The organism is Plantimonas leprariae (genome assembly GCF_008802405.1).
Taxonomy (GTDB): domain Bacteria; phylum Pseudomonadota; class Alphaproteobacteria; order Rhizobiales; family Rhizobiaceae; genus Plantimonas; species Plantimonas leprariae.
In genome coordinates this window covers 1-55,141 of sequence record NZ_VZDO01000018.1, presented here as the reverse complement: position 1 = coordinate 55,141, position 55,141 = coordinate 1, and the positions used below count along the sequence as shown (strand labels likewise).

The 55,141-nt window shown below is 70.8% G+C and carries 53 protein-coding genes and 1 pseudogene (1 of these 54 cut by a window edge); 23 read left to right on the top strand and 31 right to left on the bottom strand.

What is annotated here, in order from left to right; translation table 11 throughout:
* From F6X38_RS18990 to F6X38_RS18965, 6 genes are all read right to left on the bottom strand, one after another.
* Positions 1-1,091, bottom strand: partial view of an L-fuconate dehydratase gene (locus F6X38_RS18990; protein ID WP_150972463.1) — the 5' portion only. Its footprint begins 184 nt before the window's first position; the window shows 1,091 of its 1,275 coding nt (coding positions 1-1,091); its start codon is at positions 1,089-1,091; its stop codon lies off the left edge, out of view.
* Between the two features lie 9 nt (positions 1,092-1,100).
* Positions 1,101-2,006 (bottom strand): L-threonate dehydrogenase, encoded by a 906-nt coding sequence (ltnD, locus tag F6X38_RS18985; RefSeq protein ID WP_246191441.1) that lies wholly within the window; start codon positions 2,004-2,006, stop codon positions 1,101-1,103.
* Between the two features lie 17 nt (positions 2,007-2,023).
* Positions 2,024-2,797: a hydroxypyruvate isomerase family protein gene (locus F6X38_RS18980; RefSeq protein WP_150972459.1), complete on the bottom strand. Its 774-nt coding sequence runs from the start codon at positions 2,795-2,797 to the stop codon at positions 2,024-2,026.
* Between the two features lie 16 nt (positions 2,798-2,813).
* Positions 2,814-3,713, bottom strand: coding sequence for an NAD-dependent epimerase/dehydratase family protein (locus F6X38_RS18975; RefSeq protein ID WP_150972553.1), 900 nt, complete (start codon positions 3,711-3,713; stop codon positions 2,814-2,816).
* 83 nt (positions 3,714-3,796) lie between these two features.
* On the bottom strand, positions 3,797-4,792 hold the full coding sequence (locus F6X38_RS18970) for an ABC transporter permease (protein WP_150972457.1): 996 nt from the start codon (positions 4,790-4,792) through the stop codon (positions 3,797-3,799).
* Positions 4,793-4,794: 2 nt separating this feature from the next.
* Entirely contained in the window at positions 4,795-5,535 is a 741-nt protein-coding gene (locus F6X38_RS18965; protein ID WP_150972455.1) for an ATP-binding cassette domain-containing protein, read from the bottom strand.
* A 413-nt stretch (positions 5,536-5,948) separates the two neighbouring features.
* Here F6X38_RS18965 and F6X38_RS18960 point away from each other — a divergent pair, with 413 nt between their 5' ends.
* The 3 genes and pseudogenes from F6X38_RS18960 to F6X38_RS18950 form a co-directional block, all read left to right on the top strand.
* A complete protein-coding gene (locus F6X38_RS18960) occupies positions 5,949-6,941 on the top strand; it encodes a sugar-binding protein (protein WP_150972453.1) in 993 nt (330 codons plus the stop codon).
* Between the two features lie 142 nt (positions 6,942-7,083).
* Positions 7,084-7,884, top strand: a complete 801-nt coding sequence (locus tag F6X38_RS18955) for a FadR/GntR family transcriptional regulator (protein WP_150972451.1) — start codon at positions 7,084-7,086, stop codon at positions 7,882-7,884.
* 10 nt (positions 7,885-7,894) lie between these two features.
* Positions 7,895-8,830, top strand: a pseudogene (locus F6X38_RS18950) (NAD(P)-dependent oxidoreductase); the annotation flags it as partial.
* Here F6X38_RS18950 and F6X38_RS18945 read toward each other — a convergent pair.
* Entirely contained in the window at positions 8,811-9,887 is a 1,077-nt protein-coding gene (locus F6X38_RS18945; protein ID WP_150972551.1) for an AI-2E family transporter, read from the bottom strand. The pseudogene F6X38_RS18950 and the gene F6X38_RS18945 overlap by 20 nt on opposite strands.
* Before the next feature lie 239 nt (positions 9,888-10,126).
* Here F6X38_RS18945 and F6X38_RS18940 point away from each other — a divergent pair, with 239 nt between their 5' ends.
* Positions 10,127-11,329, top strand: coding sequence for a tlde1 domain-containing protein (locus F6X38_RS18940; protein ID WP_150972448.1), 1,203 nt, complete (start codon positions 10,127-10,129; stop codon positions 11,327-11,329).
* Between the two features lie 76 nt (positions 11,330-11,405).
* Here the strand turns inward: F6X38_RS18940 and F6X38_RS18935 are convergent, their stop codons facing one another.
* Positions 11,406-11,654 carry a hypothetical protein gene (locus F6X38_RS18935; RefSeq protein ID WP_150972446.1) on the bottom strand — a complete coding sequence of 83 codons (249 nt, stop codon included), beginning with the start codon at positions 11,652-11,654 and terminating at the stop codon, positions 11,406-11,408.
* A gap of 279 nt (positions 11,655-11,933) precedes the next feature.
* Here F6X38_RS18935 and F6X38_RS18930 point away from each other — a divergent pair, with 279 nt between their 5' ends.
* Together F6X38_RS18930 and F6X38_RS18925 are read left to right on the top strand one after the other, a co-directional pair.
* Entirely contained in the window at positions 11,934-13,106 is a 1,173-nt protein-coding gene (locus F6X38_RS18930) for a zinc-dependent alcohol dehydrogenase (protein WP_150972445.1), read from the top strand.
* Between the two features lie 17 nt (positions 13,107-13,123).
* Positions 13,124-13,918 carry an SDR family NAD(P)-dependent oxidoreductase gene (locus F6X38_RS18925; RefSeq protein ID WP_150972443.1) on the top strand — a complete coding sequence of 265 codons (795 nt, stop codon included), beginning with the start codon at positions 13,124-13,126 and terminating at the stop codon, positions 13,916-13,918.
* Between the two features lie 34 nt (positions 13,919-13,952).
* Here F6X38_RS18925 and F6X38_RS18920 read toward each other — a convergent pair whose 3' ends face one another.
* The 6 genes from F6X38_RS18920 to F6X38_RS18895 are packed head-to-tail and all read right to left on the bottom strand — an operon-like array spanning position 13,953 to position 20,220.
* Entirely contained in the window at positions 13,953-15,512 is a 1,560-nt protein-coding gene (locus F6X38_RS18920; protein WP_150972441.1) for a GGDEF domain-containing protein, read from the bottom strand.
* A gap of 51 nt (positions 15,513-15,563) precedes the next feature.
* Positions 15,564-16,352, bottom strand: coding sequence for a nucleotidyltransferase family protein (locus tag F6X38_RS18915; protein ID WP_150972439.1), 789 nt, complete (start codon positions 16,350-16,352; stop codon positions 15,564-15,566).
* On the bottom strand, positions 16,349-17,455 hold the full coding sequence (locus F6X38_RS18910; protein ID WP_246191444.1) for a GNAT family N-acetyltransferase: 1,107 nt from the start codon (positions 17,453-17,455) through the stop codon (positions 16,349-16,351). The genes F6X38_RS18915 and F6X38_RS18910 overlap by 4 nt, the downstream gene beginning before the upstream one ends.
* A gap of 5 nt (positions 17,456-17,460) precedes the next feature.
* Positions 17,461-18,543 carry an LptF/LptG family permease gene (locus F6X38_RS18905; RefSeq protein ID WP_150972435.1) on the bottom strand — a complete coding sequence of 361 codons (1,083 nt, stop codon included), beginning with the start codon at positions 18,541-18,543 and terminating at the stop codon, positions 17,461-17,463.
* Complete coding sequence (locus F6X38_RS18900; protein WP_161992834.1) at positions 18,540-19,763, bottom strand: LptF/LptG family permease; 1,224 nt, start codon at positions 19,761-19,763, stop codon at positions 18,540-18,542. Before F6X38_RS18900 ends, F6X38_RS18905 begins: the two co-directional genes overlap by 4 nt.
* Positions 19,764-19,782: 19 nt before the next feature.
* Entirely contained in the window at positions 19,783-20,220 is a 438-nt protein-coding gene (locus F6X38_RS18895; protein ID WP_150972431.1) for an HIT family protein, read from the bottom strand.
* 148 nt (positions 20,221-20,368) lie between these two features.
* On the opposite strand from F6X38_RS18895, the gene F6X38_RS18890 reads away from it, so the two are divergent.
* The 3 genes from F6X38_RS18890 to F6X38_RS18880 are packed head-to-tail and all read left to right on the top strand — an operon-like array spanning position 20,369 to position 23,402.
* Positions 20,369-21,502 carry a CDP-alcohol phosphatidyltransferase family protein gene (locus F6X38_RS18890; protein WP_246191440.1) on the top strand — a complete coding sequence of 378 codons (1,134 nt, stop codon included), beginning with the start codon at positions 20,369-20,371 and terminating at the stop codon, positions 21,500-21,502.
* Between the two features lie 8 nt (positions 21,503-21,510).
* Positions 21,511-22,461 (top strand): diacylglycerol kinase family protein, encoded by a 951-nt coding sequence (locus tag F6X38_RS18885; protein WP_161992833.1) that lies wholly within the window; start codon positions 21,511-21,513, stop codon positions 22,459-22,461.
* A complete protein-coding gene (locus F6X38_RS18880) occupies positions 22,458-23,402 on the top strand; it encodes a hypothetical protein (RefSeq protein WP_150972427.1) in 945 nt (314 codons plus the stop codon). The genes F6X38_RS18885 and F6X38_RS18880 overlap by 4 nt, the downstream gene beginning before the upstream one ends.
* On the opposite strand, the gene spt is transcribed toward F6X38_RS18880, so the two are convergent.
* From spt to F6X38_RS23505, 7 genes are all read right to left on the bottom strand, one after another.
* Complete coding sequence (spt, locus tag F6X38_RS18875) at positions 23,359-24,615, bottom strand: serine palmitoyltransferase (protein WP_150972425.1); 1,257 nt, start codon at positions 24,613-24,615, stop codon at positions 23,359-23,361. The genes F6X38_RS18880 and spt overlap by 44 nt on opposite strands.
* 10 nt (positions 24,616-24,625) lie before the next feature.
* The gene (locus F6X38_RS18870; protein ID WP_246191439.1) at positions 24,626-24,883 is read right to left on the bottom strand and encodes an acyl carrier protein; all 258 of its coding nucleotides are present in this window, start codon (positions 24,881-24,883) and stop codon (positions 24,626-24,628) included.
* Positions 24,884-24,994: 111 nt separating this feature from the next.
* On the bottom strand, positions 24,995-25,945 hold the full coding sequence (locus F6X38_RS18865; RefSeq protein ID WP_150972422.1) for an NAD-dependent epimerase/dehydratase family protein: 951 nt from the start codon (positions 25,943-25,945) through the stop codon (positions 24,995-24,997).
* Positions 25,938-29,111: a fatty acyl-AMP ligase gene (locus F6X38_RS18860; protein ID WP_150972420.1), complete on the bottom strand. Its 3,174-nt coding sequence runs from the start codon at positions 29,109-29,111 to the stop codon at positions 25,938-25,940. The genes F6X38_RS18865 and F6X38_RS18860 overlap by 8 nt, the downstream gene beginning before the upstream one ends.
* Positions 29,111-30,241, bottom strand: coding sequence for a sensor domain-containing protein (locus F6X38_RS18855; protein ID WP_150972418.1), 1,131 nt, complete (start codon positions 30,239-30,241; stop codon positions 29,111-29,113). Before F6X38_RS18855 ends, F6X38_RS18860 begins: the two co-directional genes overlap by 1 nt.
* 104 nt (positions 30,242-30,345) lie before the next feature.
* Entirely contained in the window at positions 30,346-30,783 is a 438-nt protein-coding gene (locus F6X38_RS18850; RefSeq protein ID WP_150972416.1) for a type II toxin-antitoxin system VapC family toxin, read from the bottom strand.
* A gap of 3 nt (positions 30,784-30,786) precedes the next feature.
* Positions 30,787-30,987: a hypothetical protein gene (locus F6X38_RS23505; protein ID WP_161992832.1), complete on the bottom strand. Its 201-nt coding sequence runs from the start codon at positions 30,985-30,987 to the stop codon at positions 30,787-30,789.
* A gap of 157 nt (positions 30,988-31,144) precedes the next feature.
* Between F6X38_RS23505 and F6X38_RS18845 the strand changes: the two genes are divergently transcribed.
* Positions 31,145-31,891 carry a phosphocholine cytidylyltransferase family protein gene (locus F6X38_RS18845; protein WP_150972415.1) on the top strand — a complete coding sequence of 249 codons (747 nt, stop codon included), beginning with the start codon at positions 31,145-31,147 and terminating at the stop codon, positions 31,889-31,891.
* A 4-nt stretch (positions 31,892-31,895) separates the two neighbouring features.
* Here F6X38_RS18845 and F6X38_RS18840 read toward each other — a convergent pair whose 3' ends face one another.
* Positions 31,896-32,972, bottom strand: coding sequence for a fatty acid desaturase family protein (locus F6X38_RS18840; protein WP_150972413.1), 1,077 nt, complete (start codon positions 32,970-32,972; stop codon positions 31,896-31,898).
* Positions 32,973-33,161: 189 nt separating this feature from the next.
* Between F6X38_RS18840 and denD the strand changes: the two genes are divergently transcribed.
* A complete protein-coding gene (denD, locus tag F6X38_RS18835; protein ID WP_150972411.1) occupies positions 33,162-34,151 on the top strand; it encodes a D-erythronate dehydrogenase in 990 nt (329 codons plus the stop codon).
* On the opposite strand, the gene maiA is transcribed toward denD, so the two are convergent.
* Both maiA and F6X38_RS18825 read right to left on the bottom strand, forming a co-directional pair.
* Entirely contained in the window at positions 34,148-34,831 is a 684-nt protein-coding gene (gene maiA, locus F6X38_RS18830; RefSeq protein WP_246191438.1) for a maleylacetoacetate isomerase, read from the bottom strand. The two genes, denD and maiA, sit on opposite strands and share 4 nt — an antisense overlap.
* Positions 34,832-34,912: 81 nt before the next feature.
* Positions 34,913-35,122 (bottom strand): hypothetical protein, encoded by a 210-nt coding sequence (locus F6X38_RS18825; protein WP_150972409.1) that lies wholly within the window; start codon positions 35,120-35,122, stop codon positions 34,913-34,915.
* A 149-nt stretch (positions 35,123-35,271) separates the two neighbouring features.
* Here F6X38_RS18825 and F6X38_RS18820 point away from each other — a divergent pair, with 149 nt between their 5' ends.
* From F6X38_RS18820 to F6X38_RS18795, 6 genes are read left to right on the top strand one after another with little or no spacing between them, the layout of a single operon-like run.
* On the top strand, positions 35,272-35,943 hold the full coding sequence (locus tag F6X38_RS18820; protein WP_161992831.1) for a gluconate 2-dehydrogenase subunit 3 family protein: 672 nt from the start codon (positions 35,272-35,274) through the stop codon (positions 35,941-35,943).
* Positions 35,940-37,499: a GMC family oxidoreductase gene (locus tag F6X38_RS18815; RefSeq protein ID WP_202618027.1), complete on the top strand. Its 1,560-nt coding sequence runs from the start codon at positions 35,940-35,942 to the stop codon at positions 37,497-37,499. The genes F6X38_RS18820 and F6X38_RS18815 overlap by 4 nt, the downstream gene beginning before the upstream one ends.
* Positions 37,500-37,503: 4 nt before the next feature.
* The gene (locus F6X38_RS18810) at positions 37,504-37,692 is read left to right on the top strand and encodes a hypothetical protein (RefSeq protein ID WP_150972405.1); all 189 of its coding nucleotides are present in this window, start codon (positions 37,504-37,506) and stop codon (positions 37,690-37,692) included.
* A 4-nt stretch (positions 37,693-37,696) separates the two neighbouring features.
* On the top strand, positions 37,697-38,134 hold the full coding sequence (locus F6X38_RS18805) for a pyridoxamine 5'-phosphate oxidase family protein (RefSeq protein ID WP_150972403.1): 438 nt from the start codon (positions 37,697-37,699) through the stop codon (positions 38,132-38,134).
* Positions 38,135-38,138: 4 nt separating this feature from the next.
* Complete coding sequence (locus F6X38_RS18800; RefSeq protein ID WP_246191437.1) at positions 38,139-39,026, top strand: oxygenase MpaB family protein; 888 nt, start codon at positions 38,139-38,141, stop codon at positions 39,024-39,026.
* The gene (locus tag F6X38_RS18795) at positions 39,023-40,504 is read left to right on the top strand and encodes a phospholipase D-like domain-containing protein (RefSeq protein ID WP_150972401.1); all 1,482 of its coding nucleotides are present in this window, start codon (positions 39,023-39,025) and stop codon (positions 40,502-40,504) included. The genes F6X38_RS18800 and F6X38_RS18795 overlap by 4 nt, the downstream gene beginning before the upstream one ends.
* Before the next feature lie 60 nt (positions 40,505-40,564).
* On the opposite strand, the gene F6X38_RS18790 is transcribed toward F6X38_RS18795, so the two are convergent.
* From F6X38_RS18790 to F6X38_RS18780, 3 genes are all read right to left on the bottom strand, one after another.
* On the bottom strand, positions 40,565-41,461 hold the full coding sequence (locus F6X38_RS18790; RefSeq protein ID WP_150972400.1) for a PhzF family phenazine biosynthesis protein: 897 nt from the start codon (positions 41,459-41,461) through the stop codon (positions 40,565-40,567).
* Positions 41,462-41,499: 38 nt separating this feature from the next.
* Positions 41,500-42,306: a transglutaminase-like domain-containing protein gene (locus tag F6X38_RS18785; protein ID WP_150972398.1), complete on the bottom strand. Its 807-nt coding sequence runs from the start codon at positions 42,304-42,306 to the stop codon at positions 41,500-41,502.
* A gap of 97 nt (positions 42,307-42,403) precedes the next feature.
* On the bottom strand, positions 42,404-43,315 hold the full coding sequence (locus tag F6X38_RS18780) for a transglutaminase family protein (RefSeq protein WP_150972396.1): 912 nt from the start codon (positions 43,313-43,315) through the stop codon (positions 42,404-42,406).
* Between the two features lie 152 nt (positions 43,316-43,467).
* On the opposite strand from F6X38_RS18780, the gene F6X38_RS18775 reads away from it, so the two are divergent.
* On the top strand, positions 43,468-43,650 hold the full coding sequence (locus F6X38_RS18775) for a hypothetical protein (RefSeq protein ID WP_150972394.1): 183 nt from the start codon (positions 43,468-43,470) through the stop codon (positions 43,648-43,650).
* Here the strand turns inward: F6X38_RS18775 and F6X38_RS18770 are convergent.
* Positions 43,647-44,237 carry a TetR/AcrR family transcriptional regulator gene (locus F6X38_RS18770; RefSeq protein WP_150972392.1) on the bottom strand — a complete coding sequence of 197 codons (591 nt, stop codon included), beginning with the start codon at positions 44,235-44,237 and terminating at the stop codon, positions 43,647-43,649. The genes F6X38_RS18775 and F6X38_RS18770 overlap by 4 nt on opposite strands.
* Before the next feature lie 175 nt (positions 44,238-44,412).
* Here F6X38_RS18770 and F6X38_RS18765 point away from each other — a divergent pair, with 175 nt between their 5' ends.
* Genes F6X38_RS18765 through F6X38_RS18755 form a run of 3 tightly spaced genes read left to right on the top strand, consistent with a single transcriptional unit; the run spans position 44,413 to position 49,107 of the window.
* Positions 44,413-44,670 carry a hypothetical protein gene (locus tag F6X38_RS18765; protein ID WP_150972391.1) on the top strand — a complete coding sequence of 86 codons (258 nt, stop codon included), beginning with the start codon at positions 44,413-44,415 and terminating at the stop codon, positions 44,668-44,670.
* A 59-nt stretch (positions 44,671-44,729) separates the two neighbouring features.
* Positions 44,730-47,903, top strand: a complete 3,174-nt coding sequence (locus F6X38_RS18760; protein ID WP_150972389.1) for an efflux RND transporter permease subunit — start codon at positions 44,730-44,732, stop codon at positions 47,901-47,903.
* Positions 47,904-47,919: 16 nt separating this feature from the next.
* Positions 47,920-49,107, top strand: coding sequence for an efflux RND transporter periplasmic adaptor subunit (locus tag F6X38_RS18755; protein ID WP_246191436.1), 1,188 nt, complete (start codon positions 47,920-47,922; stop codon positions 49,105-49,107).
* A gap of 19 nt (positions 49,108-49,126) precedes the next feature.
* On the opposite strand, the gene F6X38_RS18750 is transcribed toward F6X38_RS18755, so the two are convergent.
* Positions 49,127-49,435, bottom strand: a complete 309-nt coding sequence (locus tag F6X38_RS18750) for a hypothetical protein (protein ID WP_150972387.1) — start codon at positions 49,433-49,435, stop codon at positions 49,127-49,129.
* Positions 49,436-49,671: 236 nt separating this feature from the next.
* Between F6X38_RS18750 and F6X38_RS18745 the strand changes: the two genes are divergently transcribed.
* Positions 49,672-50,514, top strand: a complete 843-nt coding sequence (locus tag F6X38_RS18745; protein WP_150972385.1) for a hypothetical protein — start codon at positions 49,672-49,674, stop codon at positions 50,512-50,514.
* A gap of 45 nt (positions 50,515-50,559) precedes the next feature.
* On the opposite strand, the gene wrbA is transcribed toward F6X38_RS18745, so the two are convergent.
* The gene (wrbA, locus tag F6X38_RS18740) at positions 50,560-51,225 is read right to left on the bottom strand and encodes an NAD(P)H:quinone oxidoreductase (protein WP_150972383.1); all 666 of its coding nucleotides are present in this window, start codon (positions 51,223-51,225) and stop codon (positions 50,560-50,562) included.
* A gap of 156 nt (positions 51,226-51,381) precedes the next feature.
* Here wrbA and F6X38_RS18735 point away from each other — a divergent pair, with 156 nt between their 5' ends.
* Positions 51,382-51,570: a hypothetical protein gene (locus tag F6X38_RS18735; RefSeq protein WP_150972381.1), complete on the top strand. Its 189-nt coding sequence runs from the start codon at positions 51,382-51,384 to the stop codon at positions 51,568-51,570.
* A gap of 12 nt (positions 51,571-51,582) precedes the next feature.
* Here the strand turns inward: F6X38_RS18735 and F6X38_RS18730 are convergent, their stop codons facing one another.
* Positions 51,583-54,879 (bottom strand): DEAD/DEAH box helicase, encoded by a 3,297-nt coding sequence (locus F6X38_RS18730; protein ID WP_150972379.1) that lies wholly within the window; start codon positions 54,877-54,879, stop codon positions 51,583-51,585.
* Between the last annotated feature and the right edge of the window lie 262 nt (positions 54,880-55,141).

Sequence of the window (55,141 nt, the reverse complement as noted above, 5' to 3'; positions counted from 1 at the left end):
ATCGACAGGTGCTGGACGTATTCGCACAAGCCCACGCCCCCGGCATGCGGGCAGACGGGGAGGCCGTATTTCGCCGCCATCAAGAGCACCGCCAGCACCTCGTTGACGCCGCCGAGCCGGCAGGCGTCGATCTGCACCACGTCGATCGCGCCCTCCATGATGAACTGCTTGAACATGATGCGGTTCTGGCACATCTCGCCGGTCGCGACCTTCACCGGCGCGACGCCCGCTCGAATCCTGCGGTGCCCGGCGACATCGTCCGGGCTGGTCGGCTCCTCGATGAACCAGGGTTCGGCGAAGGCGAGTTTGCCCACCCAGTCGATCGCCTGATCCACCTCCCAGACCTGGTTGGCGTCGATCATCAGGTTGACGTCGGGCCCGACCGCTTCCCGCGCGACGGTGAGCCGGCGGATGTCGTCATCGAGGTCGCGCCCGACCTTCATCTTCACGTAGCGGAAGCCGGCATCGACGGAGGCTTTCGCCAGCCGCCGAAGCTTCTCGTCGCTGTAGCCGAGCCAGCCGGCCGAGGTCGTGTAGCAGGGATAGCCTTCGCGCCGGAGCGTTTCGATGCGGCTCCCCTTGCCGGCCTCCTTCTCGCGCAGCAGCGCCAGCGCTTCCGCCGGCGTGATGCAGTCGGTGATGTAGCGAAAGTCGACGCAAGCGACGATCGCCTCCGGCGTCATCTCGGCGACGAGCTGCCAGACCGGCTTGCCTTCGAGCTTGCCCCAGAGGTCCCAGACGGCGTTGACCACCGCGCCGGTGGCGAGGTGGATCGCCCCCTTGTCCGGCCCGATCCAGCGGAGCTGGCTGTCCGAGGTCATCCGCCGCCAGAACGCGCCCATGTCGGCGGTGGCGACGGCCATATCCAGCCCGACGACTAGATGCTCCAGCGCCCGGATCGCGGCGCAGACCACCTCGTTGCCGCGCCCGATCGTGAAGGTGAGGCCGTGGCCCTCGTGCGGCCCGTCGGTTTCCAGCACGACATAGGCGGCGGAATAGTCCGGGTCGGGATTCATCGCGTCCGAACCGTCGAGCTGCGCCGAAGTCGGGAAACGCAGGTCCACCACCCGCATGCCGGTGATCGTGGTCATGCTCCGAGCCTACTCCTTCGTCCCATCGCTCTTCGGCAGGGTCGCGCCCGAAAGCGATGCGTAGACGCGGGCGAGCGAGGCGTCGTCCTCGCGGCCCATGCCGGCGCCGGCGGCGGCGAGGAACATCTGCAGCGCCGCGGCCGAGACCGGCACCGGAAACCGCTCGCGTCGCGCCATGTCCTGCACGATGCCGAGGTCCTTGACGAAGATCTCGACGGCGCTCTTCGGGGCGTAGTCGCCGTCGAGGACGTGCGGCACGCGGTTCTCGAACATCCATGAATTGCCGGCAGAGGCCGTGATCACCTCGTAGACGCGCTTCAGGTCGAGCCCCTGCTTCGCCGCGAAGCTGATCGCCTCGCAGGCCGCCGCGATATGAACGCCGGCGAGGAGTTGGTTGATCATCTTGAAGGCCGCGCCCGCGCCGGCGGCGTCGCCGAGTTCGTAGACCTTGGCGGCGATGGCATCGAGCACCGGCCGCGCCTGGCCGAAGGCTGCCGCGCTGCCCGACGCCATGACGGTCAGCTCGCCCGTCGCGGCGCGCGCCGGACCGCCGCTCATCGGCGCGTCGAGATAGTGTTGGCCCGACGCCTCCAGCCGCGCTGCCAGCGAGCGCGCCGCGTCCGGGTCCATCGTCGCGCAGGACACGAAGACCGCGCCGGCCTGCATCGCAGCCGCGACGCCGCCCTCGCCGAACAGCAGCGCTTCGGTCTGGCTCGCGTTCACCACGACCGAAACCACGGCGTCGGCACCCTTCGCCGCCTCGGCCGCGCTCGTCGCCGCCGTGCCGCCGCCGGCCGCGAAGGCATTTCGCGACGCGTCCACCACGTCGAAGCCGGTGACGGTGTGCCCGGTCTGCCGCAGCGACGCCGCCATGCCGGCGCCCATCGAGCCGAGGCCGAGAACCGCGACGCGCATTCCCACTTCTCCCTCCATCAGAGTCCGCCCCCGCGATAGGCACGCATCCAGCCGAGCCCTTCGTCCGTGGTGGCACGCGGCTTGTATTCCGCGCCGAAGAACCCGTCGTAGCCGGCAGCGCGGATCGCCGGCAGCAGCCGGTCGAAGGCGACCTCGCCCTCGTCCGGCTCGGCCCGCGAGGGGGCGGCCGCGAACTGCACGTGGCCGATGATGTCCCGATGCGCCTCGAAGCGGCGCAGGAGATCGCCGCCCATGATCTGCTGATGGTAGCAGTCGAACATGATCCGAATTTCCGGCCGCCCGACGGCGCGGACGATTTCCGCCGCCGCCTCCACCGTGCCATGGAAATAGTTCGGGGCGTCGCGCCGGTTCAGCGGCTCGATCAGGACGCCCATGCCGAACTCGCCGGCCTGGACGGCGGCATAGCGCAGGTTCTCTAGGAAGGTCTCCGCCGCCCCCGCGACGCCCTTCGCCGCGCCGGCCATCACGTGGACGTTGCGCGCCCCGATCCGCGCGCCGGTGCGAAACGCCTCGTCGATCGCGGCGCGCGCTTCCGCCTCGCGCCCCGGCAGCGCGGCGAGGCCGTTCTCGCTGGGATTGCCGCGCCGCGTGTTCAAGGCCAGCATCGGCAGACCGGTCTCGTCCAGCGCCGCTCGCACCGCGTCCGCGTCCACCTCGTAGGGCCAATGGCATTCCACCGCCTCGAAGCCGGCGGCCTTGGCGCGGCGCACCGCGTCGGGCAGCGCGAGCTCGGTCCACAGGAAGCCGAGATTGGCGGACAGGGGGAGCATGGCCGACTGCCCCCGCCTAACGGCCCGCGTCGACGTATTTCCGCCAGTCGTGCTCCTCCTTGAAGCCGAGCACCTCGCGGATCTTGCGGTTCGACAGCGGCGCCTCCCGCTCGCCGAGCTCGCGCGAAACGGGGATGTTCGGCACGTTCGACTTCAGAAACTCCGCGGTCGGTTCCCGCGTCGTGATCGTGTCGTTGGTGGCGTTGAACACCTGGAAGCCGAGCCCGTCCTTCTCGAGGCACAGGTCGACGATCTGCCCGAGGTCGCGCGCGTCGATATAGCTCCAGGCGTTGCGCTTGCGGCTCATCGGGTCGTCGAGGAAGGCCGGGAAGCGGCTGTATTCGTGCGGCTCGATGACGTTGCCGATGCGGAGCGCGTAGATATCCGAGCCGTAGCGCATCGCGAAGGCGCGCGCCGTCTTCTCGTTGACCACCTTCGACAGGCCGTAGGAGTCCATCGGGTCGATGTCGTAGTCCTCCTCCAGCGGCAGGGAGCGGAAATCCTTGTCGCCTTCCGCGAAGCAGACGCCGTAGGTCGTCTCGGACGAGGCGACGATGACCTTGCGGACGCCGAGCTTCATCGCCGCCTCGATGACATTGTAGGTGCTCATCACGTTGATGCGGAACGTCTCGTTGTCCGGCCGGATCAGGACGCGCGGCACGGCGGCGAAATGCACCACGGCGTCGAGCGTGCCCGGCACCTCGCCCTTCTCGAAGCCCTCGAAGCCGAAATGGGTCGAGAGCGCGTTGAACACCTGGCCGCTATCGGCGACGTCGGCGAGAAGCGTGTTGACCTTCGGATGATCGAGCGGGGCGAGATCGACGTTCAGCACCTCGTGGCCGCGGTCGACGAGGTAGGGGACGACGTGCCGCCCCGCCTTGCCGGAGCCGCCGGTGAAGACGATGCGCTTGCCCATGCGTAGTTCCTTCTCAGCCATGCTTTTCGGCCGGCGACCTCGCGCCGGCCGTCCCGTTCGGTTCGTGAAACGTCGAGGGGAAACTACTCGTGCCGCCGGATGTTGCGCGCCCGGTCGAACAGGATCGCGATCAGGATCGCGCCGCCAATGAAGCAGCCCTGCCAGAAGGCATTGATGCCGAGCAGCCCGAGGCTGTTGCGGATCACCTCGATCAGCGCCGCGCCGACCAGGGCGCCGAAGGCGGTGCCGGCGCCGCCGACCAGCGCCGCGCCGCCGATGACCGCCGCCGCGATCACCTGCAGCTCCAGCCCGGTGCCGATGTTGGTGGTGATCGCGCCGAGCCAGCCGGTCTGGATGATGCCGGCGAGACCCGCCGACAGGGCCGAGACCATGTAGACCGCGACCTTGATCGGCTTCACCGGCACGCCGGTCAGCGTCGCCGCCTCCTCGTTGCCGCCGATGGCGTAGACGTGCCGGCCGAACCGCGTCCATCGGAGGACGAAGCCGGTGAGGAGCGCCAGCACCACCATGTAGATCACGGGGTTGGCGACGCCGAAGGTCGAGCCGCCGCCGAGCGCCAAGAGCTTCGGGCCGTCCGGGCCGAACTCGAACACCACCGTGTTGCCGGAGGCGACCATCGCGAGACTTCGGGCGATCGACAGCGTCGCCAGCGTCACCACGAAAGGCGGCAGGCCGAGATAGGCGATGAGGAGGCCGTGCACGAGGCCGATCGCGAGGGCCACGGCGATCGCCGCCGCGATGCCGGTGCCGAGGCCCCAGCCGGCATGCATCGTGACGCCGAGCACCATCGAGCAGAGGCAGAGCACCGAGCCGACCGACAGGTCGATGCCGCCGGAGATGATCACCAGCGTCATGCCGAGCGCGACGATGGCGGTGAAGGTGACGTTGCGGGTGATGTTGTAGAGGTTCTTCGTGGTCGCGAACGAATCCGTCGCGAAGGACAGGAAGATGCAGGCCACCACCACGGCCATCAGCACCCAGAAGGTCTGGCTGTTCAGTTTCCCCGCTAGCCAGCCCTGCTGGCGGTGGTCGATCGTCTGGTCGAGCGTGACTGCCATCTTCAAACCTTCTCGATGGCGCCGGTGATGAGGCCGGTGATCTCCTCCGGCGAGGACGTGGCGATCGCCTTGTCGGCGACTTTGCGGCCGCGCCGCATCACGATCACCCGGTCGGCGACGTCGAAGACGTCCGGCATGCGGTGACTGATCAGAACCACCGTGATCCCCTGGTCGCGCAACTGGCGGATGAGGTTCAGCACCTCCGCCACCTGCCGGACCGAGATCGCCGCGGTCGGCTCGTCCATCAGCACGATCTTGGCGTCCGACAGGCGGGTGCGCGCGATCGCCACCGCCTGCCGCTGGCCGCCCGACATCCGCCGCACGAGGTCGCGTGGGCGCGTCTCGGACTTCAGTTCCTTGAAGAGCTCGCCGGCGCGCTTGTACATCGCGGCGTAGTCGAGGATGCGGAACGGCCCGACGCCGCGGCGCAGCTCCCGTCCGAGGAAGACGTTGGCGGCGGCCGTCAAGTTGTCGCAGAGTGCGAGGTTCTGGTGCACGACCTCGATGCCGTGCCGTCGCGCCTCCACCGGCTTGTGCATCACGAGGTCGGCGCCGTCCATGCGGATCGCGCCCTCGCTCGGGCGGAAGTTGCCGGCGATCATCTTCACCAGCGTCGACTTGCCGGCGCCGTTGTCGCCCATCAGGCCGACGACCTGGCCTTTCTCCAATGAGAAGCTGACGTCGCTGATCGCGTGGATCGCGCCGAAATGCTTCGAAACGTTGACGAGTTCGAGAACCGACACCGGTCGCCTTGCCTCCCCACCCTCCTGCCGGACGACCGGCCGCCCGCCGGACCGGAACTCGGTTCGACGGCCACGCGGGCCCCCGGCGCGATTCGCCCTTCCCTCCCGGGCGAACCGCTCGGGCACGATTTAAGCGCGCGGGCCGGCGAAGCGTCAATCGCGAAAGGCGCCCGATCTTCGGGAAAGTCGAATTTATCCGACAAAAGCATTGACCGGAACGGGAGGCCGCGCTTACCTCGCGGCCGGGAGATGAGGGCGCCGTCGCGACCGTTCGGAGGAACGGGACGCGGATCGCCCGCATGCGACGGTTTCGGGCCGGCAGCGCTTCGCGCCGCAAGGAATGCGCCGTCGCGATCGGTTCGGCAGGACGCTGGCGCATTCCGCGCCCCGCCTGCCAAAAGGGGAGGAGAAACATGAAGAAGCTTGCCTTGCTCGCCGCCGCCGCGGCGCTCGCCATGAGCGCGGGCCCGGCCTTCGCCGCCAAGAAGCAGGTGGTGATCGTGGTGAAGGGCCTCGACAACCCATTCTTCGAGGCGATCAACCAAGGCTGCCAGAAGTGGAATTCCGAGAACAAGGACTCGGAATACGAGTGCTTCTACACCGGCCCCGCCTCCACGTCCGACGAAGCCGGCGAGGCGCAGATCGTGCAGGACGTGCTCGGCAAGGCCGACACCGCCGCGATCGCCATCTCGCCGTCGAACGCCAAGCTGATCGCGCAGACGCTGAAGGTCGCCGCGCCGTCGATCCCGGTGATGACGCTCGACGCCGACCTCAGCCCCGACGACGCCTCGCTCCGCAAGACCTATCTCGGCACCGACAACTACCTGATGGGCTTCAAGATCGGCGAGTACGTCAAGAAGGGCAAGCCGAACGGCGGCACGGTCTGCACGATCCAGGGCAATCCCGGCGCCGACAACATCCTCCGGCGCGCGCAAGGGTTCCGCGACGCGCTGAGCGGCCAGAAGGGCATCGCGGCGCTCGCCGGCGAAGGCGGCTGGACCGAGGTTTCGGGCTGCCCGGTCTTCACCAACGACGACGGCGCGAAGGGCGTCCAGGCGATGACCGACATCCTCGCCGCCAACCCGAAGCTCGACGCCTTCGGCATCATGGGCGGCTGGCCGCTATTCGGCGCGCCGCAGCCCTATCGCGACCTGGTCGGCCCCCTGAAGGACCGCATCGCATCGAGCGACTTCGTGATCGGCGCGGCCGACACGATCGGCGCCGAGGTCGACATCGCCAAGGAAGGGCTGGTGAACGCGCTCGTCGGGCAGCGGCCGTTCGAGATGGGCTACAAGGCCCCGTCCGTGATGATCGACCTGATCGCCGGCAAGAAGGTGGAGGACCCGGTGTTCACCGGTCTCGACGAGTGCACCAAGGACACCGTCGACACCTGCATCCAGCGGTAGGAACGTCGGAGGGAGCGCCCGCGCGACCGCGCGGGCGCTCCCCGGCACATCTCCCGCCCCTTCGGCCCATGCGGCCGCGTTTCCGACGCGGCGCGACCGTTCGAGGCATCCCGCAACCCGAGGCGAAAGGTCGTACGGGGCGATGGTGGACAGGGGGAACGCGGACCGGGACGCGTCCGGACAGCCGGACGGTGCGGCGGCGCTCGCCGCCCCCACCCTTGGCCCGCCCCGGCGTTCCGGCGGGCGGCGGCTTTCAGGCAGCGTCCACGAAGGCCTCGCCGAGGAGATCGGCCTTCGCATCGTGCGCGGCGACTATCCGCCCGGCACCATCCTGCCCAACGAAGCGAAATGGGCCGAGACCTTCGAGGTCGGCCGCTCGGGCGTGCGCGAGGCGATGAAGATGCTGACGGCGAAGGGCCTGCTCGGCGCCCGCCCGCGCATCGGCACCTGGGTCGAGCCGAAGGAGCGCTGGAACCTCCTCGACCGCGACGTGCTCGGCTGGTACGCGGCGGCCCCGGACCGCGGCGCGTTCCTGCGGACCGTCCAGGAATTCCGGCACATCATCGAGCCGGAAGCCACCGCCTTCGCGGCGCTCCGGCGGACCGAGGAGCAGGCGGAAGAGATCGACGCCGCCTGCCGCGCCATGGGCGCGGCGCGCTCGCTGATCGAGCGGACCGAAGCCGACACGCGGTTCCATCTCGCGGTGCTGCGCGCCTCCGGCAACGACCTCCTCGTGCCGCTCGGGCCGACCATCGAGGCGGCGCTGAACCAGCTCTTCAACTTCGTCGGGCGCGAGATCGGCGATCTCAGCCGCGCGCAGAGCCTGCACGAGGCGATCTCGCGCGGCATCGCGGCGCGGCGGCCGGACGCGGCCCGGCGCGCCGTCCGCAAGCTCCTCGCCAACACCGACGGCGTCATCGAGCGCCGGGCGAAGGAACTCTGACTCCGCATGGCCGGAAGCCCCGGCTCGAAAAGGAACGGGAATCATGACGGGTGAAACGATCGGCTTCGTCGGGCTCGGCTTCATGGGCCACGGCATGGCGAAGAACATCGCGGAGAAGGGCTACCGGCTCCGCACCCTCGCCAACCGCAGCCGCGAGGCGCTGGACGACCTCGTGAAGCGCGGCGCGGAGGAGGCCGCCGATCTCGCCGATCTTGCCAAGAGCGCGGACGCCGTCGTCCTCTGCCTGCCGGGATCGGATCAGGTCGAGGCGGTCGTCGCCGGGCCGGGCGGGCTGCTGGAAAACCTCAAGCCCGGTACGATGGTGATCGACTCCTCGACCTCGAACCCGGTCTCGACGCGCCGGCTCTACGAACTCGCGGCGGCGAAGGGCGTTTCCTTCGTCGACGCGCCGCTCAGCCGCACGCCGAAGGAGGCCTGGGAAGGCACGCTCGACACCATGGTCGGCGCGAGCGACGCCGATTTCGAACGCGTGCGATCGATCGTCGACACTTGGTCGGGCCGCGTCCTCCACACCGGCGGCCCGGGCTCCGGCCACACGATGAAGCTCCTCAACAACTTCCTGTCGCTCGGCTACGCCGCGCTCTATGCCGAAGCGCTCGCCATCGGCGCGAAGACCGGCGTCTCGGCCGAGACTTTCCATTCGGTGGTGTCCGGCGGGCGGATGGACTGCGGCTTCTACCAGACCTTCATGAAATACGTGGTCGGCGGCGACCGCGAGGCGCACCGGTTCACGCTGAAGAACGCCCACAAGGACACGCGCTATCTCGTCGGCATGGCGAACGAGGGCGGGATCGCGACGCATGTCGCCTCCGCCGTGAAGAACTCGTTCGCGACGGCCGAAGCGATCGGGCGGGGCGGCGACTTCGTGCCGATGCTCGCCGACATCGTGGCGGAGCTGAACGGCATCAAGCGGCAGGAGGGGTAGCGCGCGTCCCGCCCCCCGCATCGGTGAACTCGCGCCACAGCAGCATCAGTGCCGCCATCACCGCCGGCCCGACGAAGAGGCCGAGCAGGCCGAAGCTCTCGACGCCGCCGAGGATGCCGAGCAGCACCCATAGGAAGGGCAGCTTCGTCGTGCCGCCGATCAGCGCCGGCCGCACGAAATGGTCGGCGACGAAGATCACGAGGAAGCCGGCGGCGGTGACGATGACCGCGGCCTCGGCCGAGCCGGCGAAGAGCAGCAGCACGCCGGCGAGCGACACCGCGGCGACGGCCGCGAAGGGGATCATCGCGGCCACCGCCGTCACCGCGCCGAACAGGATCGGGTGCGGCACGCCGGCCAGCCAGTAGACGAGGCCGATCACCACGCCCTCGCCGAGGCCGACGAGGACGAGCCCGTCGACGGTGCCGTGCACGGAGGCGGCCATCTGCCGGGCGACGCGCTCGCCACGCGGCCCGAACAGCCGCTCGCCGGCGACCCGCCCCTGCTCGACCAGCGCGTCGCCGTCGCGGAAGACGAAGAACAGCGCGAGCAGAGCGAAGCCGAACAGGACGGCGCGGTGCACGACGTCCGCGCCGATCTGGCGGCCGAGGTCGAGGTTCGACGAGGTGTCGAGCCGCTGCAGGGTCTCCTGCGCCCAGCCGGCATGCGCGAGGTTGGCGTTCCACCAGGCGGCCGCGGCCTCCGCGCCGAAGGGCAACCGGCCGACGAAGTCCGGCACCGCGAGGCCGCTCTGCTCGGCCTGGCGGGCGTATTCGAGGAGGCTCCGCGCCTCGGCCGCCGCTTCGACGCCGAGCGCCACCAGAGGCAGAATCAGCGCCAGCGCCACCGCGAGCGTGAAGAGGAGCGGCAGGACGATGCCGTGCCGGCCGCCTGGAAAGCGCCGCCGCGCCCGCCGGAACAGGGGCCCGAGCGCGATGCCGAGGACGACGGCCCAGGCCAGCGCCTTCAGGAAGTCGGACAGGATGTAGAGGCCGAGCAGGGCCATGACGACGACGAGCGCGATCCGCGCGGCGAGGTGGAGGCGCGGATTGCGGTCCATCACCGCCGAGGCCGCGCCCTCCGGTGGCGGCATGGGGAAGGCCGCCCGCTCGCCGCTCGCTTCCTCTGGCTGCCCTCGCATGCGCCCCTCGCTTGCCGCCGATTCCTCTCGTGAAATCAAGCGCTCGCCATACGGAAGTCGATACGGATCGGTAACCATAAGCTGCGATCCTCTTTCGAACGAACGGAACCCGGCCGCGTCGGCGCTTCCACTCTCTACCACGCAGGACTGGTCCGCCCATGACGAACGCCGGCGCGACGACACCGCCTTCCCGACGCGGGCATGGCTCACGCCGGACCGGCAAGGACGCCGTCCGGGGGGCGGGACGCTCCCGGCTCGCCGCGTCGCTCGGCCTTGGCTGCGGCGTCCTCGCGGCGGCGGGCGTGCTCCTCGCGACCACCGACCTCGCCACTCGGCTGTTCCCGCCGGCCGCCGTCGAGCACCGCACCGCCGATGCCGGCCCGGCGCGGCCCGCACCGCGCGTCGTGGAGCCGCCGATGTCGCGGCCGAAGTCCGCCGCCGCGCGTCCGGCGATGCATGCGAGCGCCGCGCCGGCGGTGCGCCACCGCATGCCGCCGCCCGTCCTGACGGCCTGGATCCCCGCCCACCTCCTCGACCGTCCCGCTTTCGGCGCCGCCGCGGGCTTCGACGCGTCGGCGGACGGAGGCCGTGTGGCTGAACTCGCGCAGACCGATCGCTTCGTCCCGGAAGCCGCCGCGCCCGAAACCGCCGTCGCGGCCGCCGGGCCGGCGGCTCCCGCCGCGCCGATCCCGGGCGTCCAGGTCGCCGCCGCGGTTCCGGTCCTGCCGTCGCCGGAAACGGCGGAAGAGGCGCTCGAAGCCGCGCTCGTGCCGACGCCGAGCGCCCGGCCGCACCGGGACGCCGCTCCGGCCGTCGCGACGCTGCGCACCCGCGCGATGCCGCCGGTGGCGCTCGCCTATGCGCGGCCGGACGCCGGGAGCGACGAGGCGGAGAAGCCGGTCTTCGGCGGCCTGTTTACGCGCCAGCCCCGCGCCGGCAACGGCGTCGCGGTCTACGACATCGGCGCAGCGACCGTGTACCTGCCGAACGGCGAGCGGCTGGAAGCGCATTCGGGCCTCGGCGCGATGCGCGACAACCCGCGTTTCGTCCACGCCAAGAACCGCGGGCCGACGCCGCCGCACACCTACGACCTGCGCCTGCGCGAGAGCCTGTTCCACGGCGTCGCGGCGATCCGGCTGACGCCGGTCGGCGGCGAGCGGCGGATCTACAACCGCGTCGGCCTTCTCGCCCACACCTACATGCTGGGTCCGCGCGGCGACTCGAACGGTTGCGTCTCGTTCAAGGATTACAAGCGCTTTCTCGCCGCCTTCCGGCGCGGCGAGGTGCGCCGGCTCGTGGTCGTGCCGCACATGAACGACACCTCGTCGCGGGTCGCCTCGCTGTTCGGGCGCCGGAGCTGAGGCTAGCCGGGCCGACCGGGCACAAAAAAGGGCGGCCCGGGGGCCGCCCTTTTCCGTTTGCCGGCTCAGAAACGTTTCAGCGGCAGACGCGGGTGGTCTTGACGATCCGCTCGCCGTGGACGCGCGTCACCACCTTCTTCGTCATGCAATGGCGGCCGTAGTCGCGCCGCTCGACGACGCGGCGCACCGTGCGGTGGCTGTCGCGGTAGCCGTCGCGATGACCGTCCTTGACGATGATCTTGGTGGTGTCCGCCTGGGCGGCGGTGGCGCCGAGGCCGAGCGGGGCAGTGAGGGCCAGGGCGGCGGCAACGATCAGATAACGCATGGAAAACTCGCTTTTCGGTTCGGTGGGTCTGAAATGGCCTTCCCGGCGTTCGGTTCCCCGAACGGTCCGGAAGACCGGGGACATCCGCGGTTCTGGGCGCCCCGTGATTAACCCGCTCTGAACGTCGGCTTTATCCGCCCTTCAGTTTCGTCCTGCGAGCCCCTCGCGCTGGCCCCGGTGGTTTGCCGGGTACGCAACTGCGCCCTCCCCTCCGGCCCCGGAGCCGGAACGATCGTCGCCGTCGCGGTCTTGTCCGGGACACGCGAAGGAGGACGGTCGATGAAGGCGCTGACGTGGCACGGCAAGGGCGACATGCGCTGCGAGAGCGTGCCCGATCCGAAGCTTCAGGATGCGCGCGACGCGATCGTCAAGGTCACGTCCTGCGCCATCTGCGGCTCCGATCTCCACATCTACGACGGCGTCATCCCCGGCATGGAGCACGGCGACGTCGTCGGTCACGAGACGATGGGCGAGGTCGTGGAGGTCGGCTCGGGCGCCGCCTCGAAGCTGAAGGTGGGCGACCGCGTGGTGATCCCCTTCACCATCTCCTGCGGCGAGTGCTTCTTCTGCAGACAAGGCTACTTCTCCGGCTGCGAACGCTCCAACCCGAACCGCGAGATGGCCACCAAGCTCTGGGGCAACTCCCCGGCGGGACTCTTCGGCTATTCGCACATCCTCGGCGGCTTTCCCGGCGGGCAGGCGGAATTCATCCGCGTGCCCTACGCCGATGTCGGGCCGATCAAGGTGCCGGAGGGCTTGAGCGACGAGCAGGTGCTGTTCCTGTCGGATATCTTCCCGACCGGCTACATGGGCGCCGAGATGTGCAACATCAAAGGCGGCGAGACGATCGCGATCTGGGGCTGCGGCCCGGTCGGGCAGATGTCGATCCGCTCCGCCTTCCTGCTCGGCGCGGAACGCGTCATCGCGATCGATACCGTGCCGGAACGGCTCGCGATGGCGAAGGCCGCGGGCGCGATCACGGTCGACTTCCACGCCGAGGACGTCTACGAGCGGATCATGAAGCTGACGCGCGGTCGCGGCGCGGACGGCTGCATCGACGCCGTCGGCTCGGAGGCCGACGCAACCGCCAGCGCCGACTCCCTCCTCGACCGCGTCAAGACCGCGACCTTCCTCGGCACCGACCGGCCGCACGTCCTCCGGCAGGCGATCCATTCCTGCCGCAACTTCGGCGTCGTCGCGATCATCGGCGTCTACGGCGGCTTCCTCGACAAGATCCCGTTCGGCTCGGCGATCAACCGCGGCATCACGATGAAGATGTCGCAGACCTCGGTGCAGCACTACCTGCCGAAGCTGATGGACCACATCGTCAAGGGCGACATCGACCCGTCCTTCGTGATCACCCATACGGCGCCGCTCGACGACGGCCCCGACCTCTACAAGACCTTCCGCGACAAGAAGGATGGCTGCATTAAGGTCGTCCTGAAGCCCTGACACCCGGAGAAACCAGCATGTCTGCATCCCCCGAACGCCGGCTCGCCGTTGTGACCGGCGCTTCCGCCGGCATCGGCTACGAACTCGCCAAGGTCTGCGCCGGCGAGGGCTTCGACCTCGTGATCGCGGCCGACGACGCGCGCATCGGAACCGTCGCGGAGGAATTCCGGCGTCTCGGCGCGCGGGTCGAGGAGGTCGAGGCGGACCTTTCCACCACGGAGGGCGTCGACACGCTTCTCGCGAAGGTGCGGGAGATCGGTCGGCCGGTCGACGCGTTGCTCGCCAATGCGGGCCGCGGCCTCGGCCACGGCTTTCTCGACCAGGACTTCGCCGAGGCGCGGAAGGTCGTCGACACCAACATCGTCGGCACGATCTACCTCGTTCAGGCGATCGGCCGCGACATGCGGGCGCGCAACGCCGGCCGGATCATGATCGTCGGCTCGATCGCCGGCTTCATGCCGGGCTCGTTCCAGGCGGTCTACAACGGCACGAAGTCGTTCCTGAACTCCTTCTCCTTCGGCTTACGCAACGAACTGAAGGAGACCGACGTCACCGTCACCTGCCTGATGCCGGGCGCGACGGAGACCGAGTTCTTCGACGAAGCCGACATGAAGGACACGAGCGTCGGCGCGTCCGAGAAGGACGATCCGGCCAAGGTCGCGCGCGACGGCTTCGACGCGATGATGAACGGCGAAGGCGACCGGGTCAGCGGCTGGAAGAACAAGCTGATCACCGCCGCCGCGAGCGTCCTGCCGTCCGGCATGCTCGCCGAGCAGCATCGAAAGATGTCGAAGCCCGGCAGCGCGAACTGACGGCATCGGCCGCGGCGCCGGCCGAAGCTCCGGTTCAGGCCATGCCCGGCGCTGTCGCGGCCGCCGCGTCCTCCGCCCGCACCGTAGCGGCGGGAGACGCCATCTCCACGCGGTTCCGCCCCGCTGTCTTCGCCCGGTAAAGCGCCCGATCGGCCCGATCCAGGAGGCGCACGGCGTCAGCGGCTTCGTCCGTCTCGGAAGCTTCCGTCGCGACCCCGACGCTGACCGACACCAGCGGCAGCGTCCGGCTGGCCTTGTGCGCGATGCCGAGCATCAGGACGGCCTGACGGACGCGTTCGGCGATCACGAGGGCGCCTGCCGGTCCCGTATCCGTCAGGAGCAGGGCGAATTCCTCGCCGCCGTAGCGCGCGACGCAGTCGCCGGGCCGGGTCAGCGCGCGGTCCAGCGCGCCCGCGATCGCCTTCAGGCAACTGTCGCCCGCCGGATGGCCGTAGGTGTCGTTGAACGCCTTGAAGTGGTCGACGTCCACGAGGATCATCGACAGCGGCCGGCGGTTGCTGCCGGCGGCAGCGGACTCCCGCTCCAGCGCTTCGTCGAAGGCGCGCCGGTTGCGCACGCCCGTCAGCCCGTCGGTCAGCGCGAGATCGGTCCATTTGCGCTCGGACGCCTGGCGGGCATCGATCTGCGCGGCGAAGCGCCAGCCGACGAAGCCGAGAAGCGCCGCCAGCACGCAGGCCCCCGCCACGGTCGCGACGCAGTCCTGCAGCCAGCCGGCGAGGATGCTTCGCTCGCTGATGCCGGCATACATCACCAGCGGCACCTCATCGATGCGCTCGAAGGCATAGACACGCATCAGGCCGTCGACGGGCGAGAGGGAACGGACGATCCCGACCTTGTTGACGACGGTTCTTTCCCGGTCCTGCGGATAGATCAGGTTCCGGCCGAGGACCGCCTCGTTCACCGGATAGCGCGCCAGGAGCACGCCGTCGCCGCGCAAGAGCGAGATGCCGACCTCGCCCGCGGCGCTGAAGTTGTCGTAGAAGCCGGAGAAGTAGTCGACCCGGATCGTCGCCATCACCACGCCGCCGAACTGACCGTTCGCATCGTCCCAGCGGCGCGTGACGGTTACCAGCCAGTCGTTCGTCGACGGGCTTCGGACCGGGCTCCCGATATGGATCGCGTCGCCGAAGTTCTCCTCGTGGAAGCGGAAGGCCGCGTCGCCGGACAGGTCGAACCAGTCCGGAATCTGCGGCTGCGAGGAGACGAACTGCCGCCCGTTGCGGTCGAAGGCGATCAGGCTGCGGATGCGCATCACGCTGCGGAGCTGCGTTTCCAGCGCGGTGTCGAGCAGGTAGATGTCGTCGAGCGACCGGCCGGGCGATGTCCTCAACCGTTCCGCGAGGGTGGTCAGGAGGACGTTCGCGATCTCGAACGTGTCGGTCGCATGCTGCGAGAGCGAGCTCGCCAGCATGCCGGCATCGACTTCGCTCTTGGCGAAGCGTGCTTCCCGGTCCTTGAACTGGCTCGCGGCCGCCATCGCCACCACGGCGACCGCGATGACGAGGCTGAAGACCCGCAGCCACTTGGCGAGCGGTCTTGCTTCGGCAAGCGAGGGCGCGGCGGGAAGCGACATGGCGGCGTCCGTTGATCCCGCGCATCTTGCCGCAGCATTCTTGCGAGCCGGTTAAGCCATGCGCTCACTGGCGTCTTCGCGTCGCGCGATGATTCGTCGCACTAGGGCGAGGTCGTCCATGTCGTCGACGTCGATCGCCGCTTCGCCGAACGGCATCTCGACCGCACGAAGCCGGGCACCGGCGCGAGCGCCGATGCGGTCGAGGACGCCGTCCAGCGTCAGGCGATGGCCGAGATAGGCGAGGAGCGTGCCGAGGCCGATCATCCGCGCCATGACGAGAGGCCGCTTGCGATACGCCTCGATCCGACGCCAGAAATCCACGACGCCGACGGCTTCGGGCGTCGCGAAGAAGAACAGGTTGCAGCCGGACCAGCGGCCGTCCCGGAAGCGGAGGAAGGTGCGCTCGGTGGTGGGCTCGGCCGCCATCACCGTTTCGGCGCGGGCGAGCGCCGCGGCGGCGTCGGCGCCGGCCGGCAGGTGGTCGAGGAAATGGTCGACCCACTCGGCGCGCAGCAGCGGGTGGTCGGCGGTGGTGACGAGAAGCGGCGTGCCGAGCGCCGCGATCGCCGCTTTGACGCTGAGGCTCGGGGTCGGCCCGGGCGCGAGCATCTCCATCCGGCCAGGATCGAGGAGCGGCAGCGGCTCGGCGGCCGAGACCGCGATCCGCCCGACCCGCGGGCAGTCGAGCAGCGTTTGCGCGACGCGGTCGAGCATCGTCCGCCCGCATATCTCGATCGTCGCCTTGTGCGGCGAGCCGGTTTCGCGCGCCAGCGGGTCGCCGCCCGGCCGCTCACCCGCCAGGATCAGCGCGGCGACCGGGCCACCGCCGCCGCCCGTCACGCGCGAAGCGCCTTCTCGTAGATCCGGTAGGTCTTGTAGGGATCGCCGGCCATGGTCTGGCCGAAATGGCGCATCGGCGCGTTGTCCTCGAGGATCCACGACATCTCGATGTGCCGGATGCCCTTCTTCGCGGCCTCGTTGCCGAGGCGGCTCATGATGATCATCGGCAGGAACGCGCCGGTCGCGCCCTTGGCCACCGAGCGGCGGACGCCCATCAGCGGGATGCGCGCGGTGGAAACGCCCTTTACCTTCAGCCGCCACAGCAGCTTCGCCCAGCCAAGGGGGACGAGGCTGCCGCTGAGGTCCCGGATCGCCTCGTTGAGGTTCGGCAGGCAGATGCCGAAGGCGGCGGGCTCGCCGTTCACCTCGGCGATTTGGACGAAGTCCGGCACGATCAGCGGCTTCATCGATTTCGCCATCGCGTCGAGGTCGGCGCCTTCCAGCGGCAGGAAGTTCCAGTTGCCGGACCAGGCGTCGTTGAAGATGTCGACCACGGCGGCGAGGTCGGCCTCGTAGCGCTTCCAGTCGAGCGGGCGGAGCGTCACGCCCGGCGGCAGCGGCCGCTTCTCGACCCGCCGCGCCCAGGCGGGCCGGGTGGAATTGTCGAAGAGATAGGCGAAGACGTCCTTGGCCTTCGTGTAGCCCTCGGCCTCGATCCGCGCCGGCAGGGATGGCGGGTTGTGCGGCATGAGCAGCATCGGCGGCGTTTCGAAGCCGTCGACGAGGACGCCGATCTCCTCGTTGATGGACAGGTCGAACGGCCCGAGGATGCGGGTGCGGCCGCGCTCCCGCAGCCAGTTTTCCGCCGCCCGGAAGAGCGCGGCGAAGACTTCCCGGTCGTCTTCGGCCGCGAGAAGCCCAAAATGGCCGGTCTCGCCGGTACGGCGGTCGGCCTGGGCGCTGATCCGCCCGACGACGCGCCCGTCCCGCCGCGCCAGGAAGAAGGCGATCTCGGCCTGGGCGAAAAGCGGGTTGTGCTTCGGCGACAGCGCCTGCCGGCGCTCCATCAGGAGCGGGGCGACATAGGCGGGATCGCCGCGTTGCAGTTCGGGCCCGAGCCGGATGAAGCGTTCGAGGTCGCCCTTGCCGGCAACTAGGGTCACGTCGATCAAGCGGTGCCTCCGCGTGGGTGCCTGACGCCTTCCAGCCGGCGGAGCAGCAGAAAGGCGAGGATGGCGAAACCGACGCTCGGGCTCCAGGCGGCGAGCGCCGGCTGGATGACGCCGGCGCGGCCGAGGGTCGCGACGACGCCGTCGGTCAGGAGGAACACGAGACCGGCGCCGAGCGACAGGATGAAGACGCGCCCGCTCCGTCCGTCGCGCCAGGAGGCGAAGGCGAGGGGCAGCGCGAGGAGCAGCATCACGAAGTCGCTCGCCGGCTCGGCGAAGGCCCGCTGCAGGGCGGTGGCGTAGACGGACGGCGCGGCGACCGCCAGCCGCCGGCCGACGAGGACGTCGTAGGCCGCCCCGACCGAGACGTTGGCGTCCGGCGCCATGGCCTCGATCACGTCGCGCGGCCGGAGGCGGGTGTTCCAGACGCCGTCCGCCGGCCGGCCCGTGCCGATCTCCTGGCGGCGCAGGTCCGTCACCGTCGCGTCGTCCAGCGTCCAGCGCCCCTCGGCATAGCGCGCCGCGCCGGCGACGGTGCGGGTCGAGACGGCGTCGAGGAGGTCGCGGTCGAAGATCCGGACGTTCTCCAGCCGCCGGCCGCCGTCGAGCACCCGGCCGGCCTCGACGATGCGGCCGTCGATCTTCAGCCAGACCGGCTTGTTGGTCTTGACGCCGTTCTCCGCCCACCATTCCGCCAGCCGCCGCTCGGCGGGCGGGCGCATGCCGTCGGCGATGGCGTAGTGGCCGAGCGCGATCACCACCAGCGCCGGCAGCATGGCGAGGAAGATCCGGCCGACATGCATGCCGGCGGCGCGCATCGCGACGATCTCGCCGTGGCGGACGAGCGGGGCGAGAACGAACAGCGTCGCGAGGAGGACGCCGAGCGGCAGCACTTCCGGCAGGATCGAGGGCGTGCGCATCGCGACGTAGAACAGGAAGCCGGAGGCGCCCTCGCCCATCGCCAGGATGTCCTCGGTCGTGTCGAGGAGGTCGAGGATCTGGACCAGCGCGCCGAGCACCGCGACGGTGCCGAGCGCGGTGAGAAGCAGCCGGCTCGACAGGTAGGAGGCGAGCGTGATCATTCGGCGCGCTGCCGGCGCGGCCGCACGAGCCGGAAAACGCCGCCGCCGAAGTCCGACAGCCGCCCGATCAGCCGCGACAGCGGCGCCTCGGTCGGATGCCGGGCGCTCGCCAGGAACAGCCACAGCGACAGCGCGACGAAGGCGGCGAAGGGCGCGAGCGCCGTCACCGGCACCGGCCCGTGGCCGGCCGCGGCTAGATCCTTGCCGAACTGCAGCGCGCTGTTGAACGTCAGGAGCACGATCGCGCCGGCGACCAGCCCGGCCGCCCGCGAGCCGCGCTTGGTGGCGAGGCTGAGCGGGATGGCGAGAAGCGGCATGAACACCAGCGCCAGTGGCCGGATGATCCGGTCGATCAGCTCGGCTTCGACGATGCGGGGCCCGAGATCGGTCGTGGGGGCTCTCAGTTCCTCCCACAGCTCGCCGAGCGTCATCTCGCGCTCGTTGCTGCCGCGCGGGCGGTAGGGCCGCCCGGCATATTCGATCTCGGTCTGGAAGTTCAGGTGCCGGAACTGCGTGCGCAGCGGCGGCCCGTTCGGGTCCTGGATGATCGAGACGCCGTCCTCGAGGATCAGCTTCAGGTGGACGCCGTCGGGTCCCGGCGCGATCTCGCCGCTCGTCGCGGTGGTGATCCGTTCGCGGCCGCCTTCGTCGATCTGGTGGATGAACACGCCGCGGACGCGCTTCGAGCCGGCGTCGACGTCGTCGGCGGTGATCGTCGCGCCGCGGCCGGCATTCACGAAGCTGCCGGGCCGGATGTCGGTGCGGTAGGCGACCACCGCCGTCGCCGAATAGAGGACGCTGCGGTAGTCGTAGCGCGACAGCGGGTTCAGCCAGCCGTAGAGCACGAAGGAGAACACGGCGAGCACCGCGCCCAGCGCGACGAAGGGCACGGCGATGCGGCCGAGCGACAGGCCGCTGGACAGCAGCGCGTCGAGCTCGGAGCCGTCGCCGAGCCGGATCATCGCGACGAACACCGCGATCACGAAGGCGGCGGTGAGCGCGAGGCCCAGATAGTGCGGCACGAGGCTGGCCGTCAGCGCGGCGAGGATGCCGAGCTCGGTCGAGCCGGAGGAGGCGAGGACGTTGAGGAGGCGCAGGACCCGCGCGAGGAGGAGGCCGACGAGGAGCACGCCGACGCCGAGCCCGAGCGGCTTCAGGACGAGCCCGAGCAGGTAACGGTCGAGGATCGTCGGAACGCCGAAGCTGCGCCTGCCGGACATGAACGGTTTGATCCCCGGCTCAGGCCGCGTTCCAGAGCGCCGCGAGGCGATCGCGGATCGCGCCGACGTCCGCCTCGCCGAGCGCCACGGCTTCCCCGAGCGCCGGCGGCCCCGGCCAGCCGGCGTCGGGGAAGCGCGTTTCCCCGTGCCGGCGCTCGCCCGCATAGCGCGGGATCACGTGGAAATGCACGTCCGGGTCCACCATCATCAGCATCAGATAGTTGATGCGCTCGAAGGCGACGAACTCCCGCAGGACCCGCTCGATCCCGGTGACCGCGAGCTTCAGGTCGGCGAAAGCGTCCGGCGACAGGTCGGCGAAGCTCCGCGCCGCCTCGCGGCAGACGAGCACCAGCGAGCCGAGGGTCGGCGCCTGCGGGCGCAGGAGCACGCTCCAGTGCGCGGTTTCGGCGACGAGGCTGGCGGGATAGCCGAACTTCGCCATCGTCGGATTGGCCATCTCGCGGACCCGGCTGGACTCGAACCGCCGACCTGTAGAGGAGTTGGCTCGCGGACGCCAGCGGGGCGGACGGCTTGTGTCCGGTCCATGACAGCCTCTACACAGCGCCCGATAACCGCGCCTAGATCAACAGCGAAAGCCGCGCCGCTTGCCGAACGCCCCTGCCCCGACCATCGCTCCGGCCGTCATCGTGATCGGCGACGGGCCGGTGCCGATCTGGGGGATGACCGCCGCCGAGCGGCTGCGGCGCTCCTTCGCGCGGCTGGGGCTCCGCGACGTCGCCTTCGGCGCGGGCGACGCGCCGCCCGCGGGCCGCCCGGCGATCCTGATCCGCGCCGACCACGTCTTCGACCAGCGGCTGGTCGAGGCGCTGGCGAAGTCGCCGGAGACCGCGCTCGCCACCAGCGGCGGCGAGATCGTCGCCGTCCACACGGCGGACGCGGCGGCCGCGCTCGCGGGCGAGGGCCGCCTCGTCGTCCCGCCCGGCTGCGCCGTGAAGACGCCGGTGGAGCTCGCCGGCTCCTACAACAACAAGCTCCGGAAGCGCGAGGAGCCGTTCCTCCTCCCCCTCACCCGCGAGAACCTGGCGGCGATCCGCGACCGCACCTTCGGCGCGTCCTACAAGGGCGTCACCGACTTCATCACCAAGCACGTCTGGCCGCCACCCGCGAAGCTCGTCACCGGCTGGTGCGCCAGCGCCGGCATCACGCCGAACCAGGTGACGCTCCTCAGCCTCGCGCTCGTCATCCTCTCCTTCTGGCTGTTCTGGCACGGCTATTTTGGGCTCGGTCTCCTGTCCGCCTGGATGATGACCTTCCTCGACACGGTCGACGGCAAGCTGGCGCGCGTCACCATGACCTTCTCGAAGGCCGGCGACGCGCTCGACCACGGCATCGACCTCGTTCACCCGCCCTTCTGGTGGTGGGCCTGGATCGTCGGCCTGCCCGCCGTCGGCCTGCCCCTCGCCCATCCCGGCCTCGTCACCGCGGTGGTGGTCGGCGGCTACGTCGCGCAGCGGATCGAGGAGGGCGTGTTCATCAAGGCCTTCGGCATCGAGATGCACATCTGGCGGCCGTTCGATTCCTGGTTCCGCGGCATCACGGCGCGGCGCAACCCGAATCTCCTGATCCTCACCGTCCTGACGCTCGTCGGTCGCCCCGACTGGGGCATGCTCCTCGTCGCGGCTTGGACGGCGCTCTGCTTCCTCGTCCACCTCGCCCAGATCGTCCAGGCTGCGAGCGCCACGCGGCAGGGGCCGATCCGCTCCTGGCTGCAGGCCTGAGCGTTCCGGTGCTGCTCGGCATCGTCCGCAACCCGCGCAGCCGACGCAACCGCGACCGGCCGGCGATCGATGCCGGCCGCCTCGGGAGCGATACGCTCCTGCGCGAGCCGCGCTCGCATGCCGAGCTCGACGCCGTCCTCGCCGAGTTCGCGGCGCGCGGCGTCGGCCTCCTCGCGGTCGACGGCGGCGACGGCACGGTGCGGGACGTCCTGTCCGCCGCGCGAGGCTCCTTCGCCACCCTGCCGCCGATGGCCTTCCTCGCCTCCGGCAAGACCAACATCCTCGCCGGCACGAGCGGCAACTGGGGCACCGGCCAGAGCGGCCTCGAACGGCTCGCCGGCGCGACCGCCGCCGGCCTCCCTCCTACGCTGCCGCGGCGCCCGGTATCGACGCTGGAAGTCGTGTCTGGAGACCGGCGGCTGACCGGCTTCGTGCTCGGCGCCGGCGCCTATGCGCGGGCCATCGCGCTCGCCGACCACGGTCTCGCCGACCGCATCTCCTTCGGACCGGCGCGCGTCGCGGCCGGGATCGGGCGCGGGATCATGGCGCTGGCGAAGGGCGAGGAGCGCGCGCGCTGGCTCGCCGGCGCGCCGATGCGCCTCGCCCTCGACGGCGGGGCATCGGCGGAACCCTCGCGCCCGCGGCTGATCTTCCTCGCGACGACGCTCCGGCGCTTCACGCTGGGCGTCTGGCCGTTCTGGGACGGCGAGACCAGGCACCCGTTGCGCTTCCTCGCCGTCGACGCGCCGCCGCAGCGCCTCGCCGCCGCGCTCCTGCCCGCCCTTCGCGGCCGCCCGGCGCCGTGGATGCGCGAGGCCGGCTACCGCAGCGGCTCCGCGGCGCGCATCGTCCTTCAGCTCCGCGAGCGCTTCGTGCTCGACGGCGAGGCCTACGACCCCGGCGAGGGCGGGTTGGTCTCGATCGCGGCCGGCCCGGCGGTGGAGTTCGTCTCGCCATGACGGAACTCGAACGGCTCGTCGCCGCCGAACTCGGCGCACCCGTCCGCCCGGAAGCCCGCGCCTTCGCCGCCCACCTCGCGGCAGGCGCGCGCCGGCCCCCCGTCGCCGTCCTGTTCTACGGCTCGGGGCTCCGGGCCGGCGACCTCGACGGCATCCTCGACTTCTACGTGATCGTCGACCGGCTCGCCGACTGGAGCCACGGGTCCCTCGCAGCCCGCGCCAACGCGATGCTGCCGCCGAACGTCGAATACCATGAAGTCGCGCTGGACGGCCGCACGATCAGAGGCAAGGTCGCGATCCTGTCGCTTCGGCAGTTCCGGCGGCTGGTACGGACGGACAGCCTCGACACCACGGTCTGGGCGCGTTTCTCGCAGGTCGCGGCGCTGGCATGGGCGCGCGACGAAGCGGCGGCAACGACGGTCGCGGCGGCTGTGGCGGAAGCGGTCGCGACGGCGGTGATCTGGGCGGTCCGTCTCGGTCCCGCCGAGGCGCGCCCCGCCGACTACTGGCGCGGCCTGTTCCGCCGCACCTACGCCTCCGAGCTTCGGGTGGAGAAGACGAGCCGCGCCGACGGGATCGTCGATCAGGCGGAGCCGCGCTATGAGCGGGCGTTCCGCGCCGCGGCGGCAGCGAAGGGCATCACACTGGAGGAGTTGGCGGACGGAAACGTCCGGCCGCGCCTTGCCGAAACCATCGACGAAAAGAGCCGCGCGGAGCGGGACTGGCAACGGCGGGCGCGGCTGGCGAAACCGCTGAACGTCGCGCGCCTCGCGAAAGCGGCCTTCACCTTCAAGGGCGGAGCCGACTACATCGCCTGGAAGGTCGAGCGCCACAGCGGCGAGGCGCTCGTGGTCACGGACCGGGAGCGGCGCTGGCCGCTCCTCGTCGCCGTGCCGCTTATCCGGCGGCTCTGGCGCCGCCGGCGGCGCGCTTCCGATTGAAGATCGGCTCCGGCTCGGCGGCCTCGAGGATGCCGAGCTCGCGCGCCATCCGGCCCATCAAGTTCGCCGCGAAGGCGATCTGCTCCGGCGTGTGGCGGGCCGAGACGCTGGAGCGCAGGAAGGCCGAGGAACTCGGCGTCGCCGGCGGCAGCGCGAGGTTCATGTAGAGCCCGTTCTCCAGGAGCGCGTTCCAGAGCACCATCGCCTTTTGCGGGTCCGGCAGGATCACCGAGACGATCGGCGAGCATTGCGGGCCGACCTGGAACCCCTGCGCCTGCAAGGCCGTGTAGAGCTGGCGGGCGTTGCTGGTGAGCTGGGCGCGCAGGCCCGGCTCCTGCTGCAGCTTCTTCAGGGCGAATCGGGTCGAGGCGATCACCGCCGGCGGCAGCGAGGCCGTGAACATGTAAGGCCGGCAGGCGAGGCGCACGATGTCGAAGTCCTCGAGATCGGAGACGCAGAAGCCGCCGACACTGCCGAGCGATTTCGAGAAGGTGCCGATGATGATGTCGACGTCGGCTTCCGCCGCGACCTCTTCGGCCAGACCCCGGCCTCTGGCGCCGAGGACGCCCATCGAATGGGCCTCGTCGACGAGGAGATAGGCGCCGTATTCGCGCTTCACCGCCGCGATCTCGCGAAGCGGGGCCATGTCGCCGAGCATCGAGTAGATGCCTTCCGTGACGATCAGCCGCGCGCCCGGCGCGTCGCCGAGGCGGCGCAGGCGCTTCGCCAGATCCTCCGGATCGTTGTGGCGGAAGCGGATCACGGGCGCGTGGCCGAGCCGCGAGCCGTCGTAGATCGAGGCGTGGCTGTCGGCGTCGATGATCAGGTGGTCGTCCTTGCCGACCAGCGTCGACAGGATGCCGAGATTGGCCTGGTAGCCGGTGGAGAACACCATGCCGTGCCGGCGGCCGAAGAAGGCGGCCAGCTCCTTCTCGAGGTTCTCGTGCTCGTCGTAGGAGCCGTTGGCGATGCGCGAGCCGGTGGTGCCGGTGCCGTGCCGCACGATCGCGTCGATCGAGCCCTCGATGCAGGTGTCGTCGAAGGTCAGGCCGAGATAGTTGTTGGTCCCGAGAAGCACGGTGCGCCGGCCGTCGAGGATGCCTTCGGTGGGCGAGACGATGTCGTCGAAGGTGACGGAGAACGGGTCGCGGCCCAGCGCCTTCAGCCGGTCATGGGCAGCGCGAAGCGGCTTGAACTTCTCGAGAATCGACATGGAACGGAACTCAGTTACGCAACTGGGCGATGGCGCCGGCGAGATCGCCGACGCTCACCACGTCGGCCAGCTGATGCAGGGGAATGGAGATGTCGAGCCGGTCCTCCAGCTCCATGCAGAAATCCATGATCGCCAGCGAGTCGAGGCCGAGGTCGGCGACGATGTTGGTATCGGGCTGCAGGAAGACCGGGCGGCCGAGCATGGACTGCAGGACGCTGGTGATCTCCCCGATGACGCTCGGCGACGCGGCGGAAAAGCTTTGATCCAACAGGACCTCCAACGAACGGTTCGTCAGCGGAAGACGGTGACGAAGAAATAGACGAGCTTCGAGCCAATACGACTCAATTAAAGTTTCCGAGTGTGACAGTTCCGATAACAGCTAAAGCCAGCCGGCTTGCCTGTACCATGCGACTGTTTCGGCGAAGCCGCGGCCTATACTGCGAGCGCTGCCGGCGAGGCCCGGCGGCATGTCGGCGGGGTCGACCGACCAGTCGGGATGCAGCATCTCGCGCACCTTGCCGGGCGACAGGAGCGGCGCGCGCCCGGCGAGCCGGCCGAGAACCGCCCCGCCCCGGCCGAGGAGGCGGAAGGCCGGCGCCGGGATCGCCACGAAGCGGGCCGTTCGCCCTTGTGCGCGCGCGGCCGCCTCGAAGATCTCGTGCATCCCGTAGCCGCCGGGCCGGCTGTCGGCTAGTGCAAAGGTGCCACGCCGACGCTCCTTGAGGAGACGCGCCACCGCGTCCGCCGCGTCCCGCCCGTCGAGAAGCGCGATCCGCTCGCCCCGGTCGCCGCCGGGCAGCGGACAGAGGCCGGAGCGCGCCGCCCGGAAGACGGCGAGCGTCGCCCGGTCGTGCGGGCCATAGAGCGCCGGCGGCCGGACGACCGCGAGACGATCCTCCGGCACGCGGGCTCCGGCCTCCCGCTCGCCGGCGCGCTTCGAGGCGGCATAGGGCGAGAGCTGCGGCTCGCGGGCGGCGAGGCTGGAGATCAGCACCACGTGCGCATCCGGCGCGGCGCCGCCGAGACCGTCCAGGAGGCGCGCGGTGCCGCCGGCATTCACCGCGTCGAACTCGGCGGCGCTTCGGGCTTTCGTCAGCCCGGCCGCGTGGACCACGGCGTTTGCCCCGGCGACGAGCCGGCGGAGCGCGACCGCGTCGGCGAGATCGCCGGCGACCGTTTCCGCCGCCCCCGCGACCGGCCGGCCGTTCCGCGCCAGCGCCCGCACCCGGAAGCCGGCCGCGTCGAGCGCCGCGGTCAGGTGGATGCCGAGGAAGCCGGTCGCGCCGGTCAGCGCGACGAGTGGCCGCCCGCCGCCCCCGCCGTCAGGCAAGCGCGGCGCCTTCGCTCCGCAGCCGGTGGTAGAGCTCGCGCGCCCGCACCCGGCTGAGCTTGCCGGAGGAGGTCAGCGGCAGCGAGTTCGGCCTCGCCAGCGCCACTTCGACATCGATGCCGTGCCGCGAGCGCAGCAGCTTCTCGACGTTGTCCGCGAGGCGCGCCCGCGCGTCGCCGTCGCTCGGCCGGCATTCCACCAGCACCACGACGCGCTCCTCGCCGTCCGAATCCACCGAGAAGGCCGCGACGTCGCCGCTGCGCAGGCCCTCGACCTCGCTTTCGGCGGTGAGTTCGAGATCCTGCGGCCAGATGTTGCGGCCGTTGACGATGATGAGGTCCTTGGCGCGGCCGGTGATGACGATCTCGCCGCCGTGAAGATAGCCGAGGTCGCCGGTGTCGAGCCAGCCGTCCGGCGACAGCACCTCGGCCGTCGCGCCTTCGTTGCGGTAGTAGCCCTCCATGGTCGAGGGCCCCCGGGCGAAGATCCGGCCGACCCGGCCCTCGCCGAGCGGGCCGCCTTTCTCGCCCCGCACCTCCAGCGCGTGGCCGGGCAGCGCCGGGCCGCAGCGCACGAAGGCGCGCGCTTCCGCCGCGCCTTCCGCCGGCCGCGCCTCGCCTTGCGTCTCCAGATGCCGGAGGTCCAGCCGCTCGGCGCGGATGCCCCGGTCCAGCGGCGCGAAGGAAACGGCGAGCACCGTTTCCGCCATGCCGTAGCTGGCGACGAAGCTGGTGTCGCGGAAGCCTGCGGCTGCGAAGGCGTCGGCGAAGCGCGCGAGGATCTCCGGCCGGATCATGTCGCCGCCGATCCCGGCCGCGCGCCAGGACGAGAGGTCGAGCCCTTCCGGCGGCGCGCCGCCGCTGCCCAGGCGTCGGACGCAGAGGTCGTAGCCGAAGCTCGGCGCATAGGAGATCGTGCCGCGGTTGCGCGAGATGAGGTCGAGCCAGAGCAGCGGCCGGCGGGCGAAGTCGCGCGTCGCGAGATAGTCGACGGACAGACCGGCGAAAAGCGGGACGAGGTGGAAGCCGACGAGGCCCATGTCGTGGTAGAACGGCAGCCAGGACACGCAGCGATCCCCCTCGCCGGCCCGGAGGCCGTGGCGGCTGATCGCTTCCGCGTTCGCGGCAAGCGCCCTTTCCGTCACCGCGACGCCCATCGGAAAACGCGTCGAGCCGGACGAGAACTGCAGGTAGCAGAGGTCGCCCGGGCCGGCCGGCGGCGGCAGGTCGTGGTCGCCCGCGTCCGGCAGGTCGGCGAGCGGGCCGGCGAACCGGAGGCCGAGCCCGTCCGCTCCCTCCAGCAGCCAGTCGCGCAAGGCCGCCGGCCCGATCGCGGCGCGCGCTTCGGCGACGCCGATCATCCGCCGGAGGTGCTCGATATAGCTCGCCCGCCCGCCGAAGGCGGCCGGCAGCGGCATCGGCGCCGGCACGAGGCCGGCATAGCGGCAGGCGAAGAAGGCGCGCGGGAAGTCGCCCTCGGTTTCCGCCAGGATTGCCACCCGGTCGCCGTGGTTCAGCCCGAGCGCGAGGAGGCGGCGAGCGAGCGCCTTCGCCTCGTCGCGGAGCTTCGGGTAGGGCAGCGATTCGGCGAGCGCGCCCTTGTTCGAATAGAAGTCGAAGCCGGCGCCGGGGATCGCGGCGGCCGCTTCGAGCGCCTCCGTCAGAACCCGCTCCGGCCGCCCGTCCGGCACCGCTCCTCGTTGAGACTGCTCTTCTTGGTTCATGCGGTCCGGCGGCTCGCCGCTTGTCAGAATGGCGGGTCCGTTACCAAGAGTCGGCTCGAAGGGCAACGCGAGGTCCTCCGGCTCCGGCGCGGCGGTCGCCGCGCCGGGCTTGGCGCGCGCCGCCGCGACGAGCTGCAGGACGAGCTGCAGGACTGCCGCGCCGAGCGCCGCGATGCCCGCGCCCGCGAGGCCGAGGCGGTCCATCAGCGGGAACAGCACCGCGAGATAGGCCACCGCCACCGCGGCCCGGACGCGCAGCGCGCTCCCCGAACGGCCCGTCGAGACCAGAAGCGGCTCCAGCGGCAACGCCCAGATCGTGACGACGGAGGCGCCGAACAGCCAGAGGATGATCGCGTTGGCGCCGAGGAAGTCCGGGCCGACGAACAGGCGGATCAGCGGGTCGCCGAAGACGGCGAGGACGACGAGCACCGTCGTCGCGACGAGGCCGGCGGTGAGCGCGATCTGGACGCAGAGCCGCACGAGCCGCTTCATGTCGCGTTCCAGCCAGAGCCGGGCGAGTTCCGGGTAGAGCGAGGGGACGAGCAGCTTGGCGGGCCGCGTCGCGGCGTCGGCGAGCTGCTTGGCGATGCGGAAGAAGGCCGCCTCGCGGGCCCCGAGGAAGAAGCCGACCGCGAGCAGCGCCGCCTTGCCGGTGACGAGGCCGAGCGCCGACGAGACGTTGATGTTCCAGACGAAGGCCCAGGCCCCCGGCATGTCCTTGGTGAACGGCCGGAGATCCCGCCAGGCGAAGAACGCGCCGCCGCCGGCGGTGCTGCCGTGGCGGCGCATCACCGTCGCCGATGCCCCGACCATGAACAGGAAGGCGGCGAGGGTCGAGAGGTACCAGACGAGGAGCCACTCGGCGAGGCCGCCGCCCGCCGCGAAGACGAGAAGCGAGCCGGCGAAGCGCGTCACCGACGAGATCGTCGTCTGCACCGCGACGAGGTCGAAGCGGTCGAGGAGGCGCAGGATGCCGAGCGGCGTCGTCGTCGACATGAACAGGATCGAGGTGGCGTAGAGCATCGCCGCCCCGACGAGATCCTCCGGCAGGCCGAGCGCGGCGGCGAAGAAGTAGGCCAGGAGCACCGCCGCGAGCGCGCCGCCGACCGCGCCGAGCGCGTCGAGCAGCAGCGAGAAGCGGATCACGCGGTGGAGGTCGCCGATCCGCCCGTCACGCAAGGGTTTCACGCCGTAGTGCAGCGTTGCCTGCCAGGAGTTGAACTCGACGAAGTCGCCGATCGTCTGGGCATAGGTGTGGACGAGCGTCAGGAGGCCGAAACCCTCGACGCCGAGCGAGCGGGCGGCGAGCGCCACGTAGACGAGGCTGAGGACGCCGGTGACGCCGCGCCCGCCGACCAGCATCGCGGTGTTGCCGAGGATCGCGCGGAAGGGCTCGCGCGCCGCGCCCTCGGGACGCGGCCGGCGATGTTTCACGTGAAACATCAGGCTTGCGTACGGAGGTAGTCGAGGATCGCCTTCGCCCCGCGCGGCGCGGAGGGAACGGTCGGATCGACGTCGAAGGTCTCGGCGAAATAGTCGGCCTGGAGCTGCCGGAACTCGCGGTGCGTTTCCCGCGCTCGCTTCAGCGCTTCCGGCAGCTCCGCCACGGTTTCCGCCACGATGCCGAGCTGCCAGGAGCGGTAGTTCGGGTCGTCCCGCCACGCCGTCCGGCGCGGGTCGAGGAAGACCAGCGGCCGCGGGCGGAGGGTGAACTCGGCGATCTGGCTCGACACGTCGCCGAGATAGATGTCGGCGCCGCCGGTATAGGTCATATCGGTGGACGCCGCGCTCCCGAGGTCGATCCGCATGTGGGGAAGGTCCATGTAGCGGCGGAACGGCTCGTACTTCTTCGCCGTCGGCGGGTCGAAGACGCGCATGTGCGGCGCGAAAACGAGGTTGTAGTCGGACTGGTTCGCGAAGAAGTCGAGCACCTCGAAACCGACGAGGTGCCAGGACGACAGCGAGGGCCAGAAATGCGGGTTGTAGACGACGGTCGGCCGGCCGTTGTCGAACAAGGGCTTACGACCGGCGGCGAGCCTGCCGACGAGGTCGAACTTGGCGTAGCCGCCGATGCCGTAGTGCCCGTCGCGGATATTGCCGGCCGCCTTGTGCCGGGTCGCGAGCTTTTCGCCCGGCAGGAGCACGAAGTCGAACTGTCCGACATTGTCGGTATAGCCGCTGGCGCGGTCGCCGCCGCCGTGGCCGGTCCAGACGAGCCTGGTCCTGCCCATGTCGAAGCGGCGGAGGAACAGCGAGGTGCGCTCCGGCACGACGATCGCGTTGAAGGAGCGGAGGTAGGAAAGGTTCAGGAGCAGCGTCAGCTTCTTCGGCCGGATCGTCCAGCCGCCGGCATCGGCGACGGCATGCACCGCCCAGGGCAGGTAGAGGCGCTTGAACGTCACCGGCACGCCCGGATAGGCGGCCGCCGCGAGCTGGCGCATATAGGCGAGGTGCCCTTCGGTCGAGGCGGCGAGATGGACCTCGACCCCGCCGCCCCGCGCCATCTCCATCGCGATCGGCAGGGTGTGCGGAATCTGGTGGATCTGCGCCAGATAGGGGAAGACGACCTTCATGCACCCGCTCGTTCGGGACGAAAGAGCGCGTTCCTATCCGAAGCGCCCCCAGATGGGAACCGCCGGAGCGAGCGCGGCTTCGATCGGCGAGGCGCCGCCGCCGCTCAGCATGCGACCACATCCAGATAGCCGGGCTCGCCGGCCGAGATCGACTGGATCGTCCGGTCGCGCGTGACGATGGACAGCCGCTTGACGCGCCCCGTCGCGATCAGGAAGCAGTCGCCGGGATCCCGGTGACCGGTATAGGCAGCGACTTCGGCGGCTTCGACCGCGACGGCCTGTCCGATGGGTGCGATCCGCGCCGCCGCGACGCGCATTGCCTTTCGAAACCAGCGATCCGGTGGATCGTCGCAGAGCCGCGGACGATCGGCGACGCGATTCTTGCCGACGGCGATGGAAATTTCCCATGCGCTGATCGGCGAAACGAACAGAGCGCGAATTTCCTGGCGTTCGCCGATGGCGACGAGAGCCTCTTCGGAGAGTTCCTCCTCTCCGCTGACGAGCCAGTAGAGCGCGTGCGTATCAAGCAGCAGGCCGACCAAGGATCAGGACTTGGCTCGCGCGGCCCCGCTCGCTGGTTTCCCGGATTGATCCGCTGCCTGCGAGGCGATCGGCTCCGTGAGATCGACATCCTTTCGAATCGCCAGACGCCCTTTGAGGGCACCCACGCCGCGCACGGTGACGAAACGCCCCGATTTCGAATCGCGAACGATCCTGTCGCCGTCTTTCGCCCGAACCTTGCTCATTCGCCGGATATAGCGCGCCCAAGCACGGTCGTTCCAGATTTTTCGCGAGGTGCGTCGACGTCCGGCACAGGTTCCACCGGGTCTCATGCCTCGATTGCGCCTCTCCCGCCCCTCCTGTAAGCGAGGCCGCTTTCGGGAAGCGCGTGCGTCACCGCCCATGAAGACCATCATCCTCAGCGCCGGGCGCGGCAGCCGCCTGCAAGGGCTCGTCGCCGACCGGCCGAAATGCCTCGTCGAGATCAACGGCCGGACCGTGCTCGAATGGCAGGTCGCGGCGCTCGATGCTGCCGGCGTCTCCGAGATCGTCGTGGTGACGGGCTACGGCGCGGAGAAGGTCGAGGCGGCGGTCGCCGCGATGCCGGCGCGGGCCGGGATGCGGCTCGTCCACAACCCGTTCTTCGCGCTCGCCGACAACCTGGCGAGCTGCTGGATCGCGCGGAGCCAGATGGTCGGCGACTTCTCGATCCTCAACGGCGACACGATCGTCGAGCCGGAGATCGCCCGGCGCGTGCTGGGCGGCGAACCCGCCGCGCCGATCGCCGTCACGATCGACCGCAAACCCTCCTACGACCCGGACGACATGAAGGTCTCGCTGGATGGCGACCGGCTGCTGGCGGTCGGCAAGACGCTGGAGCCGGAAGTGGTGAACGGCGAGTCGATCGGCTTCCACCGCTTCACGACCGAGGGCGGGCGCGCCTTCGTCCAGACGATCGAGGCGGTGATGAAGGCCGAGACCGGCCTCAAATCCTGGTACCTCTCGGCCATCGACCGCATCGCGCGCGAAGAGGGCATCGTCGGCACCCGCTCGATCGAGGGGCTCGAATGGGGCGAGCTCGACTTCCCGGAAGACTTGGTGCGCAACCGGGCGGTGACGGCCGGCTGGATCGAGCGCGGCTTGTTCTGACCTGCTACTCCGCCGGCTGTCCCGCCGCCTGCCGCTCGGCGCGGCGCTTGGCGAGCTCGCCGAACAGGCGGTCCATCACGGAGCGGAAGCTCGGGGCGGAGGCTTGGTGGTAGGCCGAGGTTTCCGGCAGGAGCTCGCAGAGCCGGGCGTGGGCCGCCGCCAGATTGTGATAGGGCAGGCGCGGCAGGAGGTGGTGCAGCGCGTGGTAGCGCAGGCCCACCGGCGCCCAGAGCACCGGCAGCGTCGCCGGCGGCGGCACCGTCACCGAATCGAGGAACTGCTCGGCCGCGCTCATCTCCTCGCCCTCGTTCTCCCAGTGATGGGCGGCGAGCGTGCGGACCTGGTTCAGCGTGCCGACGCCCGCCCCGACGAGGAGCACGAGGCCGAACGAGGTCCAGGAGATCAGGCCGGCGAGCGTCGCCCCGACGAAAAGCATCGCCCATGCCGCGCAGGCGATCTCCAGCCGGAACCAGAGCCTCGCCTGCGCTTCCGTCAGCGGCTCGCGCCGGAAGGCGGGGTTGATGGCGAGCGCCGAGAAGCGCTCGCGCGTCGCGCGCCGCAGCGCCGGCACCAGCGCCGAGAGCGGCGCCAGCACGGCGAAGCGGATCAGGAGGCCGACGGGAGCGAGCGCCGACACCGCGACGAAGGCCGCGACGTGCCAGAGCGTCTGGCGGGCGAGCGGCAGGTATTCCGGGTCGGCGACCGTCCCATAGCGCGACTTCGCGTGGTGGAGGTTGTGGACGCCCTCGTACATGAAGGAAGGCACGAGGAAGGGCACGCCGATCAGCGCGTTGTAGCCGGCCTTGAAGCCCGGCACGTCGTCCTTGCGAAGGTGCGAGACCTCGTGGACGAAGGAGATGCCGCGATAGATCGCGAGCACCGCCGCGACACCGCCGAGGATGCGGACGAGGGCGGCATCCGCGACGAGCATCGCCGCCAGCCCGGCATAGGCGGCGAGCGCGGTGAGCGCGAGATCGGTCCAGTAGGTGCGCGGGCGCGCCGCCGTCAGGTCGGCGCAGAGCTTGTGCGCCTCGCCGATCAGCTTCGCGCCGTCCTTCGCCGCGATCGCGTCCGCATTCATCGCTTCGGTCCTGCCTCGGGAAAGCGCCGGTTCGTGCCGGCGCGCTTGACGAGCGCGATACGGTCTGCCGCGACCCGGAGCCAGAAACGATTCGTTTCAGCCTGTCGCAAACCGTCGCAAGCGACATCGGGGCAGAGGGTTGGCACGGCGGCTCGAAACGTCAGATATGGCGCCGGGGAGGATGGTGGCATGAAGGTTCTGATCGTCGGCGCGGCCGGCATGATCGGCGCGAAGCTGGCAAGCCGGCTCGCGGCGGACAGCGCGATCGGAGAACGCGGCGTCGATGCGCTGACGCTCGCCGACGTCGTGGAGCCGCGGCGGCCGGCGGGCCGGATCGGCACGGTGCGGACGCTCGCGCTCGACGTTTCCGACCCGGGCGCCGTCGCCGGTCTCGTCACGGACCGGCCGGACCTCGTGTTCCACCTCGCGGCGATCGTATCCGGCGAGGCGGAGGCGGATCTGGAGAAGGGCTACCGCGTCAATCTCGACGGCACGCGCCACCTGTTCGAGGCGATCCGCGCCGAGCACGAGCGCGAGCCGAGCTACGTGCCGCGGGTCGTCTTCGCCTCGTCGATCGCCGTCTACGGCGCGCCTTTCCCGGCGCGGATCGGCGACGACTTCCAGCTCGCCCCGCTGACCAGCTACGGCGCGCAGAAGGCGATGGGGGAACTGATGCTCGCCGACTTCTCGCGGCGCGGCATCCTGGACGGCCTCGGCCTCCGCCTCCCGACGATCTGCATCCGGCCGGGCCGGCCGAACAAGGCGGCGTCGGGCTTCTTTTCCAACATCCTGCGCGAGCCGCTGGCCGGCGAGGAGGCCGTCCTGCCGGTGGAGGAAAGCGTCCGGCACTTCTTCGCCAGCCCGCGCGCGGCGGTCGGCTTCTTCCTGCACGCGGCGAGGCTCGACACGGGGCCGGTCGGGCCGCGGCGCAACCTCGCGATGCCGGGCCTGTCGGCGACGGTGGCCGAGGAGATCGAGGCATTGCGCCGGGCGGCCGGCGATAAGGCGGTCGGGCTCATCCGCCGCGAGCCGGACGAGACGATCCGGCGGATCGTCGGCGGCTGGGCGACCGACATCGAGGCGAAACGGGCCCGCGACCTCGGTTTCCGGGCGGAGACGAGCTTCGACGAGATCGTCCGCGCCCATATCGAGGACGAGATGGGCGGCCGGATCCCTTAAGCCGGCTTCGCCGGGGCGCCGGCCTGCCGGTAGGGGTCGGCGTTGGCGAAGGCCGGCAGTTCGTTGCAGGCGGCGACGATCCGCTTCACCGTCGGCGCCTCGTCCGGCACCGGCACCCCGAACACCTGCATCACGGCCGGGATGCTGGCGAGGCAGATGTCGGCGAGCGTCACCTGATCGCCGTGCGAGAAGCGCCCGGCCTCGCCGTCCGCCGCGAGGCGCTGCTCGAAGGCGAGGAGGCCGGTGGTGAACCATTGCACCTGCCAGGCCTTCCAGCGCGCCGGGTCGAAACCTTCCTTCTCGGTCAGATACTTGCGGACCCGCGGCACGACCAGCGGATGGGTGTCGGCCGCCAGCATCAGCGCCAGCGAGCGCACCCGCGCCCGGCCGAGCGGATCGCGCGGCAGGAGCGGCGGCTCCGGCGTGGTCTCCTCCAGATATTCGAGGATCGCCAGCGACTGCGTCAGCGGCTGTGCCACGCCGGCGACGCCCAGCGCCGGGATCGCGCCCATCGGGTTGAGCCGGAGGAAGTCGGGGCCGAGGTTCTCGCCCTTGTCGATGTCGACGTTCCGCTCGGCAGCCTCCAGCCCCTTCAGCGCGAGCGCCACCCGCACCCGGTAGGTGGCGGAGGTCCGCCAGTAGCCGAAGAGCTCCATCGCCGCCGCATGGTCGTCGGGCACCGTTCGCCTCCCTTGGTCGACGGGCCGCCGCGGCCCCGCGCGGGAAATGCCGCGCGGCGGGAAAAGATCAAACCGGCCGGCTCAGGCGGCGCTCGGGATCTTGTCGGCCGGCCCGGCGGGGGCCGGCGCCTCGCGCGCGTCCGCCGTCTGCGGCTCGCGACCGGCATCGCCGAACATCATGGCGGCCAGCGCCGCCAGCGACTCGTGCAGATCGAGAACCTGTTCGAGCATCATGTCCTGCGCCTTCATCTCTTCCAGCCGGCCCGGGCGTTTCTCGCGCTCAAGGAGCATTTCGGGACTGTGCGGACCTGACCATGCCCGGCCCGCCGTCGGCCTCGGGACGCTCGCTGCGGCGACTTGGCTCAGCCGCTTCGCTTGTTCCGAACCACGCCGGGCCCATTTCAGACAGCCGATCGCCGAAAGCATCGAAGGACCCGCGCTTGGCCGACGCCCCCGGTATCGATAGCCACCTTACATTCCTCGACGCGGACTATCCAGCGTTGATCCGCTCGGACCGCGTCAGCGAGCAGCTGCGGCGCGAACTCCTCGACCGGGCGCGGCCGGACGACCCGGACTACCGGCCGCAGACGATGACGGCCGCGCAGTTCGCCGCGCTCCGGGCCCTCGTCGACCGGGTGATCCCGCAGGACGGCGCGCCCGTGCGCATCGACCTCGCCGCCCGGCTCGACCGGATGATGGCGACGAGCGAGGGCAACGGCTGGCGCTACGAGGCGCTGCCGACCGACCCGGAAGCCTACAATCGCGGCCTCGACACGCTGAACGCCGTCGCCGGCGCCGGGCATGCCGGCCGGACCTTCGCCGAACTCTCCGGGGCGGAGCGCGACCGCATCCTCGAAGCGGCGGCGGCCGAAGAGCCGTTCGACGCGCCGGGCGCGCCGTTCGATGCGGCCCAGCTCGCGCTCTGGTTCGAGGAGGTCCGCTCCGACGCGGCCCGGCTCTACGTCGCCCACCCCGCCACGATGGCGCGGCTCGGCTATTCCGGCATCGCCAACGGCGGAGCGGCGGGCGCGGCCTTCGCCGGCTTCGAGCGGATCGGCCTCGGCGAGCGCGAGCCCTTCGAGCCGGCGACGAAAGCGGAGACCGCCGCTTGAACCTCGACCGGATGAAGCGCTACCCGGCGGACGAGGTGGTCGACGCGGTGGTGATCGGCACGGGCGCCGGCGGCGCGCCGATCCTGGCGCGGCTGGCGAAAAAGGGCCTCAGCGTCGTCGCGCTGGAGGCTGGGCGGAACCACGACCCGGCGACCGACTTCGCCGCCGACGAGGCGATGTCCACCGACATCTACTGGATGCGCGAGCGGATCAGCGGCGGCGAGACGCCGGAAGCCTTCGGCGCGAACACCAGCGGCACCGGCGTCGGCGGCTCGATGCTGCACTGGGGCGCCTATGCGCCGCGCGCCGACCGGCGCGACCTGAAGCTCCGGACCGAGACGGGCGTCGGCGCGGACTGGCCGCTCGAATACGACGATCTCCTCCCCTATTACGAGGAGGTCGAGCGCTTCATCGGCGTGTCCGGCCCCTCCCCCTATCCGTGGGACCCCTCGCGCCGTTACCCGCTGCCGCCGGTGAAGCGCAACGCGCCGGCCGAACTCATGGCACGCGGCTGCGAACGCCTCGGCCATCGCTGGAGCGACGGGCCGGTGGCGGTGACGTCGCGCCGCTTCGAGCAGGAGGGCCATGGCACCCGCTACGCCTGCGTGAACTGCGGCTTCTGCCATCAGGGCTGCCGCAACGGTGCGAAGGCGACGCCGGACGTCACCTACCTGCCGCTTGGCCTCGCGCACGGCGCGGAAATCCGCCCCGAATGCTTCGCCCACGGTTTCGAGCGCGATGGCGAGGGCCGGATCACAGCCGTCGTCTACCGCGACCGGGACGGGGTGGACCGGAAGCAGCGCTGCCGCGCCGTCTTCCTCTGCGCCGGAGCGGTCGAGACCCCGCGCCTCCTCCTCCATACCGGCCTCGCCAATTCCTCCGGCCAGGTCGGGCGGAACTACACCGCCCATGTCGCGACGCAGGTCTGGGGCACGTTCGCCGAGCCGGTGCGGATGAACAAGGGCTATCCGTCGGCGCTGATCACCGAGGACATGATCCGCCCGCCCGACGCCGATTTCGCCGGCGGCTACCTCGTCCAGAGCCTCGGCGTCGTGCTCCAGACCTTCGCGGATCAGGTGGCGCGCGGCCGCGGCCTCTGGGGCCGGGCGCTGACGGACTACCTGGAGCGTTACAACTTCGTCGCCGGCATCGGCATCAACGGCGAGGGCCTGCCCTCCGACGACAATCGTCTGACGCTCGCCGACGAGACCGACGACACGGGGATGCGGAAACCCCTGATCCGCTTCGCCTACGGGCCGAACGAGACGGCGATGAAGCGGCACGCCGTCCGCTTCATGCGCGGCATCTGGGAAGCGGCGGGAGCGACCGACATCTGGGTCTTGGAGCGCACCGCCCATACGATCGGCACCTGCCGCATGGGAACGCACGGGCGGGAAGCCGTGGTCGACCCGTTCGGCCGATCTTTCGACATTCCCAATCTCCTCGTCTGCGATAATTCCGTCTTTCCGAGTTCGCTCGCCGCGAACCCGGCCCTCACCATCATGGCACTCGCCCTTCGCACGGCGGATGCCTATCTGGCAGACAGACGGAGCTGAACGCATGGCCGACGAGAAGCAGTTGAAGACCTTCGAGGTGCGGGCCGTGGCGGGCGGCGACGAGGCGACCCTCCACATCGCCGACGAAGGCGGCGGCGAACTGGTGCTGCGCGCCACCCGCGAGCAGCTCGACGTCATCGCGGACGCGATCGACGATCTGCTCGACACCACCGAAGCCGCGGACGAGGTCTGAACCGATGGCCGGCACCATGACCCTTTCCGACCTGTCCGAGGCGATGCGCGACATCGACTTCGCGGTGCTCTCGACCAAGACCGACAACGGCGAGATCGCCGGACGTCCGATGAGCAACAACCGCGACGTTGCGTACAAGGGCGACTCGTTCTTCTTCAGCCACGGCAGCGCCCGCACCGTCTCCGACATCGAGCGCGACCCGAAGGTCTCGCTCGCCTTCCAGGACAAGAAGGGCCTCCTCGCCACGAAACCCTTCTTCATCGCCGTGGAGGGTCACGCCGAGTTGATCCGCGACAAGGCGGCGTTCAAGGAGCACTGGATCTCGGACCTCGACCGCTGGTTCGATCAGGGCGTCGACACGCCGGATCTCGTGCTGATCAAGGTCGCGGCGAAGCGCATCACCTACTGGAACGGCACGGAAGAGGGCGAGGTCACGCCCTGAAGGCTTGAAACGGGGCGACGCGCCGTTGTTCGGCCTGCGCGACAGGATCGAGCGCCAGGTTCACGGTCTCGTCGGTTTCGGCGAGGGCCGGGTGGAACTCGACTCGCCGCGCGGCGATCCGGGTCTGTTCGGCCCCGGATCCGCCGCCTGGCGCGTCCACGCCGATTTCACCGCGATGCTGATCGGCGGCATCGCGGCGCTCTTCCTCCAGATGCTGCACCCGGGCGCCCTCGCCGGCGTCTGGGACCATTCCGACTTCCGGCGCGACATGGCCAAGCGGCTGCGCGGCACCGCGCAGTTCATCTCCGGCACGACCTTCGGCCCGAGCACGGAAGCGGAGCGGCTCATCGCCCGTGTCCGCATGATCCATGACCATGTCCAAGGGCGCCTGCCGGACGGGACGCCCTATTCGGCCAACGACCCGGCGCTCCTCACCTTCGTCCACGTGGCGGAGGTGTCCTCGTTCCTCGCCGCGCACCTGCGCTACCGCGAGCCGCTGATGCCTCTTCCCGAGCAGGACCGCTACCTCCGTGAATACGCCGTGGTGGCGGAGCGGCTCGGGGCGGAGGACGTGCCGAAGACGAAGCGCGAGGTGGACGGCTACCTCGCCGCGATCCGGCCGGCGCTGCGGGTCGACGCGCGCACGCGGGAAGTGGCGGGGGCGCTCCTCGCCGAACCCGCGCCGAGCGCGCTGCTCGGGCCCTTGCGCGAGGTCGCGATGGAGGCCGGGATCGACCTCCTGCCGCGCTGGGCGGCGCGGATGCACGGCCTCGACCTGTCCGAGCCGCGCCGGCTCGGGGTCCGCGCCGGCGTTTCCGGCGTCGGGCGGGTGGCGCGCTGGGCGCTGCGCGACGGCTCGGCGATGCGGGCCCGGCGGCGCGTCTCCGCATGAGCGAGACGGCGGGGCCGATCTTCCGGCCGGGGCGGAACTGCTGGCGCGTCGAGACCGCGACGCGCATGGCGGTGGTCATCGATGCCGACGATTATTTCGCCCACGCGCGCGCCGCGATGCTGAAGGCGCGACGCCGCATCATGCTGATCGGCTGGGACTTCGACGCGCGCATCACCCTTGGCCGGCAGGGCGAGGCGGACGAGGGGCCGGAGAACCTCGGCGAGTTCGTGCTCTGGCTGGCCAACCGCAACCCCGAACTCGACATCCACCTCCTGCGCTGGGACGTCGGGGCCGTGAAGACGCTGGCGCGCGGCTCGACGCTCCTGACCCTCGCCCGCTGGCTGCGGCATCCGCGCATCCACACGCGGCTCGACGGCCACCATCCGACCGGAGCCTCGCATCACCAGAAGATCGTCACCATCGACGACGCGCTCGCCTTCTGCGGCGGCATCGACATGACCGGCGACCGCTGGGACACGCGCGAGCATCGCCACGCCGACCCGCGCCGGAAACAGCCGAACGGCAAGCCCTACAAGCCCTGGCACGACGCCACCACCGCGATCGAGGGGCCGATGGCGGAAGCCGTCTCGGCGATCGCGCGCGACCGCTGGCGGCGGAGCGGCGGCGATCCGCTGGAAGCGCTGCTCCCGCAGTCCGCGGGTGCCTCGCCCTGGCCGGACGGGCTGGAGGCGCATTTCCGCGACGTCCCGGTCGCCGTGTCCCGCTCCGTGCCGGTGATGGCCGATCAGGACGCGGTGACCGAGATCGAGACGCTCTATCTCGACCTCATCGCGCGGGCGAAGCGGTTCGTCTACGCCGAAAGCCAGTACTTCGCCTCGCGCCGCATCGCGGAGGCGATCGCGCGCCGGCTCGAGGAACCGGAGGGGCCGGAATTCGTCCTGGTCAACCCGCTGACCGCGCAGGGCTGGTTGGAGCCGGTGGCGATGGACACGGCGCGCGCCCGGCTGCACGAGGCGCTGAAGCGGCGCGACCGGTACGGGCGCTTCCGCATCTACCACCCCTACACGAGCGGCGGCGAGCCGATCTACGTCCACGCCAAGATCCTGATCGCCGACGACAGGATCCTGCGTATCGGCTCCTCCAACATGAACAACCGCTCGATGCGGCTCGACACCGAATGCGACGTGACGGTGGATGCCGGGGCGGCCGGGGACGAGGCGGCGGCGGCGCGCGAGATCGCGGCGATCCGCGACGGCCTTATGGCCGAGCATCTGGGCACGAGCATCGAAGCGGTGCGGGAGGCGATCGAGAAGGCCGGTTCGCTGATCGAGGCTGTCGAGACGCTCAGGGGCGACGGACGCTCGCTCCGCCCCTACGAGGTGCCCGACCTCGGCACGGTCGAGAAGTGGCTCGCCGACAACGAGGTGCTCGACCCGGAAGGACCGGAGGAGATGTTCGAGCCGTTCTCGCGGCGCGGCCTGTTCCGCCGCTTGGCGTTCCGGCCGGCGCGAGGGTAGCGGCGGCCGGAAGCGCCGACGAAACGGCGGATCGGGCGCGCCGAGGCGAACGGCGCAACTTCAGAGCTCGAACGTGCCCTCGAACACGGACACGCAGCGGCCGCCGACGAAGGCGCGGATGCCGCCCGCGGTTCGCTCGGCGCGGGTTTCGAGGAGGCTCGGGTGGCCCATGTCGAAGCCTTGGCCGAACAGCCGTCGCACTTCCCCCGCCGCGCCGTCGAGCTCGGCGAGAAGGGCCGCCGCCGCGGCCGTGGCGCTGCCCGTGGCCGGGTCCTCGGCGGTGAGCTGCCGGTTGAACATCCGGGCCTGGATGTCGGTGCCCTCCGCGCCGGCGTCGCGCGTATAGACGTAAAGCGAGTGCGCGCCCTCCGCCGGAAGCGCGTCGTCGTAGGAGGCGGGTGTCGGCCGGATGCGGCGGAGCGCTTCGCGCGAGCGAAGTTCCGCGACGAGGAACGGCAGGCCGACCGAGACGACCTCGGGCGCGTGGCGCTCCGTCGCGATGTCGGCGGGGTCGAGCGACAGGCAGGCGGCGACCTTCTCCGCCGACACCGTGCCGCGCCGGGACAGGGCTTCCGGCGCGGCGATCTCCCCGCCGACCGCCGCGCCGGCCTCAGTGAGGACGCCGATCCGTACCAGCCCGGCCCGCTCCTCGAAGGCGAAGCGCTCCGGCACGGCTTCGCCCCGCCGCCGCGCCTCGTCGGCGAGCACGAAGGCGGTGCCGACGTTCGGATGGCCGGCGAAGGGCAGTTCGCGGTCGGGCGTGAAGATGCGCACTTCGGCGGTGTTCGCGGCGTCCTTCGGCGAGAGGACGAAGCTCGTCTCGGAATAGTTGAACTCGCGGGCGATCGCCTGCATCGCGTCCGTGGAAAGGCCCTCCGCGTCGAGCACGACGGCGAGCGGATTGCCGCCGAAGCGGGTCCGCGTGAAGACGTCGACGGTCCGGAAGCGGCGCTGCATGGGATTTCCTCGAAGGCTCGTGGGCGCGCCGCCTCCTATCAGGAAATCTCCTCGGTGATCACCTCGAACTTCGCGAGGCGCGAGGCGCCGAAGCTGGTGGACAGCGCGACGTCGGTCGCGTCGCGCCCGGTCGCCATCAGGATGCGGCCGATGCGCGGTTTGTTGTGGCGCGCGTCGAACGTGTACCAGTGGCCGCCGAGATAGGCCTCGAACCAGGCGGAGAAGTCCATCGGATCGGGCACCGGCGGCACGCCGATGTCGCCGAGATAGCCGGTGCAGTACCGCGCCGGGATGTTCATGCAGCGGCAGAGCGTGATGGCGAGATGCGCGAAGTCGCGGCACACCCCCGTCCTGTCCGTGTATCCCCCGAACGCCGTCCGGGTCGCGTCGGCGTTCTGGTAGTTGAAGGCGATCTGCTGGTGCGCGTAGTCGCAGATCGCCTGCACCCGAGCCCAGCCGGTCGGCGTGTTGCCGAAGAGATTCCAGGCGACGTCGCCGAGCCGGTCGGTGTCGCAGTAGCGGCTGCCGAGCAGGTAGACGAGCACCTCGTCCGGCAGGTCCTTGATGTCGTGCTGTGCCGCTTCCGCCATGACGGGGTCGGGGCGACCGGTGTCGTGGATGTCGAACAGCGTCGAGATCGTGGTGATGCCCGGCGGCGCGGTGATCCGCGTGCAGGCATTGCCGAAGCCGTCGACGTAGTCGCGCGCCTCGATCGGCCGGTCGAAGCCGACGACCTGCGGCGTTAGGAGGTCCACCCGGCGCGAGGGATGGATGTTCAGCACGAGCAGCATCGGCGTCGGCTGCCAGCACTCGTAGGCGAGATTGAACCCGGCACGTATCTTCAAGAACCAGCTCCAGCGCGCGAACCCGCCTCCCGCCGCTATTAATTAAAGCCGGACCTGCGGAATCCAGAGGCAGAATCGCCCTCGGCCCAAATTTCGCTCAGGCGAGCCGGGCGACCCAGGCCGTGTCCGGCATCTCGTCGCGGGTGGTGACGTTCACCTGCACGGTCATGCCGTCGTCGTCGGAGGCGGAGCCGTTGTAGGTGCCGGCGAGCGGGATGGCCTGCGAGGGATCGCGCGCCACCGCGACGCGGATCAGGTCGCGGCTGCCGACGATGCCGTTGGTCGGGTCGAACTCGACCCAGCCGGCGCCGGGCACGAACACCTCGCACCAGGCATGCGTCGCGCCGCCGCCGAGCGTCTCGTTGCCGTCGCGGTCGGCGACGTAGATGTAGCCGGACACGAACCGGGCGGCGAAGCCGAGCGCGCGCACCGCCTCCATCATGAATAGCGCGAAGTCGCGGCAGGTGCCGCGCCGGAGATGCAGCGTGCCGAGCGGCGGCTGCGTGCCGGCTTCCGAACGCCGCGCATAGGAGAAGCTTTCGCGGATGGCGTAGCAGAGCGTCATCAGGACGTGGCCGGTGTCGACCGAGCGCCCGGCCGGCGCGAAGCGCCGCGCCCACTGGCCGATCTCGTCGGCGTCGTCGGGATAGTGGCGCGCGATGAGGCGGGCGAGGTCGACGGCGTCCTCGCGGTCGTAGCTGAACGGATAGGTCCGCGCCGCGTCGATCGTCACGAATTCGGGCGCGGCCTGCGGCGAGTGGTCGACGAGGATGCGGGTCTCGAAGCGCAGCGCCGTGGCCTTGCCCGCCGGCTGCACCAGCGCGACGCAGTTGCCGAAGACGTCGTGGATCCAGCGCACGGAAGCCGGCTCCGGCTCGACGCGAAGCACGGCCTCGATCAGGCGCTGATCGTAGGAGTCGCGCGGGCGGAACAGGAGGCGGTGCTCGCCGAAGGAAACGGGTCGCCGGTAGCGGTAGATCGTCGCGTGCCGGACCTGATAGACGGTCATCGTGCGTTTTCGTTCTCTGCCGGTCGGCCGGGCGGTCGGGGCGGGCGTGCCGCCAGCATCTCGCAGCCGCGCGCCGTGCTCAAGCCCGGATGGAACCGAACCCCGTACCCCCGCCGTTCGAGCCGGATCGGAAGCGAAGCGGGAGGCTGGCGATGGGGACGGACAGGGACAAGCTCGCCAAGGCGGCCGAGACGCTGAAGGGCCAGGGCCAGCAGGACGCGCCGCGGACTTCGGCGGATCTCGCGATCTCCGACCCGCCGACGCCGGTCGGGACGCCTCCGCGCGAAACCGCGGCGGACGAGACCCGGAGGCAGCCCGGCTCGAAAACCTCCTAGGCGCTGCCGCCCTCGGCGGCGAAAAGGGCGATCGCCGAGCGGGCGCATTCGACGAAGCTGCGGTTCGGGCCGCCGACGCCGACCGCCTGCCGGCTTACGCGCGCGCCCTCCACGAGAAGGTAGAGCATGTCGGCGAGCGCTTCCGGCCGCCGGATGCCGGCGCTGAAGCAGAGGCGCACGAGCCGCTCGCGCTGCTGGTTCTTGAACTCCGCGATGGTGGCGCGCACTTCCGCCGCGGCTTCCGGCAGCTCCACCGCGGCATTCGCCACCTCGCAGCACATGCCGTCCTGGATGTAGCGGTCGATCAGGAGGACCCAGGCGTCGAGCTGGGCGCGGGGATCGTCCGGGTGCGAGGCGAGGATCTCACCCCAGCCTTTGTCGGCATCCACCGAGGCTTCCCGAAGGCAGGCGACGATCAGGTCGTCCTTCGAATGGAAGTGGCGGTAGAGCGTCATCTTGTTGGTGCCGGCGCTCTCGGCGATCGCGTCGACCCCCGCCCCCCGGATGCCGCATTGCCGGAACAGGCTGCGCGCCGTGCCGAGGATCCGGTCCCGCGGGCGGACCCGCTCGAGTGTTGCATCCGTCATCGGATGGCCGGCTTCCGAAATACGATTGCGCTTGACGCCATGTTACCGGTCTGTCACGTAATGCATGTTACCGACCCGTAACATCCACTGAGTCGGCTGGCAAGTGTTCAGTCGCTTTGGCTCACAAGCAAAAATCCCGCCGCCGGTTCCGGCGTTCCGGGGGAAAGGAGCGACGATGTTCCGTCAAAACGACGAACCGACGATCGACGAGATCATGCGCGACCCGACGGTCCGTGCGCTGATGCGGGCCGATCGCGTGGACGTCGTCAAGTTCGAAGCGAAGCTGCGCGGCTTCGCGCGCAGCATCCGCCGGACGCCCTCGGCCGCGGCGGAGCGGCAGACGGACGACGCCGTCGACGCTTCCAAACGCCTCCTTCCCCTCGTAGCGGGCTTCGGCCGTTCCGCCGGCGCCGCGCGCCATTGCTGGTGCTGACGCGGCGGAAACGGCTACAGGGTCAGATTTGGTAATCTCCAAGGGGTAGACGGCCGGACATGGTCGAGTTCTTCACGCGGCGGCCGATCTTCGCGTCGGCCGTCGCCATCGTCATGGTGCTCGCAGGGGCGATCTGCTACTTCCTGCTGCCCGTCTCGCAGTTTCCGGACATCACGCCGCCGCAGGTGGTGGTGAGCGCCCGTTACCCCGGCGCGAGCGCGCAGGTCGTCGCCGACACGGTGACGACGCCGCTCGAGCAGGAGATCAACGGCGTCCAGGGCATGACCTACATGTCCTCGACGAGCTCGAACGACGGCTCGGCGACGGTCACCGTCACCTTCGAGGTCGGCTATCCGCTCGACATCGCGGCGGTCGACGTCCAGAACCGCGTTTCGCAGGCCTCTCCGTCGCTGCCGGCGATCGTCAACCAGGGCGGCGTGACGGTCAAGAAGCAGAACCCGAACTTCGCGCTGATCGTCGACCTCACCTCGCCGGACGGCTCGGTCGACCCGGTGTCGCTGTCGAACTACGCCTTCCTGCAGGTCGCCGACCCGTTGAAGCGCGTGCCCGGCGTCGGCGACGTGCAGATCTTCGGCGAGCGGCGCTATTCGATGCGCGTCTGGCTCGACCCGGACCGGATGGCCAATCTCGGCATCACCGCGGTCGACGTGCAGAACGCCGTCGCCGAGCAGAACGTCCAGGTCGCGGCCGGCAAGATCGGCCAGTCGCCGGCCCCCGCCGGCACGCCGTTCGAGATGCAGGTCAACGCCGTTGGCCGCCTGTCGGACCCGGCCGAGTTCGACAACATCGTCGTGCGCGCCAACCCGGCCGCCGGCTCGGTGGTGCGGCTGAAGGACGTCGCGCGGACCGAGCTCGGCGCGCTGCAATACGCTTCCACCGCCTATTTCGGCGAGCGGCCGACCGTGGTGCTCGGCATCTTCCAGATGCCGGGCTCGAACGCGCTCGACCTGCAGAAGAACGTCCACGCCAAGATGGACGAGCTGAAGCAGCGCTTCCCGAAGGGCATCGAATACGCGATGCACTACGACACGACGCGCTTCGTGTCGGCCTCGATGCACGACGTCGTGGTGACGCTCGGCGAGGCGCTGTTCCTCGTCGTGCTGGTCGTCTACGTCTTCCTGCAGAGCTGGCGCACCACGCTGATCCCGGTGATCGCGATCCCCGTCTCGCTCGTCGCGACGCTGGTGGTGATGTACCTCCTCGGCTTCTCGCTCAACATGCTGAGCCTCCTCGGCATGGTTCTCGCGATCGGCCTCGTGGTGGACGATGCGATCGTCGTGGTCGAGAACGTCGAGCGCCAGCTCGAGGAGGGCCACCCGCCGCTGGAGGCGACGCGCCGCGCCATGCGCGAGGTGACGGGACCGATCATCGCGACGACGGCCGTCCTGATGGCCGTGTTCATCCCCGTCGCCTTCATTCCGGGCGTCGCGGGGCAGCTCTACAACCAGTTCGCGCTGACCGTGGCGATCTCGGTCGGCATCTCGGCCTTCAACTCGCTGACGTTGTCGCCGGCGCTGTCCGCCGCCTTCCTGACGCACCGGCACGCCAAGCCCTTCTTCCTGTTCCGCTGGTTCAACGCCGTCTTCGACTGGTCGGCCAACGCCTATGCGCGGCTCGTCGGCGGGCTGATCCGGGTCCGCTACCTGGTGCTGCTTCTGTTCGTCGTGACGCTCGGCGGCACCTACATGATCTGGTCGAAGATCCCCTCGACCTTCCTTCCCGTGGAGGACCAGGGCTACTTCTTCGTCGTGGTGCAGCTTCCCGACGGCGCCTCGCTGGAGCGCACCGACAAGGTGGCGGCCAAGGTCAAGGAAACGCTCCAGGCGCATCCCGGCGTCGATATCGTCGGCTCGATCTCGGGCCTCAACTTCCTGACCAACGCGGCGCAGTCGAACTCGGCCGTCGAGTTCGTGATCCTGAAGCCCTGGGACGAGCGCGGCCCCGACCTGCAGGCCTCGAAGATCGTCGCCGAGATGGGCGCGAAGCTCATCCAGATGCCGGAGGCGATCGTGCTCGCCTTCGACCCGCCCTCGATCCCCGGCCTCGGCGCGACGGGCGGCTTCGAGTTCCAGGTCGAGGACCTCGCCGGCCGCGGCAGCGCCGCCCTCAACGACGCCGTGCAGGCGGTGCTCGGCGAGGCGCGGAAGCAGCCGGAACTGAACCCGCACGCCTTGTTCTCATCGTTCTCGACCTCGACGCCGCAGTTCGACTTCGACCTCGACCGCAACAAGGCCAAGCTCCTCGGCCTCGACCTGCCGGACGTGTTCAACACGCTGCAGATCTTCTTCGGCTCGCTCTACGTCAACGACTTCAACCTCTACGGCCGCACCTTCCGCGTGACGCTCCAGGCGGAACAACAGGCCAGGGCGGCGGCGTCCGACCTGTCGCGCCTCTACGTGCGGAACTCCGAAGGCGGCATGGTGCCGCTCTCGACGCTCGGCACCCTGAAGCCGATGGCCGGGCCGGAGACCGTGCCGCACTACAACAACTACGCCTCCGCCCTCATCAACGGCGCGGCGGCCCCCGGCTTCTCCTCGGCGCAGGCGACGGCGGCGATGGAGCGGGCGGCGAACGCCGTCCTGCCGCGCGACTTCTCCTACGAATGGACCGGCATCACCTATCAGGAGATCAAGGCCGGCTCGCTGGCGAGCGTCATCTTCGCGTTGGCGCTGGTCTTCGTGTTCCTGATCCTCGCCGCGCAGTACGAGAGCTGGTCGATGCCGTTCATGGTGCTGCTTGCGGTGCCGCTGGCGCTCTTCGGCGCGGTGGGGGCCCTGACGCTGCGAGGGCTTCAGATCGACGTCTATTCGCAGATCGGCTTCGTGATGCTGATCGGCCTCGCGGCGAAGAACGCCATCCTGATCGTCGAGTTCGCCAAGCGGCGGCGGCTGGAAGGCGAGTCGATCGTGCAGGCGGCGAAGGACGCGGCGCGCCTGCGGCTCCGCCCGATCCTGATGACCGCCTTCGCCTTCATCCTCGGCGTCGTGCCCCTGATGAAGGCGACGGGCGCGGGCGCTGCGAGCCGCCAGTCGCTCGGCACCACCGTCTTCGGCGGCATGCTCGCCGCCACCGTCCTCACCCTCCTCTTCGTGCCGGTGTTCTACGCCACGATCGAGAGCTGGCGCGAGCGGCGCGGCGCCTCGCCGGCCCCGGAACGGGCGCACGACGCCCCCGCCGCGGCCGGCGGCGCGCACCCCGTGCCGGCCGAATGACCTTTCGGAGTTTCCCATGCGTGTCCTGAAGATCGCGCTCGCGACCGTGGCGGTGTTCGCTCTCGCCACCGGCGGCGAGATGGCCTGGCGCAACCGCGCCTTCCTGATGGCCGAGATGGGCGGCGGCGGGGCGAAGCCCGAAGCGGAAGCGCAGGCCGCCCCCGCGCCGGGCGGCGGCGGCGCGCCGCCCGCCATGCCGGTGCCGGTCGCGAAGGTCGTGAAGCGCACCTTGCCGACCTGGCTCGACTATTCGGCGCGGACGGAAGCGATCCGCTCCGTGTCGCTCCAGACCAAGGTCACCGGCTTCGTCGCGTCGCAGCCGATGGCGGACGGCGCGGACGTGAAGGGCGGCGATCTCCTCTACAAGCTCGATCCGCGCGACTTCGAGGCGGCGCTGGAACAGGCGCGCGCCGCCGTCCAGCGCGACGAGGCGGCGCTCACCTACGCGCGGGCGGCGGAACAGCGCTCGTCCTCGCTCGTCAGGACCGGCTCCACCGCCAAGGACGCGCTCGACCAGAACACCAGCGCCCGGGCGCAGGCCGAGGCCGCCGTCGCGCTCGACCGCGCGACGGTGAAGACGGCGGAGCTGAATCTCGGCTACGCGGAAGTGCGGGCGCCCTTCGCCGGCCGGCTCGGCCGCGACCGCGCGCCGGTCGGAACGCTGGTCGGCGCCAACACCACGACCCTCAACACGCTGGTCCAGCTCGACCCCGTCTACGTGACCTTCAACCCGAGCGAGCGGGACCTCGCCGCGATCGCGAAGGCCAAGCGGAAGAGCGAGGTCAAGGTCGAGGTCACCCTGCCCGGCACGGACGGCGAGACGCATCGCGGCGACCTGACCTTCATCGACAACGCCGTCGATCCGCAGACCGGCACGATCACGGCGCGGGCCACGATCCCGAACGCCGACTTCGCGCTGCTGCCCGGCCAGTACGTCCGCGCCCGGCTCGTCGTCGCGGAGCAGCCCGATGTCCTGATGGTGCCGCAGGCGGCGGTCGGCTCCGGCCAGCTCGGGAAATACGTCTACGTCATCGGCGACACCGGCACCGCCGAACAGCGGCTCGTGACGCTCGGCCCGACGGAGGGTGACCTCGTCGCGGCCGCCGGCATCAAGGAAAGCGACCGGGTGATCACCGGCAACCTGCAGAAGATCGGTCCCGGCGCGCCGGTGCAGCCGCTGCCGACCGAGACCGCCGCGAAGTAGGGATCGCGGCAGCCGTCTCTCAGCCGGCGGAGGCGACCAGCCGGAGCTTCGGCGCGAGGCTGCGCGCCCGGAAGGTGACGCGGACGCGGTCCACCGCCGCCAGTTCCTGGTCGGCGAGGTGGTAGCCGAGCTTGCGGCCGAGCGCCCGCGCCTGCTCCAGGTTACCGAGCGCGATCTCGCGATCGAATTCCGGGTGCTTGGCGGTCATCAGCGCCGCGAGCACGCCGATCTCGACGCCGTCGGCGAACGACGCGTCCTGGCCGGGAAACCGCACCTTCAGACCCTGTTCCAGTTCGATCGACCGCATCGCCATGCTCCAGACTGACATCGACGATTTTCCGCCCGTAGGGTTGATCAAACCTTAAGCGGCGGAGCCCGCCGCCGGAACTGCGCGGGCGATCGCGCCGTTTGGTCGCGGAAGCGGAGCGTGCCGAACGGCTGGTTCCGCATCGTGTCGCGTATCCCGCGAGAGCCGCCGCCGGCACCGCCGAGCCGCGCTCGTTCGATCGAAACAGCTGCCGGGCCGCCACGGGAGGGCGGACCCAGCCTTCACGGAGGATTTCCATGTCCAGTCTGCAGCCATCCAGCAAGCAGAGCGTCACCGCGTTCTTCGATTCCAGGTCCGACGCCGACGCGGCGGCGACCCGCATCCGCGCCGAGGGCGTTTCCGACGCCGACATCCGCATCGTCGCCGGGGAGAGCGATCTCGGGACGTCCGAGACGCGCGGCGAGAAGAAAGGGTTCTGGGAGTCACTCAGCGACTTCTTCCTGCCGAACGAGGACCGCTACGCCTATGCCGAAGGGCTCAGCCGCGGCGGCTATTTCGTCAGCGTCGCGACGAGCGCCGCGAACCACGACCGCATCCTCGACATCCTCGACGACGAGGGCACCGTCGACATGGACGCGCGCGAGGCGTCTTGGCGCGCGGAGGGCTGGGAAGGCTATCAGGCCGGCCGCGACGACGACATCGGCTCGCAGGCCTTCGGCCGGCCGGCTTCGGCCACCGGGGGTCTCGCGACCGACGCCGCGGCGAGCGCCGCCACGGCCGGCGCGATGCCGATCGGCGGCACGACCGGCCTTCGCACCGGCACGGCCTCGAACCCCGCCGACGCGACGGGTCTCAATGCCACGGAGCCGGCCGGCGCCTACGACCGCCAGGATCCGCTGGTGACGGAGGACGGTGTCATGCCCGCTCGCGACGAGCGCTTCGGCCGCCGCGACATGAGCAGCGGCCGCGCGCGGGTCCGCTCCTACTTCTCTGACGACGACCGGCTGGACGACGGCCTGTCGGCCGTGGATCAGGCGCAGCCGGTATCGGATCAGGTCCGGCGCACCGACGTCGAGCTCGAGGACGAGCGCCGGGATCGGGCCGACGACCTCACCCGGCGCACCGGCGGCACGCTTTGACGAGTTCGATCTAAGCGAGGTGGGGCGGGGCCGCGGGTCCCGCCCCTATTCCTTTTCCTCCTTCGGCTTGCGGCTCGGCATCTCGCCGGCCGCGACCAGCGCCGCGGCGATCGCGACGGTGCGCCGGCCCTGGTGCCGCGCCGCCTCGAAGTCCGCCTCGCGCGGATCGTCGTGCTCGGCACCGACGATCGCCGACGCGCCGTAGGGCGAGCCGGCCTCCAGCATCGCCTCGTCCGTGTAGCCGGTCGGCAGGATCACCATGCCGAGATGCGCCATCGGCGCATAGAGCGACAGGGTGACGACCTCCGAGCCGCCATGCGGCCACGAGGCGGTGGCGAAGGCGCCGCCGACCTTGCCCGAGAGCGAGCCCTTCTTCCATTGCGGCCCGAGCCGGTCGAGGAAGTTCTTCAGTTCCGTCGCCATCGCGCCGAAATAGGAGGGCGTGCCGAAGAGGATCGCGTCGGCCCATTCGGCGTCGTCCTCGCTCGGCGCCTCGTAGAGCGCGTTCTGCCGGGCGGCGCTTTCCGCCCAGCCCTCCACCTTCCGCATCGTCTCGGCGTCGGCGACCTCGCGGGCGCGGCGCACGCGCACCTCCGCGCCGGCCTCGCGCGCTGCCGCCGCCGCGGCCTCGGCCAGCTTCTCCACCGAGCCGTTGCGGGAATAGTAGACGACGAGGAGGCGGGTCGGACCGGTGGTGTCGGCGGCGGGCATCGGAATCTCCGTTGAGCCATGCGGGAGGGCGGGAACTGCGGCGCCCGGCGCCGGCGAACAGGGCCGGCGGCAAAGCGACGCGAGCGCGAAGCGGCGCGGCCGGAGGGAACCGGTGGCGGCGCCGACGCTTTCCTGCCCGAACAACAGGAGAGACGCATGCCGACGAACAGCGATCCGCGCGAGCGCGCGAACAACGGCGAGCCGGGCCCGGAGCGTTCCGTCCCGGACGGCAAGGAAGCCGATTTCGCCGAAAAGGGCCCGGCCGTCGTCGACGATCAGGCCGGGCTGTCGGAGGAAGAGAAGCTGGAGGACGCCGTCGAGGACCTGTCGACGGAGAAGGACTGACCCTCTCCGCCGTCACTCGATCAGTTCGAGGAGCGCCTCCGCCGCGGCGAGGCGCTCCGCCGCGCTTCCGGACGGCCGCTCCAGCACCAGCCTGTCGTCCCGCCAGCGCAGGCTCTTCCTTGGCTTCAGGCGTTCGCGCAGCGCCGCCGCGGCCGGCTTCGACAGCGTCGCGGCGACCGCCTTCGGCCCGGCGTCGAGCCGCCGGACGGCGAGGTCGCGGCAGCGCAACCTGAGCCGGGCGAGCGCGAAGCCCGCCGCGACCGCCTCCGGCATCGGGCCGAACCGATCGGCGATCTCCGCCCCCAGCGCATCCAGCGCCAGCTCGTCCTCGGCCCGGTCGAGCGCTGCGACGAGCTCGATCCGCAAGTCCGCTTCCGGCACGTAGTCGGCCGGGACGCCGCCCTCGAAGCCGAGGTTCAGGTCGGTGCGCCAGTCCTCGGGCGCGGCCTGCCCGCGCGCCTGCGCCAGCGCGCGCTCCAGCAGCCGGCGGTAAAAGGACAGGCCGATCAGCGCCAGATGGCCGGCCTGCTCCTCGCCGAGGAGTTCGCCCGCGCCGCGAAGGTCGAGGTCGCGGGCGGCGATCGCAAAGCCGGCGCCGAGGTCCGACAGGCGGCCAAGCGTTTCCAAGCGTCGCCGCCCTTCCGCGGTCGGCTCGGCTTCCGGGTCGGTGAGGAGGAAGGCGAAGCCACGGCGGCTGCCGCGCCCGATCCGGCCGCGAAGCTGGTGAAGCTGGGCGAGGCCGAACCGGTCCGCCCGCCAGACCACCATCGTGTCGGCGTTCGAAACGTCGAGCCCACTCTCGACGATGCTGGTGGCGAGAAGCACGTCGCCCTCGCCCGTCGCGAAGGCGAGCATCGCGTCGTCCATCGCGTCGGCATCCATCCCGCCGTGCAGGACGGCGAGGGCGAGGTCCGGCAGGAGGCGCCGGAGCCTCGCCGCCATCGGCTCCAGGTCCTCGATGCGCGGGCACACGACGTAGCTCCGCCCGCCGCGCGCCTTTTCCGCGAGAAGCGCGTCCCGCAGCGCGTCTTCCTCGATCGGCGCGACCGTGGTGCGCACCGCCCGCCGCCGGCCGGGCGGCGTCGCGATGACGCTGATCTCGTGGAGGCCGACGAAGCCGGCCTGGAGCGTGCGCGGGATCGGCGTCGCGGTCATCGCGAGGACGTGCACCCCCTCCCCCAGCGCCCGGAGCTTCCCCTTCTGCCCGGCGCCGAAGCGCTGTTCCTCGTCGATCACGACGAGCCCGAGTTCGGCGAAGGAGACGTCCTTGGCGAGAACGGCGTGCGAGCCGACGACGATGCGGACGCTGCCGTCGGCGAGCCCTGCCTTCGCGGCCTCGATCTCGGCCGGATCGGCAAGCCGCGACAGGCGCGCGACGCTGACGCCGGCCCGCGCGAAGCGTTCCGTGAACAGGCGGAAATGCTGCTGGGCCAGCACCGTCGTCGGCGCGACCACCGCGACCTGCGCCCCCGCGAACGCCGCCGCTGCCGCGGCGCGGAGCGCGACCTCGGTCTTGCCGAAGCCGACGTCGCCGCAGACGAGCCGGTCCATCGGCCGGCCGGAGGCGAGGTCGGCGAGGACGGCCTCCGTCGCTTCGCTCTGATCCGCCGTCATCTCGAAGGGGAAGCGCGCGCAGAACCGCTCGAACGCCGCGCGGTCCGGCTGGAGCTCGGGGGCTCGCGCCTCGTCCTTCGCCGCGAGGAACTGCACCATCCGGCGCGCCGTGTCCGAGACCGCGGCCACCACCGCGTCGCGTTTCGCGATCCAGTTGCCGCTTTTCAGCCGGTCGAGCTTCACGTCGGTCTCCGGTCCGCCGTAGCGCCAGAGCGCGCCGATCTCGGCGGTCGGAACGAGCAGCGTATCGTCGCCGGCATAGCGGAGACGCAGCGCTTCCGTCGCGACCGTACCGGCTCCCGCCGCCGCCACCGTTTCCAGCCCTTCGAGCCGGGCGACGCCGTGGTCGAGGTGCACCACCGCGTCGCCGATGCGGAACGCGTCGTCGCCGCGCGCGAAGCCGGACGGAACTGCCGCGGCGAGGGGCCCGCGCCCGGCGCGCTGCCCGACGAGGTCGCGCAGGGTGACCACCGCCACCCGGTCGTCGCGCGCGACGAAGCCCTCCGCGATCGCCGCCTCGAAGGCGACGACGCCGCCGCTTGGGGCCGCGAGGACGCCGGCCCAGTCTTCGACCGCATCGACCGGCGCGTCGAGCGTGCGGGCCGCCCGGCGGGCGGCGCGGCGCACTTCGTTTCGGCCGATACCCGCGACGGCAATGCGGAAGCCCCGTTCGACCAGCGGCGCGGCGAATGTAGCGAGGGCCGCGAAGGGATCGGGCTCGGCGGCGAAGCGGGGCACGCCGGCCGGCTCGTCGCCCTCCTCCACCACGGCCGCGAGGCGGCTGCCGACGAGCCTCGACCACTCCTTGCGGCCGAGATGGTCGCGTTGCGCCGGCGTCGGCTTGCGCACGCCTGCCTCCGCTTCCTCGATCGCGGCGAAGACCGTGTCGGCCCGGCGCTCGACGCCTGCCTCGATGATCGTAGCCGCGCCGTCCGGCAGGTAGTCGAACAGCGTTTCCAGCCTGCCGTAGCGGGCGGCGAGCCCGGCTTCCTCCGGCGACGGCTCGCCCTTGCCACGACCGGGATGCAGGAACTCGCTGGCCGGATCGACGATGAGATGACAGGTTTCGGCGACGGAGCGCTGCGTCGCCGGATCGAAGGAGCGGATCGCGACGATGCGGCCGTCCTCGTGCTCGATCCGACATGGCCGCGGCGCCGCGGCGGGGAAGATTTCCACGACGCGGCCGCGCAGCGCCGCTTCGCCGGGCTCGTCGACGCGAAGGTCGAGCCGGTAGCCGAGCCGGGTGAGATCTGCCGCGACCTTTTCCGGATCGACCGGCTCGCCGACCCGGAATTCGAGATGCGCCTTCTGCCAAGCGGCGCGCGGCGGCACGCGGCGGATGAGCGCCGCCGCGGTGGCGATCACCGCCGCCGGCCGCTTCCGCTTGTCGAGCAGCCAGCGCAGCGTCGCCATGCGCCCGCCCATCGCCGCGGTGCCGGGCGGTACGCCGTCGCCGGGCAGGCCGTCGACCGGGCCGAACTCCGCGACGCGCCCCTCGCCGCCGAGCAGCCGCACGAGGGCCGCGATGTCGCGCATGCGGCGCGACGTCTCGGCGACGTAGAGGAGCGGCAGCCCGTCGCCCGCCTCCTCGCGCAGCCGCCGGGCGATCGCGGCCGCCACCGCGCCGACCGGCCGGAGCGGCGACAGACGTTCGGCCGAGGCCTCGGCGTTCTCGATCGTCACGGACTGCAGCATGGACCCTCGCATTGCCTGACTGGCCAAGCGGAACGCCCGGCGGGCCGGCGCGATCCGGGTGCGACGAGATGCATCCACAGCTTTCGCGAAGGCAGTGGACAACGCCGCTGTCGGGTGGTGCGAGTTCCATCCGAAACGCCGAAGGCCGGCGTTGGGGGCCGGCCTTCGCGGGTTGGGTGCGATGATGTGCCGGCGGCGGGTGGCCGCGGCTTGGTGCTGTCGCTGCCCGTGTCAGAACTCTTCCCAGCTGTCGGCGGCGGCC

Excerpts from the sequence above, each read along its gene's own strand:
- ltnD (WP_246191441.1), bottom strand. The coding sequence starts at position 2,006 with ATGCGCGTCGCGGTTCTCGGCCTCGGCTCGATGGGCGCCGGCATGGCG.
- F6X38_RS18980 (WP_150972459.1), bottom strand. The coding sequence starts at position 2,797 with ATGCTCCCCCTGTCCGCCAATCTCGGCTTCCTGTGGACCGAGCTCGCG.
- F6X38_RS18975 (WP_150972553.1), bottom strand. The coding sequence starts at position 3,713 with ATGGGCAAGCGCATCGTCTTCACCGGCGGCTCCGGCAAGGCGGGGCGG.
- F6X38_RS18970 (WP_150972457.1), bottom strand. The coding sequence starts at position 4,792 with ATGGCAGTCACGCTCGACCAGACGATCGACCACCGCCAGCAGGGCTGG.
- F6X38_RS18960 (WP_150972453.1), top strand. The coding sequence starts at position 5,949 with ATGAAGAAGCTTGCCTTGCTCGCCGCCGCCGCGGCGCTCGCCATGAGC.
- F6X38_RS18955 (WP_150972451.1), top strand. The coding sequence starts at position 7,084 with ATGGTGGACAGGGGGAACGCGGACCGGGACGCGTCCGGACAGCCGGAC.
- F6X38_RS18945 (WP_150972551.1), bottom strand. The coding sequence starts at position 9,887 with ATGGACCGCAATCCGCGCCTCCACCTCGCCGCGCGGATCGCGCTCGTC.
- F6X38_RS18940 (WP_150972448.1), top strand. The coding sequence starts at position 10,127 with ATGACGAACGCCGGCGCGACGACACCGCCTTCCCGACGCGGGCATGGC.
- F6X38_RS18935 (WP_150972446.1), bottom strand. The coding sequence starts at position 11,654 with ATGCGTTATCTGATCGTTGCCGCCGCCCTGGCCCTCACTGCCCCGCTC.
- F6X38_RS18930 (WP_150972445.1), top strand. The coding sequence starts at position 11,934 with ATGAAGGCGCTGACGTGGCACGGCAAGGGCGACATGCGCTGCGAGAGC.
- F6X38_RS18925 (WP_150972443.1), top strand. The coding sequence starts at position 13,124 with ATGTCTGCATCCCCCGAACGCCGGCTCGCCGTTGTGACCGGCGCTTCC.
- F6X38_RS18920 (WP_150972441.1), bottom strand. The coding sequence starts at position 15,512 with ATGTCGCTTCCCGCCGCGCCCTCGCTTGCCGAAGCAAGACCGCTCGCC.
- F6X38_RS18905 (WP_150972435.1), bottom strand. The coding sequence starts at position 18,543 with ATGATCACGCTCGCCTCCTACCTGTCGAGCCGGCTGCTTCTCACCGCG.
- F6X38_RS18900 (WP_161992834.1), bottom strand. The coding sequence starts at position 19,763 with ATGTCCGGCAGGCGCAGCTTCGGCGTTCCGACGATCCTCGACCGTTAC.
- F6X38_RS18895 (WP_150972431.1), bottom strand. The coding sequence starts at position 20,220 with ATGGCCAATCCGACGATGGCGAAGTTCGGCTATCCCGCCAGCCTCGTC.
- F6X38_RS18880 (WP_150972427.1), top strand. The coding sequence starts at position 22,458 with ATGACGGAACTCGAACGGCTCGTCGCCGCCGAACTCGGCGCACCCGTC.
- spt (WP_150972425.1), bottom strand. The coding sequence starts at position 24,615 with ATGTCGATTCTCGAGAAGTTCAAGCCGCTTCGCGCTGCCCATGACCGG.
- F6X38_RS18860 (WP_150972420.1), bottom strand. The coding sequence starts at position 29,111 with ATGTTTCACGTGAAACATCGCCGGCCGCGTCCCGAGGGCGCGGCGCGC.
- F6X38_RS18855 (WP_150972418.1), bottom strand. The coding sequence starts at position 30,241 with ATGAAGGTCGTCTTCCCCTATCTGGCGCAGATCCACCAGATTCCGCAC.
- F6X38_RS23505 (WP_161992832.1), bottom strand. The coding sequence starts at position 30,987 with ATGAGCAAGGTTCGGGCGAAAGACGGCGACAGGATCGTTCGCGATTCG.
- F6X38_RS18845 (WP_150972415.1), top strand. The coding sequence starts at position 31,145 with ATGAAGACCATCATCCTCAGCGCCGGGCGCGGCAGCCGCCTGCAAGGG.
- F6X38_RS18840 (WP_150972413.1), bottom strand. The coding sequence starts at position 32,972 with ATGAATGCGGACGCGATCGCGGCGAAGGACGGCGCGAAGCTGATCGGC.
- denD (WP_150972411.1), top strand. The coding sequence starts at position 33,162 with ATGAAGGTTCTGATCGTCGGCGCGGCCGGCATGATCGGCGCGAAGCTG.
- F6X38_RS18825 (WP_150972409.1), bottom strand. The coding sequence starts at position 35,122 with ATGCTCCTTGAGCGCGAGAAACGCCCGGGCCGGCTGGAAGAGATGAAG.
- F6X38_RS18810 (WP_150972405.1), top strand. The coding sequence starts at position 37,504 with ATGGCCGACGAGAAGCAGTTGAAGACCTTCGAGGTGCGGGCCGTGGCG.
- F6X38_RS18805 (WP_150972403.1), top strand. The coding sequence starts at position 37,697 with ATGGCCGGCACCATGACCCTTTCCGACCTGTCCGAGGCGATGCGCGAC.
- F6X38_RS18795 (WP_150972401.1), top strand. The coding sequence starts at position 39,023 with ATGAGCGAGACGGCGGGGCCGATCTTCCGGCCGGGGCGGAACTGCTGG.
- F6X38_RS18790 (WP_150972400.1), bottom strand. The coding sequence starts at position 41,461 with ATGCAGCGCCGCTTCCGGACCGTCGACGTCTTCACGCGGACCCGCTTC.
- F6X38_RS18780 (WP_150972396.1), bottom strand. The coding sequence starts at position 43,315 with ATGACCGTCTATCAGGTCCGGCACGCGACGATCTACCGCTACCGGCGA.
- F6X38_RS18775 (WP_150972394.1), top strand. The coding sequence starts at position 43,468 with ATGGGGACGGACAGGGACAAGCTCGCCAAGGCGGCCGAGACGCTGAAG.
- F6X38_RS18770 (WP_150972392.1), bottom strand. The coding sequence starts at position 44,237 with ATGACGGATGCAACACTCGAGCGGGTCCGCCCGCGGGACCGGATCCTC.
- F6X38_RS18765 (WP_150972391.1), top strand. The coding sequence starts at position 44,413 with ATGTTCCGTCAAAACGACGAACCGACGATCGACGAGATCATGCGCGAC.
- F6X38_RS18760 (WP_150972389.1), top strand. The coding sequence starts at position 44,730 with ATGGTCGAGTTCTTCACGCGGCGGCCGATCTTCGCGTCGGCCGTCGCC.
- F6X38_RS18755 (WP_246191436.1), top strand. The coding sequence starts at position 47,920 with ATGCGTGTCCTGAAGATCGCGCTCGCGACCGTGGCGGTGTTCGCTCTC.
- F6X38_RS18750 (WP_150972387.1), bottom strand. The coding sequence starts at position 49,435 with ATGTCAGTCTGGAGCATGGCGATGCGGTCGATCGAACTGGAACAGGGT.
- F6X38_RS18745 (WP_150972385.1), top strand. The coding sequence starts at position 49,672 with ATGTCCAGTCTGCAGCCATCCAGCAAGCAGAGCGTCACCGCGTTCTTC.
- wrbA (WP_150972383.1), bottom strand. The coding sequence starts at position 51,225 with ATGCCCGCCGCCGACACCACCGGTCCGACCCGCCTCCTCGTCGTCTAC.
- F6X38_RS18735 (WP_150972381.1), top strand. The coding sequence starts at position 51,382 with ATGCCGACGAACAGCGATCCGCGCGAGCGCGCGAACAACGGCGAGCCG.
- F6X38_RS18730 (WP_150972379.1), bottom strand. The coding sequence starts at position 54,879 with ATGCTGCAGTCCGTGACGATCGAGAACGCCGAGGCCTCGGCCGAACGT.